Origin of the sequence: Sulfidibacter corallicola (genome assembly GCF_017498545.1) — a bacterium.
In the GTDB taxonomy this organism is placed as follows: domain Bacteria; phylum Acidobacteriota; class Holophagae; order Acanthopleuribacterales; family Acanthopleuribacteraceae; genus Sulfidibacter; species Sulfidibacter corallicola.
The window spans coordinates 692,058-749,728 of record NZ_CP071793.1; the positions used below are offsets into that span (position 1 = coordinate 692,058).

At 59.4% G+C, this 57,671-nt stretch carries 33 protein-coding genes (1 of these 33 only partly in view); 19 read left to right on the plus strand and 14 right to left on the minus strand.

The annotated features are described in order from the left end of the window. The first annotated feature begins 899 nt into the window (after window positions 1-899). From J3U87_RS01965 to J3U87_RS01980, 4 genes are all read left to right on the plus strand, one after another. On the plus strand, window positions 900-3,077 hold the full coding sequence (locus tag J3U87_RS01965) for a VWA domain-containing protein (RefSeq protein ID WP_237381342.1): 2,178 nt from the start codon (window positions 900-902) through the stop codon (window positions 3,075-3,077). A gap of 542 nt (window positions 3,078-3,619) precedes the next feature. Further along, on the plus strand, window positions 3,620-6,421 hold the full coding sequence (locus J3U87_RS01970) for a serine/threonine-protein kinase (RefSeq protein WP_237381343.1): 2,802 nt from the start codon (window positions 3,620-3,622) through the stop codon (window positions 6,419-6,421). A gap of 273 nt (window positions 6,422-6,694) precedes the next feature. After that, window positions 6,695-11,854, plus strand: coding sequence for a two-component regulator propeller domain-containing protein (locus J3U87_RS01975; protein WP_237381344.1), 5,160 nt, complete (start codon window positions 6,695-6,697; stop codon window positions 11,852-11,854). A 222-nt stretch (window positions 11,855-12,076) separates the two neighbouring features. Then, complete coding sequence (locus tag J3U87_RS01980) at window positions 12,077-12,700, plus strand: cyclic nucleotide-binding domain-containing protein (RefSeq protein WP_237381345.1); 624 nt, start codon at window positions 12,077-12,079, stop codon at window positions 12,698-12,700. A 1,184-nt stretch (window positions 12,701-13,884) separates the two neighbouring features. On the opposite strand, the gene J3U87_RS01985 is transcribed toward J3U87_RS01980, so the two are convergent. Beyond that, on the minus strand, window positions 13,885-14,565 hold the full coding sequence (locus tag J3U87_RS01985; RefSeq protein WP_237381346.1) for a P-loop NTPase family protein: 681 nt from the start codon (window positions 14,563-14,565) through the stop codon (window positions 13,885-13,887). Between the two features lie 517 nt (window positions 14,566-15,082). Between J3U87_RS01985 and J3U87_RS01990 the strand changes: the two genes are divergently transcribed. Next, window positions 15,083-15,865: a TrmH family RNA methyltransferase gene (locus J3U87_RS01990; protein WP_237381347.1), complete on the plus strand. Its 783-nt coding sequence runs from the start codon at window positions 15,083-15,085 to the stop codon at window positions 15,863-15,865. A 40-nt stretch (window positions 15,866-15,905) separates the two neighbouring features. Here J3U87_RS01990 and J3U87_RS01995 read toward each other — a convergent pair whose 3' ends face one another. Next, window positions 15,906-16,991, minus strand: coding sequence for a calcium/sodium antiporter (locus tag J3U87_RS01995; protein ID WP_237381348.1), 1,086 nt, complete (start codon window positions 16,989-16,991; stop codon window positions 15,906-15,908). Window positions 16,992-17,558: 567 nt separating this feature from the next. Here J3U87_RS01995 and J3U87_RS02000 point away from each other — a divergent pair. From J3U87_RS02000 to J3U87_RS02010, 3 genes are all read left to right on the plus strand, one after another. Next, window positions 17,559-20,444, plus strand: coding sequence for a M16 family metallopeptidase (locus J3U87_RS02000; RefSeq protein WP_237381349.1), 2,886 nt, complete (start codon window positions 17,559-17,561; stop codon window positions 20,442-20,444). A gap of 117 nt (window positions 20,445-20,561) precedes the next feature. Beyond that, the gene (gene proB, locus J3U87_RS02005; RefSeq protein ID WP_237381350.1) at window positions 20,562-21,758 is read left to right on the plus strand and encodes a glutamate 5-kinase; all 1,197 of its coding nucleotides are present in this window, start codon (window positions 20,562-20,564) and stop codon (window positions 21,756-21,758) included. Window positions 21,759-21,830: 72 nt separating this feature from the next. Further along, window positions 21,831-23,129 (plus strand): glutamate-5-semialdehyde dehydrogenase, encoded by a 1,299-nt coding sequence (locus J3U87_RS02010; protein WP_237381351.1) that lies wholly within the window; start codon window positions 21,831-21,833, stop codon window positions 23,127-23,129. A 307-nt stretch (window positions 23,130-23,436) separates the two neighbouring features. Here the strand turns inward: J3U87_RS02010 and J3U87_RS02015 are convergent, their stop codons facing one another. After that, window positions 23,437-23,691 carry a hypothetical protein gene (locus tag J3U87_RS02015; RefSeq protein WP_237381352.1) on the minus strand — a complete coding sequence of 85 codons (255 nt, stop codon included), beginning with the start codon at window positions 23,689-23,691 and terminating at the stop codon, window positions 23,437-23,439. A gap of 16 nt (window positions 23,692-23,707) precedes the next feature. Continuing rightward, window positions 23,708-24,706, minus strand: a complete 999-nt coding sequence (locus tag J3U87_RS02020) for a tetratricopeptide repeat protein (protein WP_237381353.1) — start codon at window positions 24,704-24,706, stop codon at window positions 23,708-23,710. Between the two features lie 944 nt (window positions 24,707-25,650). On the opposite strand from J3U87_RS02020, the gene J3U87_RS02025 reads away from it, so the two are divergent. Next, complete coding sequence (locus J3U87_RS02025; protein WP_237381354.1) at window positions 25,651-26,544, plus strand: alpha/beta hydrolase; 894 nt, start codon at window positions 25,651-25,653, stop codon at window positions 26,542-26,544. A gap of 206 nt (window positions 26,545-26,750) precedes the next feature. Next, a complete protein-coding gene (locus J3U87_RS02030; RefSeq protein WP_237381355.1) occupies window positions 26,751-28,016 on the plus strand; it encodes a PQQ-binding-like beta-propeller repeat protein in 1,266 nt (421 codons plus the stop codon). Between the two features lie 1,030 nt (window positions 28,017-29,046). On the opposite strand, the gene J3U87_RS02035 is transcribed toward J3U87_RS02030, so the two are convergent. Beyond that, complete coding sequence (locus J3U87_RS02035) at window positions 29,047-30,369, minus strand: MFS transporter (protein ID WP_237381356.1); 1,323 nt, start codon at window positions 30,367-30,369, stop codon at window positions 29,047-29,049. A 600-nt stretch (window positions 30,370-30,969) separates the two neighbouring features. Between J3U87_RS02035 and nirB the strand changes: the two genes are divergently transcribed. The 4 genes from nirB to J3U87_RS02055 all read left to right on the plus strand — a co-directional run bounded on the left by nirB (window position 30,970) and on the right by J3U87_RS02055 (window position 37,295). Beyond that, window positions 30,970-33,444, plus strand: coding sequence for a nitrite reductase large subunit NirB (nirB, locus tag J3U87_RS02040; RefSeq protein ID WP_237381357.1), 2,475 nt, complete (start codon window positions 30,970-30,972; stop codon window positions 33,442-33,444). Window positions 33,445-33,503: 59 nt separating this feature from the next. Continuing rightward, entirely contained in the window at window positions 33,504-33,878 is a 375-nt protein-coding gene (nirD, locus tag J3U87_RS02045; RefSeq protein WP_237381358.1) for a nitrite reductase small subunit NirD, read from the plus strand. Further along, window positions 33,875-36,340, plus strand: coding sequence for a molybdopterin oxidoreductase family protein (locus J3U87_RS02050; protein ID WP_237381359.1), 2,466 nt, complete (start codon window positions 33,875-33,877; stop codon window positions 36,338-36,340). Before nirD ends, J3U87_RS02050 begins: the two co-directional genes overlap by 4 nt. A gap of 331 nt (window positions 36,341-36,671) precedes the next feature. After that, complete coding sequence (locus J3U87_RS02055; protein WP_237381360.1) at window positions 36,672-37,295, plus strand: hypothetical protein; 624 nt, start codon at window positions 36,672-36,674, stop codon at window positions 37,293-37,295. A 228-nt stretch (window positions 37,296-37,523) separates the two neighbouring features. Here J3U87_RS02055 and J3U87_RS02060 read toward each other — a convergent pair whose 3' ends face one another. The 5 genes from J3U87_RS02060 to J3U87_RS02080 all read right to left on the minus strand — a co-directional run bounded on the left by J3U87_RS02060 (window position 37,524) and on the right by J3U87_RS02080 (window position 44,106). Beyond that, a complete protein-coding gene (locus tag J3U87_RS02060; RefSeq protein ID WP_237381361.1) occupies window positions 37,524-38,189 on the minus strand; it encodes a hypothetical protein in 666 nt (221 codons plus the stop codon). A gap of 203 nt (window positions 38,190-38,392) precedes the next feature. Further along, window positions 38,393-38,542 carry a hypothetical protein gene (locus J3U87_RS02065; protein ID WP_237381362.1) on the minus strand — a complete coding sequence of 50 codons (150 nt, stop codon included), beginning with the start codon at window positions 38,540-38,542 and terminating at the stop codon, window positions 38,393-38,395. A 469-nt stretch (window positions 38,543-39,011) separates the two neighbouring features. Beyond that, a complete protein-coding gene (locus tag J3U87_RS02070; RefSeq protein WP_237381363.1) occupies window positions 39,012-39,896 on the minus strand; it encodes a diacylglycerol/lipid kinase family protein in 885 nt (294 codons plus the stop codon). A gap of 253 nt (window positions 39,897-40,149) precedes the next feature. Then, window positions 40,150-41,727, minus strand: a complete 1,578-nt coding sequence (locus tag J3U87_RS02075; protein WP_237381364.1) for a pyridoxal phosphate-dependent decarboxylase family protein — start codon at window positions 41,725-41,727, stop codon at window positions 40,150-40,152. A gap of 1,029 nt (window positions 41,728-42,756) precedes the next feature. Beyond that, window positions 42,757-44,106, minus strand: coding sequence for a glycosyltransferase (locus J3U87_RS02080; RefSeq protein ID WP_237381365.1), 1,350 nt, complete (start codon window positions 44,104-44,106; stop codon window positions 42,757-42,759). Between the two features lie 290 nt (window positions 44,107-44,396). Here J3U87_RS02080 and J3U87_RS02085 point away from each other — a divergent pair, with 290 nt between their 5' ends. The 3 genes from J3U87_RS02085 (at window position 44,397) to J3U87_RS02095 (ending at window position 48,287) form a co-directional block, all read left to right on the plus strand. Further along, a complete protein-coding gene (locus J3U87_RS02085) occupies window positions 44,397-46,034 on the plus strand; it encodes a YcjF family protein (protein ID WP_237381366.1) in 1,638 nt (545 codons plus the stop codon). A 128-nt stretch (window positions 46,035-46,162) separates the two neighbouring features. Then, a complete protein-coding gene (locus J3U87_RS02090; protein ID WP_237381367.1) occupies window positions 46,163-47,722 on the plus strand; it encodes a hemopexin repeat-containing protein in 1,560 nt (519 codons plus the stop codon). Window positions 47,723-47,786: 64 nt separating this feature from the next. Beyond that, window positions 47,787-48,287 (plus strand): YcjF family protein, encoded by a 501-nt coding sequence (locus tag J3U87_RS02095; RefSeq protein ID WP_237381368.1) that lies wholly within the window; start codon window positions 47,787-47,789, stop codon window positions 48,285-48,287. 1,099 nt (window positions 48,288-49,386) lie between these two features. Here J3U87_RS02095 and J3U87_RS02100 read toward each other — a convergent pair. The 4 genes from J3U87_RS02100 to J3U87_RS02115 are packed head-to-tail and all read right to left on the minus strand — an operon-like array spanning window position 49,387 to window position 53,391. Beyond that, complete coding sequence (locus J3U87_RS02100; protein WP_237381369.1) at window positions 49,387-49,797, minus strand: acyl-CoA thioesterase; 411 nt, start codon at window positions 49,795-49,797, stop codon at window positions 49,387-49,389. Beyond that, the gene (locus J3U87_RS02105; RefSeq protein WP_237381370.1) at window positions 49,794-50,954 is read right to left on the minus strand and encodes a hypothetical protein; all 1,161 of its coding nucleotides are present in this window, start codon (window positions 50,952-50,954) and stop codon (window positions 49,794-49,796) included. The genes J3U87_RS02100 and J3U87_RS02105 overlap by 4 nt, the downstream gene beginning before the upstream one ends. A gap of 2 nt (window positions 50,955-50,956) precedes the next feature. Continuing rightward, window positions 50,957-52,174, minus strand: a complete 1,218-nt coding sequence (locus J3U87_RS02110; protein WP_237381371.1) for a hypothetical protein — start codon at window positions 52,172-52,174, stop codon at window positions 50,957-50,959. A gap of 2 nt (window positions 52,175-52,176) precedes the next feature. Continuing rightward, entirely contained in the window at window positions 52,177-53,391 is a 1,215-nt protein-coding gene (locus J3U87_RS02115) for a FapA family protein (RefSeq protein ID WP_237381372.1), read from the minus strand. 1,311 nt (window positions 53,392-54,702) lie between these two features. On the opposite strand from J3U87_RS02115, the gene J3U87_RS02120 reads away from it, so the two are divergent. Both J3U87_RS02120 and J3U87_RS35165 read left to right on the plus strand, forming a co-directional pair. Then, on the plus strand, window positions 54,703-54,927 hold the full coding sequence (locus J3U87_RS02120; protein ID WP_237381373.1) for a hypothetical protein: 225 nt from the start codon (window positions 54,703-54,705) through the stop codon (window positions 54,925-54,927). Window positions 54,928-55,268: 341 nt separating this feature from the next. Beyond that, window positions 55,269-57,671: the start of a two-component regulator propeller domain-containing protein gene (locus J3U87_RS35165; RefSeq protein ID WP_420038274.1), read on the plus strand. 2,709 nt of this gene lie beyond the right edge of the window; only the first 2,403 of its 5,112 coding nucleotides appear in the window; the start codon lies at window positions 55,269-55,271; its stop codon lies beyond the right edge, outside the window.

Below are 57,671 nucleotides of genomic sequence, written 5' to 3' on the forward strand. Positions count from 1 at the left end.
GAGCGTCTATTGGCGGGTGTAGTTGAATCGCTATCACATCTCGTCTGGATCGGAACGAGATGTATTCAAAAGTCTCTTCTCGCAAAGAGATGTCGGCCTGGATCAAGTCTCGCTTCGGTGAGAACACGCGAAGCTTGCACGCAAACGAACGTCCTCATGGAATCGTGAATCTGTTAGGTCGGATTATATTCAAGCCGTTAACGTGTTTTCGTTTTCCTGTCTGAAAAAAACGAAACGAATGTCAATAACACTGTCGCCCTATGGGTTGTCTGAATGCTACTCCCTTTCACTCGATAATGGTGTGATTGAGCTTACAATCATCCCGGCTTTGCGTGGAATGTGGAGAAATTTTCCAGCGAATATTCCTTTGTGCAAGGTGAAAAATAGGAAACGAGCCGTGGATTGATGAACATGGCGCAATCTGAGGTACGGGTGAGGGAAATGAAGGTGATGAGTTTTCACTCGAGGAAGGCGCTTGTTTTTATTTTCGGGGTGTTTGGTTTTTACCTAGCGCTTCCGTCGACCGCCCCCACGCCGCGGGGTTTGCGGTGGTGTCGCTCCCCGGCACGCCTTATATAGAAGGTATGGGCTATCCCGTCTTCAGTCTCCCGTGTGGCTTTGAGTGGTTGATGTCTTTGGGTCGTTAGAAGGCTTGAGACTGCAGTAAGATGTCAAGCGACCATTCGATGCCTGGAGGCAGGGTTCATGAGAGGCGGAAGAACGAGGTTCGAGGTGCACGGGACGATGTCCGATGCGAATCGGGCTCGGTCTTTTCGGGTGGACTCGATCCACGACCCTGCGGTCGAATGCTATCGTCGTTTAGGGTCTTCTTTGCGGGGCCGCCTGCGATGCCCCTTTTCGAGGCATGTTCGGGCAACCATTCAGAGGTGCGAGGTGACATGATGCGCAATTGGTTCTGGCTTTCCTGCCTGGTGGTGGGTTTCGGCGCTCCGAGTCTTTGGGCACAACAGATTCAGGAAGATATCAAGGTCGTATTTCGCGACATCCGGGTTCATGTCGTGGATCGCGACGGCAATCCGGTCAAAGGGCTCAAGGCTGTCGATTTCTCCTTGAACGAGGATGGATCGCCACAGCGCATCGATTTCTTCGAGGAAGTGGACGTCAGTGTCCAACAGGCGGGTGGCACCGTGTTTCACGACGACGGCCTGGTGGAAGATCCCGATCCCACCCCGACCCGCAACTTCCACGGGGAGCGGAACATCGTCATCGTCATCGACAGCAGCAACATGCGCATCGATGCCTTTCCCGAGTTCCTGGACACGATTCACGACTTCATCGACAGCACGGTGATGCCGACCGATCTGGTCAAGGTCGTTCAGATCGACCAGGGACTGGTCAGCCTGTCTTCCTTCGTGAACGACAAGGACAAGCTGCACGACGCGGTTTACTCCGCCGAGTACAAGGGGATCCTGCGCAAGCGATTGGAGGCGGTGGAAGACCAGGTATTGGGCGACTACGAGCACTTTCTCGACCCCAATCAGGGACACCAAACCTTCGGCTTGAGCGCCCGTCAAGCGGCCGACGCGGCCACGGTTCAGGCAAACATGCGGGAAAACGCCTTGTGGAAGGTCGAGTCGAGCGTTCGTGAAAAACACGATATCAAACGCCGCCATTACGAAAACTACGAGCGCAGCCTGACCTACATCTCCCGGATTCTCGACCAGATGACCGGCTCCAAGAGCGTCTACATGTTTACCGGCGGACAGTACGTGCAATCGAAATCCTTGGTGCGGCCGACCAAACGACTGTCCGAGATGTTGAGCCGCAGCCTGAATTCTTCCAATGTCACGGTTTACACCATGATCCACATCCCGCAACGGGCCATCGGCGAATCCGAACGTCAAAGCATGCGGCTGAAGCTCGAAGGTAATACCAATCCCCTGAAATCGTTGGGATCCCTGTTTCTGCCCATCGAAGGAACGGTGTTCGAGGAGACCCATCAACTGACGACCGGTCCCTACGACACCACCGAGGACACCGGTGGGATCATCCAGGCTTCGCACTCCGTGGAGGGCATCCAAAAGTCGCTCAAGGATTTTCAGGATCGGGCGAATCACTATTACCGTTTGGGTTACACCATCGAAATGCCCAGCAAGGCGACCAGCGTCAGAATCGCCATGGCCGAGAAGGGCCGCAAGCTGAAACTTTACTACGGCAAGGGATTCAACCGCATTCGCTCCTACCTGGAAATGGACGAGGCCGAGCGGGCCGTGGCCTTCGAGGCTTCCCTGCAGTACAGTCAGAGTTTTCGCGATGACCTGGGCTGTGAATTCAACTACACCGGGTTCCCCAACCCCAACGATCGGGGCGAGATGGTGCCGGTCTACGTAGAACTGGACGCCGAGACTTTTCCCAAAAAGGGTTACGAACTGGGATTTGCCGCGCTCAACGAGCAGCGTGAATTGGTGGACCTGGTGCGGTCCACGATCATCAAGAAATCGACGTCCAAGCGCTATTTCCTCTACGACGTGCTGCTGCCCAAGGCCAAGCCGGTCTATCTGCGCTGCAAGGTCGTGAACCTGGACAACGGTCAGGAGAGCATTTTCGAACTGCCCTACGAGCGCAAGGAGTTCCCGCCGCAGTCCTTCCATATCAGTCAAATGGTGTTTTTCGGCGATCCCGGAGCGGAAATGGTACTGATGAACCACCTTCGTTTCGTCAAGACGGACGCCGAAAAGCGGGAAGCCATGGTGGATAAGCGCAAATATCTGGATCCTCTGGCGATGCAGGGCTATCTCTTTCAACCGGCGCTGGGTGCGATTTCGGCCAAAGCCAAAGAGCACCACCTCTTCTTCCAATTGCGCAACCTCGAAAAGAGCATCGATGCCTACCAGGTCCGCTACGCGCTGTATCGCGACGGGGCCCAGGTGCCCGCTCAATTCGTCGTCAAGGATGCCTTCCAGCCCAAGGGGTTCGGCAATACCTACCACTTCGTGGGCACGCTCACCGGTGTGGATTTCGAGCCGGGCAATTACGAGTTGCATCTGACGGTCGAAGACAACGAAAAACAGAACAACGCCAGCCTGAGTCGGTCGTTCACGGTGGCCTCCAACTGATGGGAACGCGGGTGGTCCGTCGGTCTCGGAGGGCCGGTCTCGGAGGGCCGGTTGCGGACGGCCGGTCCCGGACGGCCGGTCCCGGACGGCCGGTTGCGGACGGCCCGCATCGACGCCGTGATTCCGGCGGCGGCTCTTGCCATTGGCCTCGGGTTCGCGTCGAAAGGCGCGTTACCTCCGGGACCGCCTGCCAGCCTCTTTTCGAGGTCGGTTGTCTTGTCGGACCGTTTGCGATAAGATCTTGCAAATTTTGGGAGTTACCTTATCTCAATGGAGGGATGCGGGCTTATGGCCCGAATACCTTTCTGCTATGATGGGAATCCCTTGAATACCCACGTGAATCATGTGTACTGATGTGATCGTATCGTGCTTTAAGCATGGCGCGACGAGGGTTCGAGGTTGTTTCGGTGGGTGGGGGTTCGCCCCGGCCACTCTGTGAACGAAGGCTTCGATGCCGATTGGCGCACATGGTGACGGGGGCCGTTCGCCCTGTGGGTCAGGGCGGCAGCGCCCGTAGTGTGGTTTTGGGTTGGAACGCGATCATGAGCCATGAGACCAAGGAACGGTGGCGGAAGGTCAACGAACTGTTGCACAAGGCTTTGGAGCTGGAGCCGGAGGAGCGTACTTCCTATGTGATGCGGTCCATCACCACCGATACCGACTTGCGTCAGGAAGTCCTGGCACACCTGAAAAACATTCGCGAGTATTCCGAGCGAACCACCTTTCGCCTCGCGCCGGAAGGTGAATCGCTGGAGACGATCTACGGCCAACGGATGCTGGGATCCTCGCTGGGCCCCTGGCGGCTGGTGGAATTGTTGGGGCAGGGCGGCATGGGTTACGTGTTTCTCGCCGAACGCAACGATCGCGAGTTCGACCAGATGGCCGCGATCAAGGTCATTCGCCCGGATATGGCTACCGATGAACTGCTGACGCGCTTCCGCAACGAGCGCCAGATTCTCGCCGACCTGAAACACCCCAATATCGCGAGGCTGTTGGACGGCGGAACCACGGAAGAGGGCATGCCCTATTTCGCGATGGAGTACGTGAAGGGCCGCACGCTCGACGCCTATTGCGACGAACTGCGCCTGGGCGTGGAAGCGCGTATCGAACTGTTCATCCAGGTCTGCCAAGCGGTGCAATACGCCCACAAGAACCTGGTCGTCCACCGCGACATCAAGCCAAACAACATTCTCGTGACCGAGGAGGGCGTGCCCAAACTGCTCGATTTCGGCATCGCCAAACTGTTGGGCGACGCCGTGCGTGGCACCGAGCTGGAAACCAGCGCCGATGCCAAGCCCATGACCCCCGCCTACGCCAGCCCCGAACAAATGCGCTGCGAGCCCATCACCACCGCCAGCGACGTGTACACCTTGGGCGTGCTGCTATACGAGTTGCTGACCGGCTACTCGCCGCGCCTGGTGGAAAACCTGGGTCAGGACAAGACCTCCAATTACGGACCGCTCAAGCCCAGTCGCGTGGTGTTGCGGACCTACTCGTGGAGCGCCACCGGGCCCGAAGTCAATGCCGCCAACCGCGCCAGTATTCCGGATCGGTTGAGTCGCACCCTGCGCGGCGACCTCGACTGCATCGTGCAGCGGGCCATGCGCGAGGAGCCGCAAAGCCGGTACAGTTCCGCCGGCCAGATGGCCGAGGATCTTCAACGGCACCTCCAGAATCTGCCGGTGCTTGCCCGCAAACAGACCTTTCTCTACACGGCCAACCGGTTCGCGCGGCGTCACCTGCTCGCCGTGGCCGTCAGCGTGTTCGGCCTGGCCGCGATCATCGGATTCGGCGTCAAGACCGAGATGCAGCGCCGCCTGCTCGAGGACCAACAGGCGATCCTGACCCAGCAGAAACGCCAGCTCCAGGTGAACCAGGAATTGCTGCTCGTCGAGCGCGATGCGGCGCAGAACCAGCGCGATATGTCCGAGCGGTTGTTGGCCTTCCTGGAAGGCGTCTTTCAGCTCGCCGATCCGGCCATCGCGGCCCAGGTCACCCCGCGCCAGATGGTCGATGTGGGGGCCGAGGGGATCGAGGAACGCTTGGCCGACAAGCCCTTGCTGCAGGCGCGGATCTACCACACTCTCGCCAAGGTCTACACCGGCCTGGGCGCCTATGCCGATGGTCGTAAGTACCTGGAACGCGCCATCGTGAAGCTGGAACAGTTGGGGCAGTCGGAGAGTTTGGAAATGGCCGACGCCATGGAGAGCATGGCCTGGCTGATGTACTTCAGCAAAATGAACAGCGAAGCGGTGTCCTATGCCGAAAAAGCTCGGGAGATTCGTGCGGGATTCGGGCGCGATCGGCTCGATTACATCGAGATCCACAGCAATCTCGCGTTGCTCTACAACGAGGCCGGCCTCCACGATCTGGCCCAAGGGTATGCCGAACACGAGGACGTGGTGCGTCGCGTGCTGCTCGCCGAGCGCGGCAAGGCCGAGCCCGATCCCGACCGCGAAAGCCGGCTCTCGCTGTGTCTCGCCTACCTGCTGCGGGTCAAGCGAAACTACCGCGAAGCCGAGCGTTATCACCGTGCCGGGCTCGAGGGACTGGCCCAATCCATCGGCGAACGCCACCCCAAATACCTCTACAATCTCGCGTTGTTGGCCTACCTGCTCCAGACGATGGGCTCGCCCGAAGACCTTCGACGCGCCATCGAGGTCCAAGAAGACAAACTCGCGTTGCAGAAGCGCCTGCTGGGTGACGGCCACCGCAGCGTGGCCCAGACCTATTACGATTTGGCCGAAATGGATCTCGAACTGGGCCGGCTCGAAGAAGCTCGCAGCCGCACGGATTTGGCCCTGGGCGTGTACGGCAAGCTGACCGAGGACACCCAGGTCCCCGTCCTGCTGATCAAGGGGTTGCAGGCCCGCATCGCCGCCGCCATGGCGCGCCATGAGACCGCCGAATCGCTCTTCGAAGAAACCATCACCGGTTTGCGGGCCCAGGAAACGGATGTGGCGCGCGAGCTGGCGATCAACGTGGAATGGTACGCGCTCTACCTCGAAGCACGGCAACTGCCGGCACGTGCGGAGGCCTACCATCGCGAGGCCTACCAGATTCTGAGTGCCACCCACCACGGTGACAGCGATTGGCCCGCGGTCACCCTCTCGCGTTGGGGCGACTGCCTGCGTCGGCTGCATCGGTTCGAGGAAGCCGAGCCCAAGCTGGTCGAGAGCCTGGCGACCCTGTCCGCACGCTTGGGGCCCAAGGACAGGGCGACCCTGGAAGCGGCCCGACATCTCGCCGATTTCTACCGCCAGACCGATCGATCCGAGGACCTGCGTACCTTGGAACGACAGTATCCCGAATTACAGGCCGCGAAGGCCGCTGAAGATCGGTGACCTTCGATTTGCCGGATGTCTCGTCGGTGATCGTTAATTCAGCCGATTCCAATTTTCGGCCTGCAGTCTAACCGTTTGTTTTTTCATGAGATGTTTGTTATTTTTTACCATTTCATAATCTCGTTTTTCGATTAAGGGAATATGAGATAAACTTTTCTCCACGTTTGGACCGAGACTGAGCGATTCCCGGGGTCGACACGGACTCCCGGCATGGGCGGCGCGATACACCCGAATCACTCACCACGTTTCAGAGTATGTGACGGATTACCACCCATGGCCAAAAAGGGAGGCGCCGAGAACCAATCGTTTCGGAGCCGCATATTTATCGAGGTTCACCCGCGACCTTTTCGACTCGGCTGGGTACTGATACTGGCGTTGGCTTGGACTCCATTCGGATGGGCACGCCAGAACTTTCTCAAAATGGAGCGCCTGACCATCGAGGACGGACTCTCCCAGAACGGGGGGAACGCCATTTTTCAGGATCGTCAGGGGTTCATGTGGATTGGCACCCAAGACGGCCTGAACCGCTACGACGGTGTGGGTTTCGTGGTCTACAGCGCCGATTCCTCCGATCCCGGTGCCCTGTCCGGCAGTAACGTGGTGGCGCTCGCCGAGGACACGGCCCAACGACTCTGGGTGGGCACGCTCGGCGGCGGCGTCAGCGTGTTCACCGCCAAACGCGACCGCTTTCTTCGGTTTCGCGCCGATCCGGAAAACCCCCACAGCCTTAGCGACAACCTGGTTCGCGCCATTTTTTGCGACCGATTCGGGCAGATCTGGATCGGCACCGATCGGGCCGTCAATCGTTACGAACCGGAACAGAAGGGATTCCGCCATTTTCTCTCCGGGCAGGAAGTGTTGCCCGATGGAGGTGCGCTGCACGTTTCCCAAATCCTCCAACACCCCGACGGCTTTCTGTGGGTGGCGACCCGCGGTGCCGGTTTGCTGCGACTGGACCCCGACACGGGTTCCTGGATTCCCGTGGCCGTGCACGATCGCGAGGGTCGTGTCGAGTTGAGCCGCGACCCCATCGAGGACATGGCCTACGACCGCCGCGGCCACCTGTGGTGTGTCACACCCCGTGGCGCTTGGGCCATCGATGCCGGCGGTCGGTTGATCCACCACGTGACGGCGGATCGCGGTGGGCGCACGGGACTGCTGAGCGACGCCGCCCGGCGGATCCTGGTCGATGACGAGGGCCGCGTCTGGATCGGCACCGATGCCGGCCTCAGTCGTTACCGGCCGGGCGCCGACCGCTGGGATCATTTCGTGCACGATCCGGCCGATCCCTCCAGCCTGTGCCTCAATTTGATCACCGCGTTGTTTCAGGACCGATCGGGCCTCATTTGGGTAGGGACCGAGGGGGGCGGCCTCAACAAGATGAACCCCAAGGCCGAAGCGTTTCGCCTCTATCGCGCCCAGCCCCAAGTGCCGCAAAGCTTGCCGGCCACGCCGGTCATTTCGTTCCACGAGGATCGCCAGGGCACCGTCTGGGTGGGGACCGAGGGATCCGGGCTCTGTCGTTTCGATCCCGAGGATGACACGTTTCAGGTCTACCGTCACGATCCCCAGGATCCCGAAACCCTGTCCAACGACTACGTGCGCTCGATCGACGAGGACCGCGAGGGGTTCTTTTGGATTCCCACCCGCAACGGCCTCAATCGATTCGATCCCAAAACCGGAAAGGCGCGCCGGTACATGCCGGATCCCGAGGCCCCGATCGCCTTCGACAGTCTCGTCGACCGGCTCGATCGGTTGTGGGTGGCCTCGTTCGGCGGCGGGCTGTTCCTGATGGACAGCACCCGGGAATCCTTCGTGCGCTACACCCACGATCCCGGCGAACCCAATTCGCTGGTCCACAACATGACGCTCAGTTTGGGCGAAGACAGCCTGGGCCACATCTGGGTGGGCACCTACGGCGGAGGCACCAGCAGATTGGATCCCGATACCGGGCGCTTCACGTCCTACCGCCACGACCCGGAGAATCCGCGCACGCTGGGCGACAATTCCGTGGTGGACTTCTTCGAGGACAGCCGGCGCAGGTTCTGGTTGGGAACGGTTCAGGGCGGGCTGCAACTGTTTCAACGCGAGAGCAACAGCTTCCGCGGTTTCGACACCGGCGACGGTTTGCCCAACAACACCGTGTACGCCATCGAGGAAGATGGGCAAGGCTACCTGTGGCTGAGCACCAACATCGGGCTTTCGCGCTTCGATCCCGAGCTGCAGGCGTTCGACAACTTCGATGCCCGCTACAACCTGCAGAGCAACGAGTTCAACCAGGCCGCCAGCCTGCGTGCCGCCAACGGCGACCTTTATTTTGGCGGCATCTACGGTTTCAACGTGTTCCGCCCGGAGCGGGTGCGTCGCAATCCCGTGGCCCCGCCGGTGGTGCTCACGGCCTTCAAGAAGTTCCACGAGCCGCAACCTCTCGCCGCCGCGCTCGACGAGGACGGGGCCCTCGCGCTGTCCTTCCGGGATTCGCTCATTTCCTTCGAGTTCGCGGCTCTGGATTACACCGCGCCCCACCGAAACCACTACGCCTACATGCTGGAAGGTTTTCACGAGAACTGGATCGAGCTGGGCCACAAGAACGACGTGACCTTTACCAATTTGGACCCGGGCAACTATCGCCTGCGCGTCAAGGCCGCCAACAACGACGGCGTCTGGAGCGAGGGCGACACCGGCCTGGCCATCCACGTGATTCCGCCTCCCTGGAAAAGCCGTTGGGCCTACGCCTGTTATTCGCTGAGTGCGATGCTGTTGGTGGGCGGCATCTGGCGTTACCAGAAGTACCGCTTCGACAAGGCGCGCAGCATCAACCAGCGCCTGATGCGGGTCGACCGGTTGAAGGACGAGTTCCTCGCCAACACCTCGCACGAACTGCGCACGCCCCTCAACGGCATCATCGGCATCGCCGAATCGGTGTTGGAAGGCGCCGCCGGGACCATCAACGGCCGCGTGCGCGAGAACCTCAAGCTGATGGTTTCCAGCGGCCGTCGCCTCGATTCCCTGATCAACGACATCCTCGACTTCTCCAAGATGCGCCACCACAGCCTGGAACTGCGGCGCAAGGGCGTGGACATCTTCGCGGTCACCGAGGTCGTGTTGACCGTGTGCCGCGGCATGGCCAGCCACGGTGAGCTGACCCTGGAGAACCGAATTCCCCGCGATTTCCCCAAGATCTGGGCCGATGAAAACCGCCTCCACCAGATCCTCTACAACTTGGTGGGCAACGCCGTGAAGTTTACGCGCAGCGGCGGTGTCAGCGTCCAGGCCCGGGTTCGCCAGGAGATGGCCGAGATTCGGGTGGTCGATACCGGCATCGGCATTCCCTACGACAAGATCCACTCGATTTTCGATTCCTTCGAGCAGGTGGAGGGTTCCGATTCCCGCGAGTTCGGCGGCACCGGGCTGGGGTTGGCGATCACCAAAAAGCTGGTGCACCTGCATGGCGGCAAAGTGCACGTCTCGTCGAAGGTGGGTCACGGTTCGACCTTCGCCTTCACCATGCCGCTGGCCGCCGACCGCCAACCCGAGGCGATTCCGTTGACGTTGGAGGATCCAGGCGAGTGGCGCCAGCCGGAGCCGGAGCCGCATGCCCAGGAGCTCGGCGATATCACGCTCGCCGCGGCCAGCCGGGAGGGCCAGCGTTTCCACGTGATGGTGGTCGACGACGAGCCGGTCAATCGGCGCGTCCTGGTCAACCTGCTCTCCATGCGCGGCTACCGGGTGACGGCGCTGCCGGGTGGCGAGGAGGCCCTGGCCTACCTGGAAGAAGGCGAGGAAATGGATTTGGTGTTGCTGGACATCATGATGCCCCGTGTGACCGGGTTCGAGGTGCTGAAGCAGATTCGCCTGCGACACCCCATCCACGAACTGCCGGTCATCTTCCTGACGGCCAAGAACCAGGAAAGCGACTACGCCCACGGTTTCGAGACGGGATGCAACGACTACATCGCCAAACCCTTCGCGAAAGACGAGTTACTGGCCAGGGTCCAGACCCATCTCCATTTGCGCCACATGACCCTCAACCTCGAAGCCGCGGTGGCCGAGCGCACCAACGCCATTTACGCCTATGTGCGTGAACTGGAAACGCTGGACGACATCACCAAGACCATCAATCGCGAGATGGAGTTCCAGAAGGTGCTTCCTTTGGTGCTGGAGCAGGGCATGACGCTTTTTCCCCAAGCCGAGATCGGAACCTTCATGTTCCTGGGCGACGACCGCAAGTTCTTCCGCATCCAGGCTTCGGCCGGGTACCGATTCGAAGATCTCGGAACCGATCCGGGTTTTTTCTACGACCAGGCGATCGCGCGCTACACCCGGGGCACGGAGCAGTTGGCGCCGGGCATCTACATCGTGCGCAACCCCGAGGAATCGACGCGGCCGACGGCGTTTCGCCATCAGCCCCTGCCCAAGTCCCTGCTGGCCATGGAGGTGACCCTGCACGGCCGTTTGGAGGGATTTCTGGTCCTCGATCACAGTTCGAGCCCGGAGGGGTTCAGGGAAGAGGATGTGGAGCGCCTGGTGCGGTTCCGCGAGCACGCCGTTTCGGCCCTGTCCCGCGCCAAGGTCCTCAAAAACCTGGCCGACACCCAGCGGGAACTGATCGAGGCGGCCCACATGTTCGGCATGGCCGAAAACGCCACCTTGGTCATGCACAACATGGGCAACAACCTCAACAGCGTCAATACCTCGCTGCAGGTGCTGCTCGAACGGTTGGGCAAGAATCGTTGGCTGCGCCTGCTGGAGCGTCTCGATCGACTGTTGCGCCGTCAAACCGATCTGGTCCACTTTTTCTCGCACGACGATCGCGCCAATCAGGTGCCGCGCGTCGTCTCCGAGCTGGCCGCCAAATTGCGCGAATGGTGCCAGTCGTTGCTGTTCGAAAGCGAACGCCTCGAGGAGCATGTCCAGGAAGTGTTGAAGGCTCTGAGGGAGCAGCGCGATTACGCGATCATCAAGAGCAAACCCGAGTTGGCCGACCTCAACGGGCTGGTGGATGCGGTGCTCGGGATGGATGGGGTCCTGGCCGCTTCCACACCGATTCGGGTGCAGCGGGATTTCGTGCCCCTGCCGCCCATTCGGGTTCAGAAGATCCAGCTCATGCGAATTCTCTACTGCGTGTTGCGCAACGCGGTGGATGCGATCGTCGAGGGCGGCACGCCCGACGGCTGTATCGCGATTCACTCGCAGGTCGTGAAGGAAGAGGATAATCGCTTGATATCTTTGGTGATAGAGGACAATGGGGTTGGGGTCGATCGCAAGAATCTAGGCATGGTGTTCACTCAGGGATACTCTACCAAGGTTATCCGCAAGGGCTATGGTCTCCACAATTGCGCCAACGCGATCCACGAGATGGGCGGCTCGATCGAAATCGAGAGCGACGGTTTGGGCAAGGGCGCCCGCGTCGTCCTTCGTTTCGAAGGGTGAGCGAGCGGGCGATTTGGCCTCCGCAATTGACCGTTTTCGAAGGTTTGACGGACGCAAGTAATATAGGCTCAACCCGGTTCCGGTTCGGCCCCGCGACGCGATTTGGGTTGCGGTTCCGCGCTTTTTTCGGTCTAATATAGTTTTGAAACCGCCTATTCCTTTCAACTGCCGGCATGTTTCGGCGCTTCCTGGCTTCTCTTGACGGGCATAGAGGGGGAAGACATGCATAAGGTAGCCTTTTTCCTGGGCGAGCTCGAGGCATCCGATATCAATTGGTTCCTCAGCGTGGGACATACCCTCGAATTGCAGAAAGACACATGCCTGATTCAGCGCGGCACCGACATCAAGGCGCTCTACATCCTGCTGCGCGGCGAGTTGTCGGTCACCACCCATGCCGGTCAGGTCCTGGCCCGTCTGGGGGTTGGTGAGATCGTGGGGGAGCTTTCGTTTTTGGATCGCCGTCCGCCGAGTGCCACGGTCTTGGCCGCCGAGGCGTGCGAGGTACTCGCGATTCCCCGCGACAGTTTGGAGGAGAAGGCGAAGGACGACGACGGCTTCGCGGCCCGTTTCTATCGAGCGATCGGCGTGTTGCTCGCCTCGCGTTTGCGCAAGACCGTACGGAACCTGGGCCATCCCCAGAACCCGCCACTTTCGGCGGAAGAGCTGGGCAAGGATTTGGACGATCAGGTGATGGAATCGATCGGGATCGCAGAGGGTTGGTTCGACTTCATCATGAAAAAGGTTCACGACGAGAGCGACGATCATTGGGACCAGCGCATGGAGGCCAAGCGGCAGGCCGAAAAACGCAAGCGAAAGCTGGCCAAGCGACCCGCCGTCACCCGCTGAGTTTGCCGCCGCGAAGGCGTCGCGTTTTCGGGTGATCGATGCCTGTCCACGGCCGATCCTGAAGGGATGGACGGCGGAATGTCCGGATGGTCGCGGTTGGGAGCGAACCCCCTGCTTGGATGTTCACCGTTCGCGGCCAATCCTGGAGGGATGGCCAACTGTATGTTTGGACCATCATTGATAAAAACGCGTGCCAAAGGCACGCCACCAGCGGGCGTCCTGAAGGGACGACACAGTACAGCGAAGGGTTAAGGAGTCGGAACGACGACGCAACCCTGGATCTTCGGAGTACCCGAACCCCAGCCCTGGAGGGGCGGGACTACGAAGGTTTCCCTCGGAGTTGCCGTCACGATCGAAGAGTCCTTGGCGGAGTTGTCGTCACGATCGAAGAGTCCTTGGCGGAGTTGTCGTCACGATCGAAGAGTCCTTCACGGAGCCGCCCCTTCAGGGCTGGGTTCCGGGAACCTCGAACAACCAGGGTTGCGTCGGCGCTGCCTCCTTAACCCTTCGCTGAAATGTGTGACCCTTACAGGGTCCCTGCTGGTGGCGCACCAGAGGTGCGCGTTTTAAATAAGTTGTGGTCCAGGCATTCCGTTGGCCATCCCTCCAGGATTGGCCCCGAACGATGCACATCCAAGCATCCGGTTGATCGTGGACAATGTCCATCACCGGAACAACGGACCGCCTTCGCGGTATTGTGACCCTTACAGGGTCCCTGCTGGTGGCGCACCGGAGGTGCGCGTTCTAAATGAATGGTGGTCCATAGGGACGTCCGGTCGCACCTCCAGCGCGACCGCGGGCAGGTGCCCGTCCGAAGTGACGTCGGATTCCCGAGCCTAGTTCCCGCCGAGATTTGTTCTTGGGGACGTCCGGTCGCACCTTCAGCGCGACCCGGTTCAGGCCCATCCATGCCTTGCGGTATGCCGAGGCGGGCATCATCTATGGCCAAACGGATGCCTGGATTCGTATCCTTCGCGATTTGTGCGGAACCTCGCCAACGAGACCGCCTGAGTGGGAAATTCACCCTGACCTGTTCCGGACCACTCATGCCGGGATCTTCGGCTGAGAGTGGTCGAAAAATCTCCGTCTGGGAGAAGAGAGAATTTCCCACCGAATGGGGGCGATTTATTGCCCGGGCTCGACCTGGGCGGCCTCGTCGTGCTTGGGACGCCTATCTCCGGCGTTTACAGGGGCCTGAAAATCAGTTCATGGGAGCAGAAGTAGATGGGTAGTTCTACTTGGCCGTCCTGGGTTTGGAACTCCACGTGTACGCGGTCCTTGTCCGCTTCGAGGAAATAAATGTGGTCCGTGTGCGCCATTGCCACGCTGCGCGGGCCTTCCAGGTCGATCGAGCCGTGTTGGTTGCGGTGGACCCGCATGGCTGCCAACACCCTGACCTCGTGTGTGGCGGCAAGTTGTTTCAACACGTTGAGGCTGTCGTCTGTCCGGTTATCGAAATCCAGACCGTCTACGATCACCAGGGCGGGGGAGAGTTTGGCACTTTCGTGTATGGTTTTGATTTCGTCGTCGATGTCGGCGATCATGCGGTCGGGATCGCGGTAGCTGATGACCATCAAATGAGTGTTCAGCTCGTCCCAGGGGTGGTCCTTGTCTTCCGGATTGAAGCGAACGAAGCTTTGGTAGATCTCTTGGTAGTAGTCGTGGACCTTTTCTGAATCCATGCCCGCACTGAAATGCAGGATTTGTTGACCTTTGAGCAGAGTATCGATTCCGAAGTTGATGAGGGCGGCGCTTTTACCCACTCCGGAGCGGGCTAGGATGAGACTCAGTTCCGCGTTTGGCAGGCCTGTTTTCTCATCCAACAAGCGTAGTGGATGATTGTCATTTACTTCTTCTGCTATCATGATCCACCTCAATTCGTTCGCTCGTGCGTCGAAAGGTGGAGTACAACGGGCAAGAAGCAGGGCCTTTGCGCCGGATACACCACCGCAACGCCGGCAAACTCGAGAATTTGCCCCAAAAACCAGATGTGTCTCTGGTAAATGTTAAGGGTTTGCAGGATCATCTTAGAACGATTGGTGGCCTTTTTCAATTGATTTCCTCGAAGCGTGGAGAATGTCTCGGAAATGGAAAAATCCCTGCCTGGTCAAGGCTTTCAAGCGCCCGGTCCGTTCGCTTCGCCGAGGCCTCTTCGCCTTTTCGGCCCTGCCCGGCGGCGGTCGCTCCGCTTCATTCTTCCTGTTTTTCAGTGAGTTTTCTCGTTCGTATTGCGGGGATTTCTGAGGATTCATCGATCTCGACCGCCGCGCGATTTGCCGTCCTCGGCGACCGCCGCTATGATGGGTCGGGTCGCGGTGACCGGGATCCCGGCGATGAGTCGGGTCACCGGCATTCGAGAGATTGGCGATCGTGAGAAGGTGTATGACAGCGGAATCGACGGCGTTGAAACGCGAGCTGTGTGAATATCTGGCCGGATTCGTGTCCGAGAACAAGCGGACCTTGTTCGACGAGGCGCTGACCTGGCGCACCCGCCACGTGGCCGTGGTGTTGGAAGACATTGCGGACAGTCGCGACGCCAGCGCGGTCATTCGCTCGTGTGAGTGCTACGGCGTCCAGGATTTCTACGTGATCGCCCGACGGCGTTCGTTCCAGGTGCGCTTGGGCGTGGCCATGGGCGCCGCCAAGTGGATCGATCTGCACCACCTCGGTCGGCGCGAGGAAGCCTCCCTGGACAGCCTGCGCGATGCGGGTTATCGCATCGCGGCGTTGTCGACCCGACCGGATGCGATGCCTTTGGCGCAGGTTCCCATCGCCGAGCCGCTGGCTTTCGTGTTCGGCACGGAGGACCTGGGGCTCGGCGAGGAAACCCATGCGGTCGCGGATTACCACGTGCGGGTACCCAGTCACGGCGCGGGGGCCAAGTACAACCTGTCGGTCTGCGCGGGGTTGGTGCTGTACGACGTGACGCGCCGGCTGCGCGCCTCGAGCCACGACTGGCGGCTGAGCGAGGATGCGCGGTTGGATCTGTTGTTGGAGTGGTACGCCAAGATTCCCAAGAGCCGCGAGTCCCTGGTCCGGCGGTTCCTGCAGGAGCGCGGCCTGGATTGGTCGGTGCTCGAACGCCCGCCTTTTTCCCCGAAACTCCCGGCGGTCCTGACCCACAGCGGCAAATGGACCAAAGGACCGAAGAAAACCCATCGTTGATCTCCGCCGGCACCGTAGCGTGCCCGTGAGGGCGGCGGCCTCAAGGGAGGTTGCGGAGCACCAACGCGACCAGGTAGCCCAGGTACAGCGACAGCAAAATGGCGCCCTTGAAGCGCGTCAGTTTGGCGCCGTGCCGCATCATGGGGATCACCAGCAGGCAGACGAAGACGCAGAAGGGAATGTCCACGAACAGGGTCGCCGCATCGCCCGACCAGGTAAATTCGCTGATGTCGAAAGAGATCGGCGCCAAAACGGTACAGGTCCCGATGATCAGCAGGGCGTTGAAGATGTTGGAGCCCATGACGTTGCCGACCGTGATGTCCGCCTTGTGCTTGAAGGCGGCCACCATGCCCACCGCCAGTTCCGGCAATGAGGTGCCGCCCGCGATGATGGTCAGACCGACGACGATGTCCGGGACGGAAAGGGCTTGTGCGGTGGCCACGGCACCGGCGACCAGCCCGTCGGCGCTGATCACCAAAACCACCAGGCCGACCCCGATCAGGGCCAGGTCGATCACCGGCGAGCGCGGGTGGAAATGAGGCTCGGCATCGTCGTCGTCGGACTCGGGCAGGGTGCCGTTCTCGCGCGCTTCCTTCAGCTCGCGTCGTTCCCGGCGCACATTGGCCGATTCCCGCAACGTCTTGCGGATCAACCAGGTCATCCAGATGGCGAACACCGCCAACAACAGGAACCCGTCCAGGCGGGAAATGGTTGCGCCGATCAGGGCCAGGAGGAAAAGCGTGCCGATGGCCATGGCGCTCAGGGGCGCGTCGTACACAACCGAATTGCGCCCGATATTCAGCGGGAAGATCACGGCCGTGGCACCCAGGATCAGCGCGGTATTGGCGATGTTGGAACCGACCACGTTGCCCAGACACAGCTCCGGCTTGCCCTGCATCGACGTCAGCAGGGAGACCACCAATTCGGGAGCCGAGGTGCCGAAGGCCACGATCGTCAAGCCGATCATGGTGGCCGAGATGCCGAGCCGGAAGCCCAGGTTGGAGGCCCCGTTCACCAGCCAGTCGGCGCCATAGTTCAATCCCGCCACTCCCAGCCCGATGAACAGGAGGACGGTGGGCCACAAACCCATGCTAGCGGACATCGCATCGAAAATACTTTGAACCATGCAACCTCATTCCCCGAAAGCGGAAACACCCATCATATGCTTTTGCCTCCATGGCGTCAATCGGACCCGACACGTGCCGCCAAGTGTCTTTTCCGCCGGATCGGCAACCCGTTCCCAGGCTCGCCGGCGGCCATTTCGGTGGGGGAATCGGGGGAGGCGATCGTACCGCTTTCAAGCGCGTCAAACTCGGAGACCCAAAGTGTGCGCGTGTGCCGTCAAGATGCGCTCGATTTGGGAGAGACCGTCGCGCCGGAAGATCGCGAGATTTGGCGATTGCCCCGATTCTGGATGAGCTCTAGACTAGTGCCCATCCAGAAACTGAATCGTTGCAGCTACCCAAGCGGCCTGGCTGGATGGGCACGGTCCCGGGTTTCAAGCGACAGGTCTCGGGAACTCTCTCATTTATAGTTGATTGGTTGGCACTCGACGCCCGACGGCCGAACCCACGAGACACGGGATGTCAGGCCGGTTCAGAGAACATCTTTCAATTAAATGCTCTTTCTGGATGGGTCCTGGACGTATCTTCTTCCAGAAACCACGGTTCGAACACTTTTTTCCGGAGATGTCATGAAAAACACGCTGAAGATTTTGCGTTCATGCGCACTGCTGGCCCTCTTGTCGGTCGGCCTTTCGAGCCCGCTCTGGGCCTGGGAGGAGGGAAAACCGGGCGCGGCGTCGGTGGCACCCGATGCCTGGCGTCTCGACGCACCGATTCCCATGGATCCCCATGTCCTGGTCAAACGTCTCGACAACGGCCTGACCTACTATATTCGCAAGAACGCGAAACCGGAGAACCGCGCCCAACTGCGGTTGGTGGTCAACGCCGGCTCGCTTCAGGAGACCGAAGCGCAACTGGGGCTGGCCCACTTTCTGGAGCACATGGCATTCAACGGAACCAAGCATTTCGCCAAACTGGACCTGATCAACTATCTCCAATCGATCGGCATGCGGTTCGGGGCCGACATCAATGCCTACACCTCGTTCGACGAGACGGTGTACATGCTCGAAATTCCCACCGACGATGCGGAAATCAGGGACAAGGCATTTCAGATCCTCGAGGATTGGGCCGCCCACATCACCCTGGATCCGGAAGAGGTGGAGAAAGAGCGGGGCGTCGTATTGGAAGAGTGGCGCAGTGGCCAGGGTGCCCAAATGCGCGTGTTCAAGGAACAGTTTCCGGTCCTGTTTCGCGGCTCGCGATATGCGGACCGCCTGCCGATCGGCAAACCCGAAATCATCAAGAGCGCGCCGGTGGAACAATTTCAGGCCTTTTATCGCGATTGGTATCGACCCGACCTGATGGCGGTCGTCGTGGTCGGTGACGTGGACGTGGCGGAAATCGAGAAAAAAATCACCGATCATTTCGGTCACCTCAAAAACCCGGACAAACCCAAGCCCCGCGAGACCTATCCGGTTCCGCCCCACGACGAAACCCTGTACGTGGCGTCGACCGATTCCGAGCTCACCTCTTCCAGCGTGCGCATCGAGTACAAACACGCGGCCCAAACCGCCAAAACCGTGGCCGACATCCGCGAATCGTTCGTGGAGAACCTCTATTTCTCCATGCTCAACGATCGCCTGCGCGAGCGGCTGCAGGAAGCCAATCCGCCTTATGTCTATGCCTATTCTTCCAAGGGCGGGTTCGTGCGCAGCGCCGAAACCTTCAGCCAGTTGGCCGGCGTCAAGGAGAATGCCTTCATGGAAGGCCTGAGCGCGTTGCTGACCGAAGCCGCGCGGGCCAAACGCCACGGCTTTACCGCCACGGAACTGGCGCGCAAGAAACAGGATTACATGCGCAGCCTGATTTCCGCCTGGGAAGAGCGCGACAAGACGGAGAACCGAAGCTACGTCGGCAACTACGTGGAGCACTACCTGGAACAGTCGCCGATGATGGGCATCGAGAACACCCTGTCCTTCGCCCGTCGCTACCTGCCCGAGATCAAGATCGAGGAGATCAACAAGGTGGCGGGACGCTGGGTTCGCGATACCAACCGCGTCATCCTGATCGAAGCTCCGGAGAAGGAAGGGTTGAAGCTGCCCACCAAGGAAGAGGTGCTGGGTCTCATCGAGAAGATCGACAAATCGGAGATCGAACCCTACGACGACCGCGCTTCCGATGCGCCCCTGATGGCCGACAAGCCCAAGCCGGGCAAGGTGATCTCCCAACAGAACCTGGTGCTGGGCATCACCGAGTGGATGCTCTCCAACGGTGTACGCGTTCTGGTCAAACCCACCGATTTCAAGAACGACGAAGTGTTGTTCAGCGGTTTTCAACCGGGCGGCCATTCCACGGCCGATGACGCGGTCTACGTGCCGGCCGTCACGGCCACCAGCCTGCTGCGGCAAAGCGGCCTGGGCGATTTCGACGCGATCCAGTTGCGCAAGAAGCTGGCGGGCAAGATCGTGGCGGTCAGCCCCTACATCGGCGGCCTCGAACAGGGGTTCAGCGGTCAGGCGGCCCCGGCCGATCTGGAAACGCTGTTCGTGTTGACCTACCTTTATTTCACGGCGCCCCGCTTCGACGAGGATGCCCTCCAGTCGGTGAAAACCCGTTGGACGGCCTTCGTGGCCAATCGCTCCAAGGATCCGGGAACGGTGTTCGAGGACGAGGTCCAGCGCGTGCTCTACCAGGATCATCCGCGCTATCAACCCTGGACCGCGGAACGCATCGAGAAACTGAATCTGGAAGCTTCGAAACGCACCTATCGCGAGCGTTTCGCCGATGCCGAAGGCTTCACCTTCGTCCTGGTTGGCAATTTCGACCTGATGAAACTGCGCCCGATGGTGGAGACCTATCTGGGCAGCCTGCCCACGACCAAGCGCAAGGACGCCTGGCGCGACATCGACGCCGATTTCGTTCCGGGCGTCAAGGAGATCACGGTCAGTCGCGGTGTGGAACCCAAGAGTCAGGTCCGCCTCATTTTTCACGGCTCGGCCGAGTGGCAACACGAACGGCGTTTGCACCTGAGTGCGCTCAACCAGGTCTTGCAGAATCGCTTCCGCGAAATCCTGCGGGAAGAGATGGGCGGCGTCTACGGCGTCGGTGTCAACGGCGCGCTCATGGATGAACCGAAGGAGCGCTTCTTCCAGCGGATCGGGTTCACCTGCGATCCGGAAAAGGTCGATGACCTGGTGAAGGCGGTCTACGACGAGATCCAGCGCATCCAGAAAGAAGGCATCGAGGAAAGTTACGTGCAGAAGGTTCGGGAAACGCTGCTGCGAAACCACGAAGTCAACCTGAAGCAAAACCAGTTTTGGCTGAGCACCATCGCCTACTATGCCAAAAAGGAGATGTCCTTCGAGAAAATCAAGGGTTTCGAAGCTCGGGTGAAGGGTCTGACGCCCGAAATCATCAAAGAGGCGGCCAACAACTACTACCGCTTCGACAGCCGTTTCAAGGCGGTCCTGGTTCCCGGTGAGAACGCCGGTGCTTCCTCGGAAAACGCCAACTGATCGCGCACGATCGATGCCGATTCGAGGGGTCGGCATCGGTCGATTTTCGATGCGGTTGCACATGCCGCGAAGCAGCAAGTTCTGCTATGCTTTGGGCACCCATTTCCGGAGTGCGCCATGGATCCCCGACCCTCCCTCACATCCACCACCGAATCTAGCGGGCTCCCGTTGGCTTTGCCGGAATGGAAACGAGCCGTCATCAAGGTGGGCAGTGCGCTGGTGGCGCCGGACGGCAAGGGATGCAGCACCCAATACCTCCTGTCGCTGGCCCGTTTCATCACCGAGAGCAAGCGCACCGGCAAGGAAGTGGTCCTGGTGAGTTCCGGCGCGGTGGCGGCCGGCATGCCGCTCCATCCGCGGGTCAAGGCGGGCCGGCGATCCCTGATCGAAAAGCAGGCGCTGGCGGCGATCGGCCAGTCGATGTTGATGGCGCACTGGTCCCGCCTCTTCGATTTTCCCTGCGCCCAGATCCTGCTGACCCACGACGACCTGCTTCACCGCAAGCGATTCGTCAACGCAAAGAACACCTTACTCGAATTGTTGAAGATCGGTGTGCTGCCCATCGTCAACGAGAACGATTCCGTCGCGGTCGAGGAATTGAAGGTCGGCGACAACGACAACCTGGCGGCCCACGTGGCGGTGCTTGCCGAAGCCGATCTGCTGCTCATTTTTTCCGATATCGACGGGCTCTTCGACGCCGATCCCCGCAAGCATCCCGGTGCCGTGCTGATCCCCGAGGTACACCGCATCGACGAGGAGATCTTCGCCCTCGCCGGCGGCAGCGTCAGCTCGGTCGGCACCGGCGGCATGATCACCAAACTTCAGGCCGCCGCCAAGGCCTCCGATCGCGGCATTCACGCCGCGATTCTCAACGGCACGCGCGGCGAGTCGGTGGAAGCGCTGCTGCGCGGCCACCTCACCGGTACCCTGTTTCATCGCACGGCCAATCCCCGCACCGCCAAAAAGCATTGGATCAGCCATGCACTGCCCTGTCAGGGGCGGATCTGGGTCGACCAAGGCGCGGTGCGCGCGCTGAGTCGCGAGGGTGCTTCGCTGCTCCCCTCGGGCATTTCGCGCCTCGAGGGCACCTTTCAACGGGGTGACGCCGTGGAGATTCACCACGAGGAGCGGGGCCTGGTCGGCAAGGGGATCACCCAATACGGTGCCGCCGATTTGGAAAAGCTTTGCGGTTGCAAGAGCGCCGACATCCGCGGGCTGTTGGGCTATGCCTACACCGACGTGATCATTCATCGCAACGACCTGGTGCTGTGCGACGAACCGCCGCTCGAGGGGATCGCCACAGCTCCTCGTTGATCGCTTTCCCACCCTGAAGCGGCCACTTCGACCCCGGTCGGGTCGAGCCGTCATTCCCAAGGAGTCATCACCATGGCACAGCAGATCGAGCAGGAACAGCAGGACACGGAATTGGTCGCCTTCGCGGCCGCATGTAAAAAGGCCTCGCGCGTGGTGGCGGGCCTCGACGGCGCGGCCAAGGACCGGCTGTTGCGCGATATGGCGGACCGCCTGGTCGCCTCGGAGGTCGACATCCTGGCCGCGAACGGGATCGACATGGACAACGCACGTGAAAACGGGCTCTCCAGCGCGATGATCGACCGCTTGGCCCTGAGCACCGAGCGCATTGCCGGCATGGCCGACGCCTTGCGCGAAGTGGCCGCCCTGCCGGATCCCGTCGGCGAGGTCACGCGCATGTGGCGCCGACCCAACGGCATCGAGGTGGGCCGCGTGCGCATTCCGCTGGGCGTGATCTGCATGATCTACGAATCGCGACCCAACGTGACCGTGGATGCCGCCGGGCTTTGCCTGAAGGCCGGGAACGGCGTCATCCTGCGCGGAGGCAAAGAGGCGTTCCACACCAATCACGCCCTGGCCGCGGTGTTGCGCGCCGTTCTGAACGAACACGGCGTCCCCGGCGAAGCGGTCAGTCTGGTTCCGACTACCGATCGCGCCGCCATGAACACCCTGCTGACCCTCGAATCGCTGATCGACCTGGTCATTCCTCGCGGCGGCGAGGGGCTGATCCGCTACGTGGCCAAGACCAGCCAAATCCCGGTCATCAAGCACTACAAGGGGGTCTGCCACCTCTATGTCCACGCCGATGCCGAGATCGATATGGCGCTGAACCTCCTGATCGACGGCAAGGCTTCACGGCCGGGTGTGTGCAATGCCTTGGAAACGCTGCTCGTTCACCGCGACATCGCTCCGCGGTTCCTCGAGCGCGCCGGCGCCCTGTTGCGCGAGAAGGGCGTGACGGTGCGCGGTTGTGCCGAAACGCGCGACCTGCTGCCCTGGGCCGAACCCGCCGACGAGGCGGACTACGACGCAGAGTTCCTCGACCTGATTCTGGCCGTGCGCGTGGTCGACGACTACGACGCCGCCGTGGCCCACATCCATCGATTCGGCTCGGATCACACCGAGGTGATCTGCACCCGCGATTACCGCGTTTCGCGTGCGTTCGTGCGCGACGTCAACGCTTCGGTGGTGATGGTCAACGCCTCGTCGCGCTTTTCCGATGGCGGACAGCTCGGTCTGGGGGCCGAGATCGGCATTTCCACCACCCGGCTGCATGCCTATGGGCCCATGGGCCTGGTGTCCCTCACCACCCAGAAGTTCGTGGTGTTCGGCGATGGCCAAACGCGGCATCGAGCCGCCATCGAATCGAAGTGAGTGTCCATCCGGAAACGAAATCAATCCGGCAATGGAAGCGATCCGGCTGGATGGATCCGGTATCGGCGCTTGGGTTCGAGCTATCGGCAAAGCAGTTGTTCGCGTGGCTGGTCGAAACCTGAGTGCCGAAACCATGCTGCATGAAGTGCCAGGCCGCTTCACAGGACATCTGTTAATGTAAATCCCGCTGTTTCGGGAGGGGCACGCGTGCGTCACGGTCAACGGAAGTGTGGATGGCCTGGGGCGCCGATCACCCGGATGGGGATGGGCGCCCGTCGCGATGCCTAGCCCGAGGCACGGGCACCGTTCAGCCGAGAAGGTCGACCCTGCCGTTGAAATCCGGAGGATCGGGATTCGTGGGAGCCATTTCGGCCAGGTGCTCCGTACCGGTTCTGGATTGGGTCGGGTTGGCATTGGCCGTCGCGCTGCCCGCGGCGCTCAACTCGAGTGTATCCTCCACCGGTGGCAGTGATTTGGGTTGGGGGGGCGCCTGTTCCGCCGCGCGTGGTGTCGCGACGGTCGAGAACGGAAGTTGGTTGTCAACTCCTGTCGTGATGTTCATATGATTCCTCTCTGATTTAAAAGTCAGGGCATTCGCATTCCGTCACGAAACGTCGAAGACTTTCCAACATTTCGTCGTTTTGGTGAGCGATCCACTCTTTTAGATCCCTTTCGAGTGTTTGGTAATCTTGATTGCGGCAGCGATAGATCAACATCCATACCGCATTGTTGGTTCTGGAAGCACGTACGAAATTGTGGATCTTGATATGGCGATCGGCTTCCAAGGCGTTTTCGATGCCCTCTCGCAGATTTCCGTTGAGGACATTGAAAAACCCGATATTTATTCGGGCACTGACCATGCTTTCCAGATCGTTGATCTTGGCGTATTCTTCATAACACAATCTACTGTAACGAAGACTTTCCACATAGTCGCCCTTGGCGAACGAGATGCGGGTTTTCAGCTCGAAAAAGTAACCCAAATTGGGGTGCGGATTCAATTGGTTGGCCAAGTCCAGGGCGCGTTCCAGGTAGCTCTCGGCGGCATCCAAATCGCCGAGGTTGATGGTGGCATAGGCGAAACCCTTCAGGGTACGCAACATGCTTGCCGGTTTGTTTAGCGCCGCGTACCCCGTGAAGGCTCGTTCGAACGCTTCGAGGGCCTTGTCGTACTGGTTGGTTTCGGTCCAGACAAATCCCAGCAGGTAGTTGCATCGGGCGGCCACGATCGGCCGGGGTCGTTGTTCGAGCACGAACAGGGCATCGCGTTCGGCAAGGGGAATGTTGCCTTTTTTCCAATGGATCCAGGCCCTTCCAAACACGAACTCGGGATCGTTGGTGGCCAGGGCCAGTTCCTCGAAAAACCATTGCGCGTCGTTGCTGTTGATGTGGCTGACCAGGCTGAGGCCGTATTTATAAGGTGTGGTCCCGCGTTGGGCCAAATGGGCTTCGAGTCCGTCTACGTCGTGGTCGAGAAGGTACTGACGCACGATGGACCATTGGCGATAGTGTTGGGGATCGGGAAAGATGTCGGCATGCTTCGTATCGTAAAAGACGAGTAACCATGTGATCAGAAACAAGTGTGGCCTCTGCGGGTATTTGATGACGAGAATAATATAAGTCTGTATGTGTTCGAGCGAAAACCGGCTCGTGTGGGTGCGGAGTATATCACGGGGTTAATGAAGGCAAAGCGTTATTTTGATCGAGTGAAGATAATTATAGTATTCGCGAATACAATGCTTGGGTGTCGTGGCGGACGTATGCAATCTTCCTCTTTTTCTATCTACTTCACTTGAAGAGTATTGTCTTTTCCGGTGAGGAGTATTGCTCCCTTCAATTTGCCGCATCGGTTCTTTTAAGATGCGCACTGTGAGCGGCGGGCACGCGTCACCGAGCCACCGATTCCTATTGATTGGGATTCGCGTCCTCCCCGCTCACGATCATCCATGCTCGGAATGGCCTTTTCCGGATCTCGGGTGCGGGGATTCGAATCCTCATCCTTTTGCCCAGAGGATGCCCTTGGGGATTCGAACCCCCGACCTCTCGAGACACTCCGGGTCATCGAGGTGGGTCTTCTTTCGGCGGGCCTGGTGTGCCCGCGGTTGAGATGTATTTCGAGGATCCGATCTCGGAGGGGAGTGCTCCGATCCCGACCGACCCCCAACCAAAGCCTTCAAATACCACTTCCACGGGGGGAGGCCGGGGGATGGGCTTCTCCCGCTCCTTTTTTCATTGAGTGCTCATTCAGCCAGGCCGGTTTGGTGGCGCCCTACCTCCCGTTTCCGGGCTGTCTTGAGGGGGACCGATTCCGGTTGCGCTTCGTCTTTTTTCCAAGGGTACCGTCCCCTCCACCACTCGGGAGATTGAGATTGCCCCGTTCCTGGATGGGCACTAGAATGGGTTTGCGCGAATCTCCCCTTTTCCATGTTCGAGCCGATCGGTGCCTCCCGCGTTCCGTACCGGGCAGGTGGTCTTCTCCGCGGAGCTTCGCTCGAGTTCCATTTCGGCACGAGGGAGTCATTCGATGGTATCGACCACCCAGACCACGCATTTCGAGGAACACATCGAGATCGAGGGCTATCGAGAAAGGGTCTTCCTTCAGGGTTGGACCCCGGAATCGCCGGCCCGTGCACTGATCTGTCTCGTCCATGGTTTGGGCGAGCACGGCGGTCGCTACGATCATTTGGCGGCGTATTTCAATCGGGAAGGCATCGCCGTGACGGTCATGGACATGCGTGGCCATGGCCGCAGCGACGGACCCCGCGGCCATTTTCCCGGCTACCCGGCGATCTTTGCGGAAATCGATGGGCTCCTGCTCGAGGGTGCGCGACGCTGCGCCGGCGTTCCCGTTTTCCTCTATGGTCACAGCATGGGCGGCAACATGGTGTTGAGTTACCTTTTGCGCCACCAGTCGAGCGTGCCCCTTGCCGGCTCGATCGCGACCGGACCCCTCCTGCGCACGGCCTTCGAGCCGCCGTCCTGGAAAGTGTTCATGGGTAAATTACTGTATGCCGTCTGGCCAGGCTTTTCGATGGCCAACGAGCTGGATACCAAGGGGTTGGCTCGCGATCCGGAGGTCGCGAGCAAGTACCTCGCGGACCCGTTGGTCCACAATCGAATCACGCCCCGGTTCATGGATGTCATGGATGGCGGCGAATATTTGATCGAGCATGCCGCCTCGTTGGCGACGCCCCTGTTGCTGCTTCACGGCGAACGGGATCCGATCACCTCCGCGCCGGCCAGCGCCGAATTCGCCGAGAAGGCGGGGGCCCGGTGTCGTTTCAAGTCTTGGCCGGACCTGTTGCACGAAATCCACAACGAGCCTGAAAAGGAAGAGGTTTTTGCTTGCGAGTTGGCCTGGATGGAAGAGCGGATCGCGGCCATCTCGAACGGCGGTCGCGCGCCCGAATCCACCTGATGCAGTCGATTCCAAGTTCGCCCCAACATCCCTGTCCGAGACCTTAGCGGACTGGTTTTTCTGGTGATACTCCGGTTCCCGGTTATAATTCATCCCATCTTACTGATTTGCGATTTTCGATCAGCACCGGTGCTTTCCCGCCCGAGTCGGTTTTGTGGATCGTCCTGGGATGGGTGCCGGTCAAGGTTACCGGGGAGGTTACCAAGATGCCAAACAGATCGGATTTTCGGACCGTGAGCCTGGCCTTGCGGGTCGCGGTGCTCCTGTACGTCGGCTATGGCTGTCACGCCCTCGCGGTGGACAGTCCCGAATTTCGGGGCCCGAACCGCAACGGGATTTTCCAGGAAAAGAATCTCATGAAGAGCTGGCCCGAGGCCGGACCGAAGATGCTTTGGTCCGTCGAGGGCCTGGGTCAGGGCTATGCCAGCGTCAGCATCGCCGACGGCCGTCTCTACACCACGGGGAAACAGGGTGACCAGGGGTATGCCTTCGCCTACGACCTGAAGGGCAAGCAGCTTTGGTCTTCGGCCTATGGCCGTGAGCACCACGGTTCGGGTTATCCCGGCACGCGCACCACGCCCACGGTACACGGTGACAAGCTCTTTCTGGTGTCCAGTATCGGCGAGGTGGTCGCCCTGAACACCGCTGACGGCAAGGTCGCCTGGCGAGTGGACATGTTGGAACGCTTCGGTGGTGGCGCCAATCGGGAAAGCCTGTATCCCCGCTTCGGCATCGCCGAATCGCCGCTGGTCGTCGACAACAAGGTCATCTGTACGCCGGGCGGCAAGGAAGCCGTCATGGCCGCCCTCGATCCCAAGACCGGCAAAACCCTGTGGAAGACCAAAAGTATCGGCGACATTTCCGGTTATTGCACGCCACGCCTTTATCAAGAAGGCGGTCGGCGCATGATCGTGACCATGACCAGCGGCTCCATGATCGCCGTGGATCCCGCGGACGGATCGCTGATCTGGCGTCAGGGTTACCCCGCGACCTACAACATCCACGCGGTCAGTCCGGTTTGGCAGGGGCCCTACATTTATGTATCCGACGGCTACGGCCAGGGTGGCGCCTGCTTCAAGATGGCGGACAACGGCAAATCGGTCAAACAGGTCTGGGACGAAAAGACGCTGGACATCCACCACGGTGGCACCGTCCTGATCAACGACTACATTTACGGGGCCTCGAACTCCAAGAACCTCATTTGCCTGAAGTTGAATGACGGTGGCGTGGCTTCCTCGATTCGCCGGTTCGGCAAGGGGTCGCTGATCCACGCCGATGGCCTTCTGATCGGCTACACCGAGCGCGGCAAGGTGAAGCTGGTGGATCCCAATCCCAACGACATGAAGGTGATCAGCGAATTCGAGTTGGAGCTGGGCAGTGGCCAGCACTGGGCCCATCCGGTCGTCAGCGATGGCGTGTTGTACATTCGACGCGGCAAGGCGATGGCGGCTTTCGACATTCGCGCCAAGTGAGCGTCGGCAGGGCGGCCGGCCTGGCCGCTCTCCCCACCCAAATCGAAGCACGGCTGTTAGCGACCCCCGAAGTGATGCAAGCGGGGCGTTCCCGCATGCTTCGAGGGTCGTGGTGCCCGGTAGGTTCAGCAGGGGCGGTTAGCCGTCCCGCTGAACCCGTTAGCGTAACGTCGTTCGAGATACCCGCAATTCGAGCGAGGCGTGGTGCTCTTTAAGTAGCCCGTCAGACCGATCTCATGCCCTGAGACCACTTACTACCATGTGGGTACTGCGAGGTGGGGTGCTTCGACAAAAGCTCTTCTGCGAAACCTTCGGCTTCGCCCTTTTAGCCTGTGGTCGTTCGTGATACGACGGCTTCGAAGTGTCGGCCCGGCGGGCCAACCTACTGCCATGGCGCCACTATTCGGGATGCGGTTACTGCCAGCTTACGTGCTTCGAAGTGTCGGCCCGGCCCCCAGGCTGGCACGGCACCTACGCCACGACCTCTCTCGCACATACGAGTCCTTCAGAGTTACGCTCTTCTGCGAAACCTTCGGCTTCGCCCTTTTAGCCTGTGGTCATTCGTGATACGACGGCTTCGAAGTGTCGGCCCGGCGGGCCAACCTACTGCCATGGCGCCACTCTTCGGGATGCGGTTACTGCCAGCTTACGCGCTTCGAAGTGTCGGCCCGGCCCCCAGGCCTGGCACGGCGGCACCTACGCCACGACCTCTCTCGCACAGACGGGTCCTTCAGAGTTACGCTCTTCTGCGAAACCTTCGGCTTCGCCCTTTTAGCCTGTGGTCATTCGTGATACGACGGCTTCGAAGTGTCGGCCCGGCGGGCCAACCTACTGCCATGGCGCCACTATTCGGGATGCGGTTACTGCCAGCTTACGCGCTTCGAAGTGTCGGCCCGGCCCCCAGGCCTGGCACGGCGGCACCTACGCCACGACCTCTCTCGCACAGACGGGTCCTTCAGAGTTACCTGCTTCGATGATCGAGTGGGAACACCGAAACGGACGGCCCCGCCGGGCGGGACCGTCCCTCGGGCTACACCGCGAGCTTGCCCGCTTCACGGGCCATCAAGGCGCGGCGAATCGCCTCGTCTTCGGATTGCGACTGCGCATCGGAGAAACGAATCAACGGCGCCAGGAAGGCGCAGACGGTCACGCCGCAGGCCAGAAGCGCGAAGGCGTTGGCCATGGAAATGCCCGCCTCGCGGAACAGGAAACCGGCCAACACCGCACCGACGTTGCCGCCGGCACCCACGATGCCCGCGACCGAACCCAGTCCCTTGCGGTTCACGAACGGCACGATCGCGTAGGTGGCGCCTTCGGCCATCTGGACGAAGATACTGAACACGATCATCGACGCGATCGCCAAGGGTAAGATCGACATTTTCGAGAACACGAACAAGGCGATCCCTTCCAGGGCCAGGGTGGCGGCCAGGAACCAGACCCGTCCACGCAAACCGGCGCGCACCGCCGATTTATCGGCCAGCCAGCCACCCAGGCTGCGGGCGAAGATGTTGGTGGCGCCGAACAACCCGGCGATCAAGCCCGCGCTCGTCAAGCTCAGGCCGAATCGGTCGGTGTAGTACAAGGCGGCCACGTTGTTGACCGTCAATTCGATGCCGAAACAGGCGCCGTAGAACAGGAACAACAGCCACACCCGCCAATCCTTGGCGGCTTGGCCGAACCCACTTTCGCTCTCCTCTGCGGCGGGATCGGGTTCCGGAGCCTCGCCGCTGGGGTAGTCGCTGGTCCAGTTCCAATAGGCATAGGCACAGCCGAGCAGCAGGATGCCCGGAATGATCATGGCCAGGCGCCAACTGATCGCCTGGCTCCAGCCGAGCGCCAGGAACCCGGCGAAAATCAGTGGCATGACCATCTGGGTCACGCCTCCGCCCAAATTACCCCAGCCCGCCGTGGTGGCGTTGGCGGTGCCCACCACGTTGGGTGCGAACATGATGCTGGTGTGGTACTGGGTCAGGACGAACGAGGCCCCGATCCCACCGATCACCAGGCGAAAGATCAACACGTGCTCGTAGCTGGTGGATAGCCCGATGCCCATCACGGCGAGGGAGCCCAGGATCATCAATCCGGTGTACATCCGGCGCGGACCGAATCGGTCACAGAGCCGACCCAACAACAGACGCACGAAAATGGTGGCGGCTACCGACGCGATGATCGTGTTGCCGATCTGGCTCTGGGTAAGCTGGAACTCATCGCGCAACACCGGCATCAGGGGGGCAATCGCAAACCAGGAAAAGAAGCAGGTGAAGAACGAGAACCAGGTGATGTGAAACGTACGCATGGGAATCGATTTGAAATCGGTCAATCGAATTTTGACCGCCTGTCCGGGGAACTGCATGGTTTTCCTCCAGGGGGATGAGTGGGCCCGCGAAGAAACGGTCGCCCGCCGCTCGATCGGATGGGGTGGGGAAGGATCGAGTGCGGATGACGGAATCGGGGGAACGATTCGCGGAGAATCTCTCGTGGCCGACCCCCTAACGGGCAACCCCTGTGCCAGCAGTGCCGCGGTGAGGCATAGGGGAGGCGGCGAGACCTTGGCTCCCAACGACTGAGCACATCTGGCCCGGATGCAGGGACTTACCACGCGAGCCAAGGGGCTTTTCCTACTCCGCGGTAGTGTGCCGGGTGCCGTCGGGTACGATCGGGTCGTGCCGCGCTTTTGCACGGCGTTTTAAAGTGCGATTGGTAAATAGTTTAAAAAACGTAAGTTAGATGGTCGGTGCCGCTCGCGTTCGAGCGCGGCCATACATTCGTGTAGGAAAAACACAGTAAACCTACGAAATTGTCGGGGTGCGGCAACGCGAATGCCCCGGCGGTCGAATTCATGGACTGTTGGGGCGTATCAGGGTATTGGAAATAAGGGGCTTACAATTTTCAGCCAATTCTGGCAACGCATTTGCCCCTACAGCTCGCAGAGTCACTGCGAGGAGTATCTGCCATGAATGAAACATTGGTGATCATCGGCAACGGGCCCGCGGCCATGCGTTGCCTGGAGTCCTTACTCGAGCGCGAGCCGGATCGCTACCGGATTCTGGTGTTCAGCGCCGAACCCCATCCCGCCTACAATCGCATTCTTCTTTCCTCCGTCCTGGCCGCCGAGAAGGCCCCCGAACACATCGTCACGCATGATTGGGATTGGTTCGAACGCAACCGAATCGAGTTCTTCCCTGGAACCCGCATCGACTTCATCAATCGCGAGCACGGTGAAATCCGCTGCCAGGACGGGCGCGTATTCGCCTACGACCGATTGGTGATCGCCACCGGTTCATCGCCCATCATGCTCGATTTGCCTGGCAGCGACCTGGACGGCATCTACGGATTCCGCGATCTCGACGACGTGGACGCCCTTGCCCGCGAGGCCGAATCCGGAGAGCATGCGATCGTCATCGGCGGCGGCCTGCTCGGCCTCGAGGCGGCGGCGGGTTTGCGTTTACGCGGAATCGACGTCACCGTGGTTCACTTGTGTGATTGGCTCATGGAGCAGCAATTGGATCCTCGCGCCGGCGAGATGCTTCAGCGCGTGATGGAGGACCGCGGGATTCGCTTCATGCTCAGTGCCCGCACCTGCGCCTATCTGGAGGGTGTGCAGCCCGGTCGTGTCGGCGGCATTCGCCTGGCCGACGGGCGCGAGTTACACGCCGATCTGGTGGTCGTCGCCGTGGGCATCCGGCCGGCCGCCGGTTTGGCCCGCGCTGCAGGCCTGGAATGCAATCGCGGTATCTTGACCAATGACGCCATGCAAACCTCCGATCCCGATATCTTCGCCGTCGGCGAGTGCGTCGAGCACCGTGGCCGCAGCTACGGCCTGGTGGCCCCGTTGTTCGAAATGGCGCGCACCTGTGCCGCCAATCTCGCGGTCATCGGCGAAGTACCCGAGTTGCCGGCAGCCTACGAGGGCTCCTTGGTCTCCGCCCGCCTGAAGGTGTCCGGCGTGGACCTGTTCTCCGCCGGCATCGTGCAGGATGGTCCGGAACACGAGGTCATCACCCTGGTCGACGAAAACCTGGGTATCTACAAGAAGTTGCTTGTGAAAGACGGCAAGCTGGTGGGCGTGCTGCTCTACGGGGACGCCTTCGACGCGTCCTGGTACTTTCAGTTGCTTGCCGACGAAACGCCGATCGGACCCATGCGCGACAAGCTGATCTTCGGTGCGGCCTTCGTCAACGGTGAAGGCGAGACGCATGGTGCGGCGCTCTCCCTGCCGGACGAGGCCGAGGTCTGCGGGTGTAACGGCGTCTGCAAGGGCGCGATCATGGGTGCCATCGCGGCCAAGGGCCTGCAGTCTCTCGAAGAGGTTCGCGCGCATACGAAGGCCTCGGCTTCCTGCGGTGGCTGTACGCCTCAGGTGGAAGAACTGTTGGCACTGGCGCTCGGCCCGGCGGCCCCCAAACAACCCAGCGAAAAGCCCGTCTGCGCCTGCACCGAAATGGGGCACGACCAGGTGCGCGAGGAAATCGCCGCGAACGAATTCGCCTCGGTCGAGCAGGCGATGGCCGTCCTCGGTTGGAAGAACCCCGAGGGGTGTGCCCGTTGCCGCCCGGCGATCAACTACTACCTGCTTTGCCGGCAACCCGGACGCTATCGTGACGATCCCGCCTCGCGATTCGTCAACGAACGCGTGCACGCCAATATTCAGAAGGACGGCACCTTCTCGGTGATACCGCGCATGTTCGGCGGCATCACCAGCGCCAAGGAGTTACGGGCCTTGGCCGACGTGGTGGACAAGTTCGCGATTCCGACGGTCAAGGTCACCGGTGGCCAGCGCATCGATTTGTTGGGAGTCCGCAAGGAAGACCTGCCGCTGGTGTGGAAGGATCTCAACGATGCGGGCATGGTGTCGGGTCACGCCTACGGCAAGGCCGTTCGCACCGTGAAGACCTGCGTCGGTTCCGAGTGGTGCCGCTTCGGCGTGGGCGACTCCACCGCGCTGGGTGTCCGCTTGGAACGGGAACTCTGGGGCTCCTGGACGCCGCACAAGGTCAAGCTGGCCGTTTCCGGCTGCCCGCGCAATTGCGCCGAAGCCACGATCAAGGATATCGGCGTCGTGGCGGTGGAATCGGGCTGGGAAATCCACGTGGGCGGAAACGGCGGTACCAAGGTCCGCGCGACCGAGCTGCTGACCAAGGTCAAGACGGCCGACGAGGTGATGGACATCGTGTTCGCCTTCCTGCAGCTCTATCGCGAAGAGGCCCGCTACGGCGAGCGGACGGCCGGCTGGTTGATGCGCGTCGGTCTCGAGTTCGCCAAGGAGCGCGTGGTGACCGATCGCGTCTCGCGCGAGTTGCTGTGCGAACGGTTCCGGGAGTCGCAGGCCGTCAGCCGCAGCGATCCCTGGTCTTCGGAGACCGGTCTGCCCGCCCAAGCGCCCGAATCGTTCGTGCCCCTCGAGACCCCCGAACCGCTTATCGTCTAAATGCCGCGGTCGGGCAGTGCCAAGCGCCCGACCCCCGTGAGTCATACATTGGAGGAACCATGTCCGCTTTCATGTCATCCGCGCCTCGCTGGCAGGTTGTGGGGCACATCGACCAAATCCCCCTTCGCGGTGCCCGCGTCGTGCAGACACCGCTGGGGAACATCGCCCTTTTTCGTGCCGCGGTCGATCGCGTCTATGCTTTGGAGGACCGGTGCCCCCACCGCGGCGGCCCCCTTTCCGAGGGATTGGTCCACAACGGCCGCGTGACCTGTCCGCTGCACCAGTACGTGATCGAGTTGGACACCGGTGAAGCCGTGTACCCCGACGAAGGGTGCGTCACCACCTACCCGGTGCGGTTGGAGGAGGGCCGGATCGAGATCGACCTGACCGGCAGCCGCCAAACCGAACCGTCGCCATCCGGATGTGCCGTATGAGTGAGAAACACACGGTTTGCGCCTACTGCGGCGTCGGCTGTGGCTTGATCGTCGAGGAAGGGATCACCACGGATCTTCGACCCGATCCCGAGCACCCGGCCAATCTCGGCCGGCTCTGTGCCAAGGGAGCGAACCTGATGGAAACCCTGTCTCCGCGCGGTCGCCTGCTGCAGCCGTTGCTTCACGGAACCCATGTCTCCTGGTCGCGGGCCGTCGAACATGTCGCCGAGCGATTCGGTTCGATCATCGAACGCCACGGCCCGGATGCGGTCGCCTTCTACGTGTCCGGTCAAATGTTGACCGAGGACTACTACGTCGCCAACAAGCTCATGAAGGGATTCATCGGCTCCGCCAATATCGACACCAACTCGCGGCTGTGCATGGCGTCCACCGTGGCGGGACATATCCGTGCCTTCGGGGCGGATACCGTGCCGGGCTGTTACCAGGATTTGGAAGAGGCGGAGATGGTGGTCCTCGTCGGATCCAACATGGCCTCCTGTCACCCGGTCCTGTTCCAGCGCATCCTCGATGTGCGGGCGCGAGGGCGGGGTCCCTACCTGGTGGTCATCGACCCGCGTCGCTCCGAAACCGCCCAACAGGCCGACCTGCACCTGGCCTTGCGACCCGGCAGTGACGGCTTTCTCTTTTGTGGTCTGCTCAATCACATGTGGAAGCTGGGTCGCGTGGATTTTGCCTTCCTCGAACGCCACGTACACGGCTTTGTGGAGGCCCTGGAAGCCGTCACCGACTTCGATTTGCGCCACACGGCGGAGTTGTGTGGGCTCGACCAAGCGGTGTTGGCGGATTTCATGACCCGATTCACCCTGACCGAACGGGTGGTGACGGCGTTTTCGCAGGGGATCAATCAATCCTCTTCCGGGACCGACAAGGTCAACGCCATCATCAATTGTCATCTGGCCACCGGCCGCATCGGCAAACCCGGCGCCGGACCCTTTTCGCTCACCGGACAGGGCAACGCCATGGGGGGTCGTGAGGTCGGCGGGCTGGCCAACCAGTTGGCCGCGCACATGAAGTTGGAGAATCCGGAACATCGCCGGCTGGTCGCCGATTTCTGGGGCGCGTCGAACATGGCCGAACGGGCCGGGCTCAAGGCGATCGACCTGTTCGAAGCCGTCGCCGAGGGACGTGTCAAAGCGCTCTGGGTGGCCTGCACCAATCCATTGGTGAGTTTGCCGAATGCGGACCGCGTGCGTCAGGCCTTGGCCAAATGTGAGTTGCTGGTCGTGTCCGAGTGCATGGCCCATACGGAAACGGCGGCCTTCGCCGATGTCTTGCTGCCCGCGGCGACCTGGGGCGAGAAATCCGGAACGGTGACCAACTCCGAGCGGGTCATTTCGCGCCAGCGCGGTTTTCGCAGGCCCTTGGGCGAGGCGCGCCCCGATTGGGCGGCCTTCGCGGCGGTGGGCCGGGCGATGGGGTTTCAGGAAGCGTTCACCTATGCCAATCCCGCTGCGATCTTCCGCGAGTACGCCGCCTTGTCCGGTCTGGGCAACGACGGCACGCGCGATTTCGACATTTCCGGGCTGGCCGATCTCACCGATGCCCAGTACGAAGAGCTGCAGCCCGTCCAGTGGCCCGTCAATCGCGAGTATCCCCAGGGCCGCGCCCGCTTTTTCGACGACGGCCGATTCTTCCATCCCGACGGGAGGGCGCGCATGTTGCCGATCCAACCGAGGTTCCCGAACCTCACGGTGGACGGGAACCACGATCTGTTGTTGCTCACCGGGCGGGTGGCCGACCAGTGGCACACCATGAGCCGAACGGGTGGCCTGGCCGCGTTACGCCGTCGCGACGAGGAGCCCTTCGTGGCGATGCACCCGGTGGATGCCGCGGAACGCGGGATCGATCAGGTCGTTTCCGGTTTGGTTCGTGTCGAAACCCGATACGGCGGTTTTCTTTCCCGGGTGCGCGTCACCGAGGACCAACCGATGGGCAGCATGTTCGCGCCTTTCCATTGGAACGACACCTTCGCCTGGGACGCCAAGGTCAACAGTGCGGTCAACCCGACGGTCGATCCCCTTTCCGGTCAACCCGAGTTGAAGGCCACGCCGGCCTCGATCCACCCGTTGGAGGTGGGCTGGCACGGTTTCGTCATTTCCTCGGGCGAATTGACCTTCGAGGATCCCCTTTACTGGGTGCGCATTCCCGGTGACGGCTACGTTCGGCACGAGTTGGCTTTCGCCCAATTGCCGAGTCGCTGCGATGCCTGGGCGAGGGAGTTGCTCGGTCTCGACGACGACTACGGCGAGTGGTTGTTCTTCGGCGACGAAGCCGCGGGCAGCTATCGCGCGGCGAACCTCCTGAACGGCCGGTTGCGGGCCTGCCTCTTTTTGGCGCGGGAGTACCGACTCCCTTCGCGGCGGTGGTTGGAGACCTTGTTCCTCAAGGAGAACCTGGAGCACCGTGAGCGCCGAGGCCTGCTCGCGGGCGCTCTCGTGTGACGGCGGTTCGAGCATTCCGGCAAGGCCGCCCCAGCCGGGATCTCCCGAGCTGGGAGTTCCCGCATGCTGAAGAGATGTGTAGCCGCAGTAGGTTGGCCCGCTGGGCCGACACTTCGAAGCGCGAAAGCAACAAAAGTTAACCAATTCCTAAAAGCGGAGCCCAATTCCGCGCCGATTTTCTTGCAAGCAGGAATTACGCAATAGGTCCAAAACACTCAAACCGCCAGACCCCTCAAAGGAAATCTATCTCTACCCGCGGTAACCTCTGTTTTCCCTGGCCATTCCTCACAAGCCAGGGTATCGTGACAGCAATATTTCAGGAATTTACCGCATGGAAAAAATTTCAACCAAGCCTTTTTATCGCCGCCATCTTCCACATTGGAACCCTGCCAACGCAACGTACTTTGTCACCATTCGCCTGGCAGGGTCGGTGCCGAAAGTGGTCCTACAGAACTATCGCGAGGAAATGAAAACTCAGGAAATCCCGCGAACCGAACGGTTCAAACGACGCCGTACCTGGTTTCGTAAGTTCGAATCACTGTTACACCACGATCCAGTGGGTCCTGTTTGGTTATCTCAACCAACTGTGGCCCAAATGGTAGTCGACTGTCTCCACTACCGACACGGAAAAGTCTACTCTCTGGATTGTTTTTGCATCATGCCCAACCACCTGCACCTCATTTTCTGTCCGCTGAAATCCGGATCCGGATTGTCGAGTAAGGTGAGTTCACCATCTCTTCCCGGGATCATGCACTCGCTGAAAAGCTACACTGCGCATCAAGCGAATAAGATTTTGGGCAGGGAAGGTCCCTTTTGGGCCCAAGAATCTTTCGATCATTGGCTTCGAAGTCCAGCCCATTGGCGTCTGGCCGTCGACTATGTGTTGGATAATCCTGTCAAGGCAGGGTTTGTCGAGGCCTGGCAGCAATATCCTTGGTGTTTCACTCGGTTTTGATGGGTGGCTTCGCTCTTTTGATTTGTAGTGATGTCGTCACACGACGGCTTCGAAGTGTCGGCCCAGCGGGCCAACCTACCGCGACGACGCCTCTCTTTAAAATGCGGGAACCCCGTGCGGGCGTGTTTCGTACGAGAATGGCTTCGCTTTTGGTTTGATTTTATACCTCGACGAAAAAAGGGCGGCTTACAATAAGCCGCCCTTTTTCGATGTCTCGGTCGAGACCCCTTATCGCACGACCGGTTTATCGGGGTCTCGACCACCGAACGGATCGTCCGTCGAACCACCGGTATCGCGGACACCGATCGGCTCGACCCGAATGACGACATCCGCGCCATCCAAGTCGGGTCGGCGCGGGACCAGGCGACCGGCGACGTCCAACAGCACCTCGATGCCGTCGGTCCCACCTGCCAGGCCCAACACGCGAAGCGGTTCCTCGCTGGTCCAGACCTGAACGCCGCGCAAGCGACCCAAACGCAGGTCGTAGGCCGCAACGAAACCCTGATGGGCGGAAACGGCCTCGACGGTGTGACCCTCGGCCGACAACCAATCGCCGAATTGACCGGCAACGTAGACGACCTGGGCTTCGAGGCCGATACCGGCGATCAACAGGGTGCCGTCGCCCCAAAGTTCGGAACGCCAGCGGCCGTAGCCGTCACCGTCCCACAAGCTCAGAACCAAGCGTTGGTAGGGCCGGCCGGCCGGGGGATCCAGGCCGACCATCAGACGCCGGCCCCGGTCATCGAGCTGAACGACCAGCGAAGTGGTCGACAGGGTCGCCGGCAAAATCGGCGAAGCCAACAGCCAGTTGCGAGCGGGGGATTCGAAGGCGCTCACGGTTGAAACATGAACGGTATCCGGGTGTAAAAAAGGTTGTAACAATAGATGGAGCATGAGTACCTCCTCCTTGAAAATAATCACGAAACGACTTTGGTATTTTTTTGCCAAGTGTTTCGTCGTAGAGTTGAGAAATGTCGCGTGAATGCGATTTACACTTATTTTGAATTAGACGAACATGTAGATAAAAAAAGGGCGTCACCGCGAGGATGACGCCCTTTTCCCGTGCCTGACGGTGGTGGATTCCTCCACCGATCGGTTTAGATCTCGTCTCGGATCTCCCGATCGACAGCAGCATCTGCGCCCTTGGCGGGCCGATCTTCGCGGTTCTTCAACCATCGATATCTTTTCGAGACCGATTCCGGCAGACCAATCCAGCCGGAGAGGGTCGTGTCTTTCTCTACATTCATGGGGACCTCCTCACTTCGCGATACCCACCTCCGCGGTCGAGCCGGTGCACGGCTCGGTGGTGCGAAAGGGTTCGGAAGTGCACTTCGATCGGGATGCGAGATGGACCGCCTTCGTGGTGTCATCACGCGTTTTTCGGCACGGGTATCCGCGACCACGGACGATACTCCCAAAGGGGCAAATCCTACTTGGGGGCTCGTCTACAAAGAAGTCGATGCATGTCGCGGTTTCGATCCGCGGATCACGTCGAATCATACTATGATTCAGGCAGCCGCCGATCTCGAAGTGCCCGATTTTAGGGAGCGCTCCTGGCCATGTCAATACCCTTTTTGGGAACTTTCTTGGAGGGATTCGTTAAGCCTGTGCTTTGAAAGATGTTGAGGTGAATATTTTTTTGAGAGGTGGTTTTGGGTGGGCGTTCTTCAGCTCCGTTTCCTTTGTGACCTCCATGGAAAAAATTCGAAATCACCTCTAGCTCGGTAGCTGTGCCGGTACGATCAAGGGGACCGGTCGATCACACACCGTCAATTCCCGCACCGGACGCGCAAACAGATCACCGTCCAACTGGCCGGGAGGTGGCGTGTCCGGCCATTCCAAGCGAACCGAACTGGACTCGGCGAAGATCAGGCCCGGATCGCGATCGAGCTGGCGGCGCCACGCGCGCCACAGCATGCCCATCGCGGGTCGCCAACCTCCGCGCGGTTGAGCCACGATGGCGAACCTGGCCGATTCGGGATCGGCGTTCGCCGTCACCGCATAGGCGCCGCCGTAGTGTTTGAACCGACTGATGATGGCGAAGGTGCATTCGATGCGGCGGCCGTCGTCCAGCACCAGGGCGCAGGGAGGATAGTCATAGCCGAAAAGGCTTTTGGCCAGGGCTACCGAGAACGCGGCCTTGCCGATTCGGTTTTTAAGTTTTTGCGGTACCTGGGTCAGCACATGGGCATCGATGCCGAAGCTGTACATCATGAAAAAGCGGGTGCCGTCGTCGGTGCGTCCCGGAAGACAGGGCACGGTATGACCCGTGCGCAACATGGCGACGAAGGCGTCCAGTTCGGACGGTAGACCGAATTCGACGGTGATGACGTTCGCGGTACCCATGCCGTAGAAGGCCGCCTGGCCAAAGGGCACTCCCGCGTTGAGAAAGTAGTGGAAGGTGCCGTCGCCACCAATTACGACCACCCGGTCTTCCGCGCAGACCGCTTCACAGGCTTGGCGGAATCGATCCATATCCGGGTGGGTTTCGATGACGGCCACCGATTCTCCGGCGGTACGGAGGCGTTCTCCCAGCGACGTGGCGAGGCGGGAACCCTCACCCTTTCCAGAGACGGGATTGACGATGAGAAAGGTCTTCAAGGAGGCTCCTTTTCAGGTTCCCCCCATCATACCGGGCGAGAGTTGGTTCGTGCCCATCCAGTAACAGGGTTTTTTAATGGATCCCCCGGATCGGCCGGGTGTGAATGAGAATGTTTCTGAGACCTGGCGCCTGAAGGTCGATACCGTGCCCATCCAGCCAACTCGCGCTGGAAGTTGCGACTATTCCGTTTCTGGATGGGCACCAGGGTGATCACGTCTCTTCGCCTGCATCGGCGTGCACCCGTGATTTCGCTCAGGACACGCTCGCGAAGGTATAGGTCGCGTCTTGTTCCGCCAGGCGGCGCAATTCCGTCCGTCCGGCTGACCGGATCTCTTCCAAGACACCTTTGAGATGGCCCAATTCGGTCAGGGAGTTGATCAGGATGAACCGGAAATGTCGTCGTCCCTTGAAGCTGGTGATGTTGAACAGTGCCACGCCGCGGCGCCTCACCGCTTCACGGGCGCGGCGTTGCACCAGGTCCAGCGTTTCTCCGGGGCAATCGGCCAATCGCTCGGGCAGATAACGGAAGCAGACGACCGGTGACACCGGATCGTAGCTGAGGGAGAAGTCGGGATCGGCGGCGATGAGCTCCGCGAATTCTCGCGTCAGGCGCAGGCGGGTTTCGGCGAGGCCGCGAAAGTGACCGGCGCCATAGGTGCGCAGGAGGAACCAAAGGGGCAGGGCATCCCAGCGTCTCCCGCACAAGGGCGTGAAATGACCCAGGTTCTCGCACAGATCCTCTTCGCCCGCGTCATCCTGGTGGAACAGGTAGTCGGCCTGGACCCGAAAGGTTCGTTTGAGATCGGCGGGTCGCGGCGTCAACAGCACGCTGCAGGTCAGGGGCACGTACATCCACTTGTGGGCGTCCCAGGTCACCGTGTCGGCGTGTTCGATGCCGGCGAACCAGTGTCGACCGGATTCGGTGAGGGCCATGCCGCCACCAAAGGCGGCGTCGACGTGCAGGTGGAGATCGTGTTCGCGGCAGATGGGGGCCAGCTCGGCCAAGGGATCGAAGCCGCCCGTGACCGTCAGACCCAACGTGGCCACCAGGGCAAACGGCTTGAGCCCGCGGTCGGTGACTTGGCCCAGCACGGTTCGCAGTCCCTCGACACGCATTTCGCCGCGTTCGTTGGTCGGCACGCGAAAGACCTGTTCGGTACCGATCCCCAACAGGGCCGCCGCGTTGGCGATGGAATAGTGCGACTCCTCGGAACACAGGATGGCACCGCGTTGCGTGGCCCGCGCCAGGCCGATCCTGGCCACATCGGGGTCCAGCTTGCGCCGGCGTGCCACGGCCAGGGCCAACATATTGGACGTGGAACCGCCGGGCAGGAAGATGCCGCCGCTGCCGGCGGGCATGCCCAACAGTTTCGCCAGCCATCGCGCCGTGATTTTTTCCACCACGGTGGCGACCGGCGCGGCCTCGAACGTGGACAGGGTGGCGTTGACCATGGTCGCCAATGCCGCTCCCAACACGGCCACTGCCGGCGTACCTGCGGACATTTGGTTGAAAAACATCGGGTGCCAGGTCTTGACGCTCTTGCCAAGCAGGCTCTCTTCGAAGACATTCATGGTGGCCGCGAAGCCCTCGCCTCGCTCCGGTGCCGCGGTCTGCAGCAGCTCCTGCTCGGGCGATCGGGGGTCGTCGGCCTGTTCGCATTCTCGGATTTGATGGCCTCGCTCCACCTCAGCCAACATCTCCAGAACGGTTTCCTGTTCAGAAAACGGCTGAACCGCGTCAGCGGCGGGATCAGCGTAATAATCACTCATGACGCGACCCAGGAGGGTCGCCATATTCTGAATCGTCATGGCATCATGTAATTGCTGCATGTGGCGCAAACTCACTTTCCCCAGTCTTTGCCGTGGCGGGGCTCCAAGTACGGCGGCTTTTCGGACAGCTCGGACTTATATCCAAACGATTGCATTAACTTGACAAGGGGATTTTTCAGGGGAGATTTCATCCTTACCCAAAAAAATGGAAAAATCAAGCATCCCCTGTTTGTTTCATATTTTAAGCATGAAGTTCACCGATTTCGCATGGTTACGAGGCACGTCGTACCCATTGCCGCGATTCCTTTCATCTCCATGCCCACGGTGATGCTTCCTTCTGTATCTTGGCCGCACCGAGTTCGTCCCGCAGCCTGCGTGAAACTTGGTTCGAAACCAAGAGACCGTCGGCGATGACCCGAGAACAAAAATCGACATTCTGATATCAACTTGGGTCATGAACCGTACGGTTCGATGGTCTGGTCGTTCTCGGGGTTGCCTGACCGTTTCATGCTCCCGAAAACCGCGTTCCTGTCCGAAACCGAATCCATTCTACACGGATCGCGGCGATCAGGCGAGTCCCTGGCGCCGATCGAATGCCAACCGTCCACCGGCCCGAGCCGATTGGATTCCCTAAATGCGTTGCCGGTCACCAAGTGCGCCGCCTTGCGATCTTCTCTTGGTGTGGTCACGATTCGTCAACAATTCCTTCACGAAAAGCGGTCGAGCCGATTTCCGAAGGGCCTGTGTGCAAAATCCACAATAGCTGCGGAAAAGCCTGTGGAAAACGTTGTGGAAAAATGCCAAAAGCCTTGCCAAGTCATTGTTCGTTGCACATTAACCAAAAATGGTTGCATGGCGAAAACCCTTGCCAATAGCCGTTTTGGCTTGACACACCCGTGACAGGAATGTCAAGCGGCCGGATTCCGCATTTAGACGGGCAGAAACCGGGCTTTGTGGAAAAAAGGCGAAATGGGCCGATAAATCCCAAAAATTCAAGCACTTTTTTGGCCGAACAATTGGGGTACATAAATCTCAAAAAGCGAGATGGCCGATCGCATGTTCGGTATTTCGGTTTGGGCGAAAGGGGACTCAGCCCACCGGGACTTCGACCTCACCGGAGTTTCGCATTTCCATTATCGATGCCAGGCGATCTTCGATCACCTTGACCGCGGCCTCCGATTCCCGGGACTTTCGAAAGGCTTCGTTCATGGCGGCCAGCTTTGCCCGGAACGAGGGATCGTCCAGAACACGATCGATCGAGGGCAGCAGGGATTCCGCCTGCAATCCCTTGATGCGGCCCATCAACCCCAGGCCGTGATAGACGACCCTCGCCGCCGTGCCTGGCTGATCGAAGGTCAGGGGGAAGACCACCATCGGCACCTCGTGCTGGATGCATTCGCGGATGGAGTTGGCGCCGCCGTGGGTGATCATCACCGCGGCTCGCTGCAGCAAGGCGAGTTGGGGGGCGAAAGGTACGGCGGTCAGGTTGGCGGGGATCGGTGCCAACTGGTCGATGTTCAAGTGCTTGCCGGTTGTCAGCACCCACTGGAGGTCCGGCCGTTTGACCGCACATTCCCGTATCGTGCGGGCGAAGGTGGCATTGGCGTGAATCGAGCCCAAAGAAGCGTATATCAATGGTTTGTTCGGATCCAGGCATTCAAATGGGAATGCCTGCTCGCTGCGGTCCTCGTCGGCCGGTGCCGCTACATGGTACACATCGTCCGCGACGGGTCCTGGCATTTCGAAATCTCTTGGATAAAGGATAATTTCAGGGAAATCTAAAAAAACAGAAAACATGGCACGATCGTTCAGCTTTTCCAAAGGGTACCCGTAGCGTGCCGCCAACTTGCGGGTATAGCGAATCCAGTCGAAGCCCACGCCGAAGGCCGATTGCACCTTGAGCAGAAAGAACCGTTGCCGGTAGTACTTGCGCCAGGCTTTGGCGATCTGAGGATCGCCCGGTTGGAGCGTCGAAAAAATCGGCGGGCGCATGGGGTCCTGCTTGGGTGGCATGGTGGTGTGCAGGTACATGGCGGGCAAACCGGCGCGATAGGCCAGCAGCGACCAGGTGGGTCGAATCGATCCGTCGATGATCACCAAGTCGGGGTTCAATTGATCCATAGTGGCCAGGAACGAGGTCTCGCCACCGCGTATAAGGTACTTGAAATAGTCGCGATAATGCATGATAAAACGACGGTGCTGGAGGAGAGCCGTGAGGGGGCCCTTGCCGCCGGAACGGAACAACTCGAGGTGGTTTTTGGGAAACCAGTCCGCGTAGATCGGCAGGAATTCGAAACCAAACGGCGCGACGAACGCTTCGCAGTCGGGCATGCCGAAAAACACGACGTGATGGCCGCGAGAACGCAGTCTTTTGGCGAGCGGTAGGGACCCGTTCATCGGGCCGGACATGGGCAGGACGCAAAAACCGATCGTTGCCATGGTTCCTCCACGCGGGCCCGATTGCGTGGATGAGGTCGCACCCGGGCTCACCATCCATCTCACGGGAGGAGCGAGGAGGCACGGTCCCGCGATGATACTATCTTCAGGGAAAATCAAGGCTCAAGGTAACACGGTTGCAGGACAGGGTTCAAAGAAAAGCGCGAAGTCTAAAAACAAAGCCACTGTATTCAATATATTACCTGCTTGTCCTTGTCAGTCGAATGCGGTACTGCAATAATACTCACGAAAATCCTCTCTTTTAAAATTGAATTTCTTTCGGGAGAAAGCCGGTGACACCAGAATCATTGGAGGTGGAAGCCTCCCGCGTCATCCGCAACTACACGTTGTGGGCCGGCGGATGGGGATTGATCCCCATACCCGCCGTGGATTTTCTCGGCACTTGGGCACTCCAAGTTCTTATGTTGGAACGGCTTGCTAAAGTCTATCGGGTACCGTTTTCAAGGCACCGTACCTGTTCGGTGGTCAGTGGGTTGCTCGGCGGCTTGGCCGGCACCGAGTTGTCCTACGGGTCGTTGCGTTATTTGCTGCGGGCGGTGCCCGTGGCCGGCCCCGCGCTGGCCGTGGCAACCGGGCCTGCGGTCACGGGAACGATCACCTATGCGCTGGGCAAAACATTTGCGACCCACTTTGCCTGTGGCGGCAATTTATTGAGCATGAAACCAGGGCAATTGCGCGCTCATTTCCTGCAGGAGCTGGAGCGCGCCAAGCGCGAGGGCGTCGCACGAGATGAAGCGTCTCCGGTCGGTCCGGCATCGGATACGGGGGAAGCGCCGGCGGCCGAGCCCAAGCCCAAGAAAACGCGTGCCAAAGCCAAGCGGGCGGATGCCGCCGATGCGCAAGAGACCGGGACCGCGGAGTCACGGCCATCGGAGGCTAGCGAGGAGCCGGTGAAAGCCGAATCGGCGGCCCCCACAGGCGAAGAGACGGTGAAAGCCGAACCGGTCGCCCCCACAGCCGAGGAGGCGGTGAAAGCCGAACCGGCGGCCCCCACGGCCGAGGAGCCGGTGAAAGCCGAACCGGTCTCCCCCACGGCTAAAGAGACGGTGAAAGCCGAACCGGCGGCCCCCTCGGCTGAAGAGACGGTGAAAGCCGAACCGGATGCTCCAGTCAGCGAAGACAAGTCGGACACCGAACCGGAAGCACGTGCCGAATCAGCCGAAACGGAACACCCGGCGCCTGAGCCGGAAGACGAGGGCGATATCTCGATTGAACCATCCGAGGCCGCTCGGGTAGACACCTCGGAACCATCTTCCCAGGCGGCCGAACAAGCCACAGAGGTGGAACCTCGGTCGGTCGTCACCGAACCGGATGTCCCTGTCGAGACGGAATCACCGGAGCCCCAGGATGCTGTCGAGGCCGAGCCCGCGGTGACGGAACCCGAGGCCGCGGCGCCCTCCCAAACCGAGGAAGAGACCGCTTCGGTCTCGCCGGCCGAGGTGGATCCCGCCAAAAAGGATTTGGTGGTCAAGGCGTTTTGGGATCGCAGCTACCGTGAATTGGCGCAAGAGCCGATTTGGGCCTTGCGGGGCGTCAGCGATGTCGACGGAAAACTGTTGGCCGACGCGTTCCGCGTGACCACCATCGAAGATCTCGCCAATCTTTCCTTCGCGGCCAGAGCCCGGGAGATCGTCGACGTTGCCGAGGTCGCTCGAGCCGGACAAACCGTCGACGAAGCCGTTCTTTCCGACATTCGGGAAACCTACCTGGTCTCCGATCGCGCGGACACCCCGATCGAACAACTGCCGCGCGAGCCTTTGACGGTGCTGAAAGGTATCGGTGAGGAACGGGCGGCGGCCATGGCCCAAGCCTTCAACGTCAAGACCCTCGCCAAGCTGGCGAGCCTCAAGTTCGTGGCGTGGTCCCAGCGCATCCTGGCGTTGGCCGATGCCGTCGACACGGGCGAATGACCGAACCTACGGCGATCTCCGCGCTTTCCCCTCGACCCGCGAACATGACCTTTACCCGAACCTTTCGCCCCGAAACGCGGTGGTGTGCGCGAGTCTCACTACCGCCATCTTTCATCGAGGTACATACCATGAACCCTTCCGCTACCAGTGCGACGTCCACCGAGACGCTTCCGCAGACGCCCGGCACCGAGATCATCGGCCGCGGTCTCTGCCTCTGGCCCGACGCCCCTTACGAACTCAAGGATCACGTCTGGCCCATGTCCCACACCACCAAGGTGTTTCACTGTTCCGACACCGGCCGAACCTACTCTCTGCCGGAAAATGTCGAGGTCAACCCCTCACCGCCGTTGCCTTCGGATACCGTGCTCGGCCACACCCATATCGCCGAATCCTTCGAGCACCTGACCAAAAAGGTGGAGGTGGATACCCAGGTGGCGGGCGGCAACGGGCCTTTCACCGTCGACGTCAATGCCTCGCAGATTCAGCAGTTGAAGACCGAGGAAAGGGCCACCTACGCCATCTGTCAAAATTTCCTGCCCTTGTACGAGGTCTATATTCCCCGGCTGTTCACCCTCGACGAGTCGGTGTTCGACCTGGAGTTCCCGACCCCGTTCGATCCCAAACACAAGAGTACCTACGAGCGCTTTTTCAATCGGTTCGGAACCCACGTGGTCAAACGGGTCTGGGTCGGTGGCAAGGCCATGATCAGCCTGGTCACCAAAAAAACCGAATCCATGTCGGCCGAGGACATTCGTCGCGGGCTGAATGTCAAGGCGGGCGCCCAGAGCGCATCCGAAAAGGCCAAGCTGGAGGAGATTCGCGAGAACCTGAAATCCAATGCCGACATCATGGTGTTGGGCGAGGGCGGCGACAAGTTGAAGCTGGGTGCCATGCGCTCGCTCAACGAAACGGCCTACAACGAATGGGTGGAAACGATCAAGGAACACCCGCGCGTCATCGAAATGGAGCTGGTGGGGATTTGGAACCTGTTCCACGACGAGGAAAAGGCCAATACGCTGGCCAAGGCCTACGAGGCCGAAACCAATTTCGAGGAAGTTTCTTCGCTGCTGTTCCGCCAACCCCATCTCTACATCATCCGAGGATCGGAATTCGTCTGTTACCACCTCGAAAAGAACAAGGTCGTGGAAACGGGCAATTACAGCGACCTGTTTCCCAACATGCCGGAGCGCCTCAACTTCGACGCTTCCTTCAGTTGGGAGGAGTGCGACGGCGGCCGGCAGGAGTTTCGAGAGAAGGTGATTTTTTTCAAGGGCCGCGAGTTCATGATGTTCGACCAACAGACCAATCAATTCGACGAGGGTTTTCCCCAGCCCATCAACGGTGCGGACGAACAGGGCCGACCCTTTTGGCCGGGATTGACCTTCGAACGGGTCGACGCCGCGGTCAACTGGGGGGACGGCAGTGTCTATTTGTTCTCGGGCAATCAGTACGTCCGATTCAACCTGGACACCCATTGCGTCGATCCCGGGTATCCGCGTTCGCTGCAACCCTTTTGGGCGGGCCTGCCGTTCGAGCGCATCGACGCGGTGGATACCTGGAACGGACGCAAGGCCTACTTTTTCTATAAAAACCAATACGTGCGTTACGATATGGCCGAGTACCGGGTCGATCCGGGCTACCCCAAATCGCTGCGCGGCAACTACGTGGAGGATTGGCGCATCGATTGACGCGCGGCCGGACCCCATCGTTGTGACAACCCACTACGCATGAACGACCATGAGGAGAGTCATCGTGGAGAAACAAAAGAAAAAGCCCTCTGCGGAAGATGTTCGCTTGAAAACGGCGGAAGAAAAGGTGCAGCTTTATACCCTTCTGAGCGTGCCGGTGGGATTGGTGCCTGCGCCGGCCCTTGACTTGGCGCTCATCGGTGCCGTGCAGTTGAAAATGGTCCATTCCTTGGCCAAGGTGTACGACACGCCCTTCAGCCGGAGCGTCGTCAAAGGTTTGATCGGCTCCCTGGTTTCGGCCGCGGTGGCTTCACCCACCGCGAGATTGGCGACCAGTGCCCTGAAACTGGTGCCGGGACTGGGCACGTTGTCGGGCGCCATCGCCATGTCGGGTACGGGAAGTGCCTTGACCTACGCGGTAGGCAAGGTATTCGTGTCCCATTTCGAGGCGGGCGGCACGATCCTGAACCTGAATGCACGGAAGATGAAGGCCTATTTCCAGGAAAAGTACCGTGAGGCCCAGGAGGGTGACGAACGGATCACCTACGCGGGGATCAAACCCTGAAACTGGCGCGGTCCGCTCCGCGAGGCGGGCCGCAGTCGCATACATTATTAATATGAATCCCTACCGGCGCTCTTGGCCCTTGGTCCGAAGTGCGTATCCTGGCAGTTCCCGCATGGACGAAGAAGTGTCGCTTCGACGGATGACTGTTCCCGAGAGCGAAGCCCAGTGTTCCGCAGAAGGATTACCCACCGAAGTCGCCAGGCATCGATACACCCAAATCTCTAGAGAGGCGTGGTGCCTGTAGGTGGAGCAGCCTGCTCCACCAATCGAAGCGACGTCAGCCTCGACGGATGGCCGAGACAAAGAGCGAAGCCGAGTGTTTCGCAGAAGGATTGTCCATCGAAGTCGCTGGGCATCCGTATTTTCGAATCCCTAGAGATACGGCCACCGCAAGTCATGATGCCCTTGCAAAAGGAAACAGGCAAACCCCTGAGCTTCGCTCTTATGCTTGGTATCGTTGTCGGTTGGGGGTCGCTTCGAAATGTCGGCCCAGCGCACTGGGCGGGCTCGGCACCTACGGGCACCACGTCTCTCTCGAATATGCGAGTACCTCGAACGATGTTACGCTGCGGGGTTCAGCGGGCCGGCTTACCGCCCCTGCTGAACCTACCGGGCAACACGCCTCTCTCGATTGTGCAGGTACTCTGAGAGGAACGGCTTCGAAGTGTCGGCCCAGCACCCTAAGCTGGCCCGGTACCTACAGCCACAATGGCTCTCTCATACAGTCGGGAACTCCTGGATGACGAGCTTCGATTGGTGGAGCAAGCTGCTCCACCTACAGGCGCTGTGCCACTTTCCGGGATGCGGGAACTGCCAGGTTGCGCGCTTCGAAGTGTCGGCCCAGCACCCTGAGCGGGCCCGGTACCTACAGCCACGATGGCTCTCTCAGACAGTTGGGAACTCCTGGATGACGAGCTTCGATTGGTGGAGCAAGCTGCGCCACCTACAGGCGCTGTGCCACTTTCCGGGATGGGGGAACTGCCAGGTTGCGCGCTTCGAAGTGTCGGCCGGGCCGGCCAACCTACTGCGACGACGTCTCTTACTGTCATGCGGGCACGTCGAGCCGGCAATCTCTGCCCATGACTCGCTTTCCGGACGTTCAGTCGTCTACCCAGGATTGGAACAGGCTCAAGTGGTGGGCCGGAAGCGTGATGGTGCCCTCCGTGCCCTTCGAGAACAGGTGCTTGGTGCTGCCCGAAAACAACAGCAGGTCGCCATCGCGCTTGCGGATCTCGTACACGAACTCGATCAGCCGTTTCTTCAGCGTGCGAATGGCGGTCTTGATGTAGATCCGCTCGCCGTAACGACCCGGCGCACGAAAACGAGCGGTCAGATCGACCACCATCATGAAAATGCCGTCCCGTTCAAGCTCGTGGTACGGCAGGCCGAGATCGGCGCACATGCGAATGCGGCCCATCTCGCAGTAGACGACGTAACTGGCGTGGTGTAGCACGCCCATTTGGTCGGTATCGGCGTAACGGATCTCCAAATCCGCCTCGTGCCATTTCATGAACCCTCCGACAAGATGTATTCGCGACCGCCGGCGTCGATCAAGATCCAGCGCCCTTGCCGGTGCACCAATGCAGCGGGGGAACCCCAGGCTTTTTGCTCCGGCCAGGTGCGTGGGCTGGCGGTCGTCTGATATAACTCGATGCGGCCGTTACGGCGTACGGCCAGGCTGGGACGCTCGGCGATCACGGGTAACAGCGTGAACGCCGGCGAGACTTCCAGCTTGGGGGAACCGCTCGGCGAGGTGCCCAGCTCGAAGGCCAGCGGCATTTGGGGCAGGGAGCGTTCCCGACGCTTCAACGCGCCGCCCTCCAATTGGATCAGGGTCAGCGTCACATCCACCGTGGCGTGTTCCCAACTGCGCATGACATCGCGCACGCCGTCAGGGAAGGAAAGCAGCCAGTAACCGTTTTTGGTGGGCTGCGCCAAACTGTACCGGCTGAGGTGGGTGACGGCCGTGTCGTCGACCAGCTTGAACACGGACCCTCCTGCATTCAGGCCGACGCGTGCTTCCTTGGGCGCGCCCAGCCACAGCATGCGCCCGTCGAGCAGCAACGGTCGCATCTTGCGGTCGATCTTCTCGTGGTTGCCCAGGTCCCGCCCTGGCTTCCACACCACTCGTTCGCCGTTTTTGGGCTGGTAGATCGAAAGCGTGTCCGGGTCGATCTGCGAAACCAGGGGAAACCGCAGCGATAAGCCGTGGTGACTGCTGAGAGTTGGCCGCCGCTCGAGGAATTCGGTCCAGATGGGCACCGAGATGGCATGCCAGCGATCGCCGTGGAAGAGGTGCAGTTTTTCCGCGGAGAAGAAGCCCGGCAGGGAGATGTCGGGCAGCGGGATGTCGAGCGGAACGGCTTTGGTTTCCGGCAGGGAGCCTGTGGTACCCGTCGTGAGGTCGTGACTGTGGAGACGTCCGTCGCGGCGCACCAGGGCCAGGAGCCCGTTGCGGGTGACCAACTGGCCGGGCACCTCGCGAAAGGCGGACTCGGCCTCTCGAAGGTCGCGATACCGGAATTGGGGCTGCGTATGAATCAGAAACGAATCCCAGACCTGAAAGGCCACCTCGTCACCAGCCGACGACGGAGACAGACCGAACAGTGCGAAAACCAAGCACCAGGCTGGCATCCATCCGCTTTTGAGAATCCATCCGTGCATCATGGTCACTTCACCGGTTCCAGTTTCCAGGATGAACCCGTGCGCCTCGCGGCCCAGGCGTTTTGGTGGAAAAAGAGCGCGCCGTGGGGTGCCTCGGCGAGGTCGGTTTTGCGCTGGTTCAGCGCGGGGCCGCGTCGACTGGCGTAGAACCGCAAACCGCGTTTGGCGTCCGAGACGGTCAGGTCGGCGTAACCGTCACCGTTCCAGTCGGTGGACCAGGACACCAGCACCGGCCGACGGGGATCGTCGTCGTCCTTGCTGACCTTGAAACTGAACCGATTGAGGTTTTTCCAGGTGCCGCTCGCGAATCCCAACACCTGGCAGCGAAAGGTGGTGTTGCCGGTGAGGGCCTGCCAGAGCTGGGTGCGCACGCGTTGGGAAACGGTGAACACGAAGAAGCGCGGCTGCGCCCCGGAGAGGTCGAGGCCGTACTTGACCACGATGCCCTGACCGTTCGCGAGCATGTTGCCGGACGGATCGGTCAGGCGCCAACCAAAGCTGTCGAAGGAACCCTGCTCGCCTCCGAAGAAAAACCAATGGCTGTCCGTCGTGCCCGGCAACGGCAGGGGTTCGACCCGTTCCATGCTCTTGGTGGCGGGCAGCGCGGTGCGATGCGGCGGCTGGCCATCGCTCAGGTCGACGCGATAGTAACCGTCGCCGTCGCGCCAGTGAATCGTGGCACCGAGGCGTTGCAGTGCCGGCTGCACGTATTCCCGTTCGCCCTGTCTGGCTCCGGCGGATAGGGCAGAGGTGGTCGGTCGGGCCAGTCGATGCACGCGACCGGTGCCGGTGAGTTCGACGGCGTAAAAGTGCCGAGCGGTGAAGAAGACCAACCAGGATCGATCCTCGAGGTGGAAGCGCGAAGCCGGCAGCCAGGGGTGGCGCGAGGAAATGGGGGTCTCGAAGCGGTGCAATCGGGATTGGCGGATGCCCTCCTGGTCCAGTCGGTCGATGCCGTCGGGGAACACCGCGATCAGCAGCGAATCTTCGGCCGAGGTGGCCAAAAACAACACCTCGTCGGGAATCTGCACCGGTTTCGGCTTGCCGGTGTCCAGGCGCCAGAGTTGCGAAGGGCCGCCGTCCTCTTGGCGCACCAGCCAGCGCGGCTGTTCCGGCGCCAGCAGGGCCAGCGGCGTCGCCGATCCCGGAAGATCGATAGGGGCGGGTGCCGCTCCCGCATTTTGGGTCGTAAACATCAGACAACCCAGCAGGATGCCGAGCACGGTCAGGCTTCCTTTTTCAACCGTTGCGACTTTTTCTTTTTGCGCGGGCGGACGCAGATTCCGAAAACCTTGCGGCGTTTGGGGCCCAGCGCGATGCGGGTCATTTCCTTATAAGACTCGAAGATATAGTCCTCGAACTTGCCGATCTTGACGTAGATGCCGGGATAGATGCGGCTGGCCACCAGTTCGGCCTGCATAGCGTAGAATCGGGGGTCTTCGAGGTGTTTGCGAATGGCCTTGCCCTTGGTTTTCGTCAACTTTGCATTGACCGCCACGGCCGTCTTCCACATCGTTTTTTTGGTACGCAGCCAGGCTTCGCGCAGGGTGGGGGAGGCCATTTCGATAACGGTGTGAATTTGGTCGCGATCGCCGAGAATGCCGATGCTCAGATGTTCACCCACGCGAATCAGACCACCGACCAGACGGCTGTCCTCGCTCTTGGCGACCATTTGCTGCACCACCGAAACCGATGAGTCGATGCAGTGGTGTTCCAGGATCAGGTTCTTGCCGGCGAGCACTACCGAGCGTTCGATGCTGCCCAGATGCACGTGGTCGCGGCCGAAGACGCCACCTTCGCGACAATCGGCCACGGTGCCGGTCACCGTCAGCGGGCCGCGTACGCGTACCGTCGAATTGCGAACGCTGCCTTGAACGACCAGTTCGCCACCCACATCGAGGCGCGAAACACCGTCCAAATCACCGATCACGACGAGGTTGCCTTCGTGGCGGTAGCTGTTGCGGTACATGATGTCGGTGGCGACCATGCGGGCGTAGTGCTTGGGCGCGGGTTGCTCCTGCCACGGGAAATTGGGAACGAAGTCTTCCAGCGTATCGTCGGCGATATCGTCCCAGGCATCGAGTTCCTGGGTGTTCAGGCGGGGCAGGTCGCGTGCGGAGATAGGCAGTTGCAGAACCCCGTAGCCGTCGATGGCGCGCGCTTCCGCGTACGTGCTGTCGTTGGGTTCGTCGCAACACAGCCAAATCGGGAAATCCTGGACCATTTCGCGCAGGGCCAGCACCAATACGGGCACCGGCATGTCGACCAGGCCACTTTCGATGATCACCGTGCCCGGTTTGAAGGTCTCGAACTTCGGCACGCCTTCCATGCCGGAATGAATACACGCGGCGCGGAACCCGGCGCGCTCCAGGACCCCCTTGATTTGGGCGGCCTTTTTGGGTTCTCGGTGAATGACCAGATAGCGGTTGGGGTCCAGCATGATGCAAATCTTTCCATGTGTCTTGTAATTCAGCGAAAACCTATACGGCGGTGACCCGGTGTGCGGAACCCGTGTCCCGGACACATGTGCACACGCCAGCCTCAATGCTTGGAAATCCAGAATGTTCCATACGGTTGCGGCCGTGAATCAAGCAGCGGACTGGAAGGGTCCAATATCGAAAAAGCAGATCCATTTTAGCGGAGGATACCCTAAAAACCAACCGCAAGAATCTCGTAGGTGCCCACCAAGAATCGGAATCATTGCGGCGACCGGCGCGGCCTGGCTGGAGGGGCACGGCAACGGATTTTCGATGTCGCACCTGATTAACATAACTATTTTAAGGTGTTTGTATGGTTTTTGAGGCCTGGTGGCCGAGATTGAAGCCCATGGGATGCCCTTCGGTTCAGAGAACATCTACCTAGTGAACCGCTGTCGTTGGACGGGCACCTGGCGGGAGAGTTCGTCCCGATTCTCACCGCGGCGCCCCTTGGCTGCCAAAAGGATTGAGGCGCGCGGTGCGACGGAGGGAACCGTGTCTTCTCGAAAAGTCTCGCTCCTTCGTAGTCGCCTGGTGTAAACCTTGTGGGTGTGATGAAAATCACATGTTGGTTTAAGTGAGGGAAATTACAAAAAACGATCTGAATCAGTACGGGAGAGGCGGCGCGAAAGGGGGCTGAAGATAAAAGCGTCACGAAAATTCGATGATGTTCTTCAAAAAATGAAATAACCCACTGCCCAGGCTTTCAATAACTTCCGAGAAATTCCCAGCATTCGTTCGGGTTTTTTGTGGAGCTGGAACTCAAGCGTTGCCGGTCCGGCGCCGATAGGGATGGAACAGCAGAGGCTATATACGGGATGAGCTCCACGATCGGGCCCCGAAGAATAGACCGCGGATTCCAGGCGTTATGTGACGCACCGGATTGGTTACTTCCACAGTCTTCGTCCGATTCACGTTGATCATTGCCGTTCCACAGGAACTCCGATGTGCCGGTTCATATGCTCACCACCGGGTCGCATCACGAATCCGTTCCAAAACCCTGTCTTTTCCCATCCCATTGGAGAGCTGCAGGTGTGCTCAACCTTGTTTCTCGAGTCGGTTTTCTGAATGGAAGTGCTTCCACGTTGTCGATTGGAGTGGTTCTGCAACGTTCGGAAGACGAATCCATTTCAACGATGAGGCTTTTTTGGAGTAAGATTGAATCAATCGCCCATCGTCCAGATCGTTTTTTCAGTTTTTTGCATGATTTTGTTTGATGCATGTAAGGGGAAAGTCGAAAAACTTTACCATCGCCATGTCCTCAAGGAGTTGCCATGATCGACCAAATCTTAGGATCTTCACCCGTACTCAACACCAACGCCGTGAGCCCAGTGGGTCAGGCCCTCGGTGCGAGTCAGAACGCGGAGGCCAACTCCGGCAGCCGTTTCGACACCGAAGATTCCGTGACCATCTCCTCCGCAGCCATCGAAGCGGCCGGTCAAAACGAAGGAACGCTGGAGACGGAGCGTAGGCCAAAAGAGGAACCAGTGGACCTTTGAGTAGCCTTTTGCAAAGAATTCGGTTCTACGACCCAAAGTAAAAATTATCTGAACAGAAAAGGGATGCCAGCAAGGCATCCTTTTTTGTTGATGCAATAAATTTCTTTGACTCAAAGCCTGAGAGAACGGGATAGGAAAAAACAACTAAAAGAGTTGACAAATAGGGGCGCTCCAGTAATCTTGAAGGAGTTCTTGGTGAAATAGTCTATAACTAGCCAGTTAGGTTGAGATGAGCAATAAAAAAAGGTGACACTCGATCGGAATTACTTGTTGCTGAAATGTATTGGAATTTAAGAAAAAACAAAAAAATATTATATTTTATCTTTGTGCTCGGATTTGCAATGTATTCGAGTGTGGCAGGCTATGCCCAAAAACACCCTGTTCTCTTTGAAACTTTGCGTGGAGAAGATGGCTTTTCCCCCACCAGCATTTTTGCTCTCTATCAAGACCAGAATGGATTCCTTTGGATTGGAACAGCTGATGGCCTCTATTGTTATGACGGGTATGAATTCAAAGTATTTCGAAAAGATCTCTTGGATCCTTCCTCTCTTTCAGACAACTTCATAACTTCCATCACGGGAGATTCTCTTGGAGGAATCTGGGTCGGTACATTAAAGCATGGACTAAACCGCTTATCTCCTCGAAATGGAACATTCGACCATTATTTGAATAATGGTCCATCAGAAGCACAAGAGATAAGATCTCTTTACCAAGATTCCAAAGGAAGGATTTGGGTGGGCACAAAAGAAGGATTGTTTCTTCTTGCGTCTATGGGTGCTAAATTTATTCAGTTTAAGTATCAAGAACAGCAGAGTGATAGCTTGAGCAATAATCAGGTGAGAGCTATTTTTGAGGATGGGAAAGGGCGGCTTTGGTTTGGGACTAATGATGGGGTTAATCTTCTTGTTGATGAGGAGAAAGGCAGTTTTCAAAGATTTGATACTAAGATAGATGGCCGTAATGGGTTGACTAATAATAGCGTAATATGCATTTTTGAAGATAAGAAAGGAAATCTTTGGGTAGGAACTCAGGAAGGGTTAAATATATGGAATCCTGCCACTCAAAAGTTTACTCCCGCTTCATCGATCTTCCCACACTTACCAGATGCTGATAAACTGGAAGTTCGTTCTATTTTAGAAGATGATCAGGGAGATCTTTGGTTAGGTGCAGCAAATGGGTTAATTCGTTGGGTAGAAGAGGATCACTCTTTTCAGCACTATCAATCTGATCCTTTCGACCAAAATAGCCTGACCCAGGGGAGGATTACTTGTTTACTTTTAGACCACTCCAATGTTCTATGGATAGGGACCTTTGGAGGAGGATTAAGTAAAGTCAGTAGAAGTAAACAACAATTCAATTTGTCAAGGCATCATCCCGCAAACCCCACGAGCTTAGAACATAACTCTGTCAGAATGATTTATGAAGATCGAAGAGGAATGATCTGGATTGGCATCGAATCTGGTGTCAATTTAATGGATAGGAAAACTGGAAGAATTTATAGAAAACCATTGTCTCTTTCAGGGAAAATTACATTTAATCATACTGTTGAAGCGATTCTGAATGATTCTCAAGATGATTTTTGGTTTGGAACAAATACATCAGGGCTTTTTCATTATCGACCCAGTAACGGCGAACTACAGCGGCGCTCATTGATAGAAGATTCCGATGTTCAGCAGCAAATCTATGCTCTCTTGGAAAGTCAAGACAATAAAATATGGATTGGTAGTAATTTGGGATTGTTTTCTTATGTTCAAGAAGGGAGTGGTTTCTCTTTTGAGCGCCTATTGGATGAAACTCTTGATTCTCCTGTTGTTTATGTTATTTACGAAGATTTCGAGGGGTCATTGTGGGTTGGTACTCGAAATCATGGTGTTTTTTATCAAGTTAAAGAGAATGACAAAAAATTTTTAAATATCAGATCGGATCAGGAGAAAAATCTTCGTCTAAGTCACAATATGGCTTCCTGTTTTGCGCAATTAGTTCCTGAAACTATGTGGGTAGGGACATACGGCGGTGGTCTTAACGAACTGACGTTAGATGTGATTTCAGGTGATATCATCGGTAGTAGGTTTATTAGCGAGCGTGATGGTTTGCCTAGTAATGCCGTTTGTGGATTAGGGTCGGATGGAAATGCCGATCTTTGGTTGAGTACGAATAATGGCATTGTAAGGTATAATATAAATACGGGGGATATACGCAGCTACGATATACGAGACGGTTTACAAAACAACGAATTCAATCAGGGATCGTTTCATCAGACTCGAGATGGTACTCTGTTTTTTGGAGGAGAGCAGGGGTTGAATTATTTTAACCCCGACGCTATTGGTTCGAGTGATTATATGCCGCCTGTTGTTTTGACGGATTTTCAAAAGTTTAATAAATCTGTTTATCCAAAAACGCAGCTCTTGACTGGCGTGCGTCATGTGGAGTTGGCGCATAAAGATTCGGTTATTTCGTTTCAGTTTGCTGCCTTGGATTTTAACGAGCCTGAAAAAAATCAATACAATTACCTCCTCGAAGATTCTCACCAAAGCTGGATCCCGATGAAGAACAATCGGCTGGTCACTCTGACCAACCTCGATCCGGGTAGTTACAAACTTCGCGTGCGCGCCACCAACAGCGACGGCATCTGGTCCGATAAAGAATTCAGCATGAGCCTGCGCGTCAAGCCGCCGATCTACCGCACCTGGTGGGCCTACACCTTTTACATGCTCTCCCTGCTCATGCTCGGCACCACCTGGCAG

Bases quoted from the DNA above. Each gene is read 5' to 3' on its own strand.
- J3U87_RS01990 (WP_237381347.1), top strand. From the start codon at position 15,083: ATGACAGCGGAATCGACGGCGTTGAAACGCGAGCTGTGTGAATATCTG.
- J3U87_RS02055 (WP_237381360.1), top strand. From the start codon at position 36,672: ATGGAAAAAATTTCAACCAAGCCTTTTTATCGCCGCCATCTTCCACAT.
- J3U87_RS02060 (WP_237381361.1), bottom strand. From the start codon at position 38,189: ATGCTCCATCTATTGTTACAACCTTTTTTACACCCGGATACCGTTCAT.
- J3U87_RS01980 (WP_237381345.1), top strand. From the start codon at position 12,077: ATGCATAAGGTAGCCTTTTTCCTGGGCGAGCTCGAGGCATCCGATATC.
- J3U87_RS01975 (WP_237381344.1), top strand. From the start codon at position 6,695: ATGGCCAAAAAGGGAGGCGCCGAGAACCAATCGTTTCGGAGCCGCATA.
- J3U87_RS01995 (WP_237381348.1), bottom strand. From the start codon at position 16,991: ATGGTTCAAAGTATTTTCGATGCGATGTCCGCTAGCATGGGTTTGTGG.
- J3U87_RS02010 (WP_237381351.1), top strand. From the start codon at position 21,831: ATGGCACAGCAGATCGAGCAGGAACAGCAGGACACGGAATTGGTCGCC.
- J3U87_RS02100 (WP_237381369.1), bottom strand. From the start codon at position 49,797: ATGAAATGGCACGAGGCGGATTTGGAGATCCGTTACGCCGATACCGAC.
- J3U87_RS01985 (WP_237381346.1), bottom strand. From the start codon at position 14,565: ATGATAGCAGAAGAAGTAAATGACAATCATCCACTACGCTTGTTGGAT.
- J3U87_RS01970 (WP_237381343.1), top strand. From the start codon at position 3,620: ATGAGCCATGAGACCAAGGAACGGTGGCGGAAGGTCAACGAACTGTTG.
- J3U87_RS02025 (WP_237381354.1), top strand. From the start codon at position 25,651: ATGGTATCGACCACCCAGACCACGCATTTCGAGGAACACATCGAGATC.
- J3U87_RS02115 (WP_237381372.1), bottom strand. From the start codon at position 53,391: ATGCTGGACCCCAACCGCTATCTGGTCATTCACCGAGAACCCAAAAAG.
- J3U87_RS02080 (WP_237381365.1), bottom strand. From the start codon at position 44,106: ATGGCAACGATCGGTTTTTGCGTCCTGCCCATGTCCGGCCCGATGAAC.
- J3U87_RS02000 (WP_237381349.1), top strand. From the start codon at position 17,559: ATGAAAAACACGCTGAAGATTTTGCGTTCATGCGCACTGCTGGCCCTC.
- J3U87_RS02075 (WP_237381364.1), bottom strand. From the start codon at position 41,727: ATGCAGCAATTACATGATGCCATGACGATTCAGAATATGGCGACCCTC.
- proB (WP_237381350.1), top strand. From the start codon at position 20,562: ATGGATCCCCGACCCTCCCTCACATCCACCACCGAATCTAGCGGGCTC.
- J3U87_RS02030 (WP_237381355.1), top strand. From the start codon at position 26,751: ATGCCAAACAGATCGGATTTTCGGACCGTGAGCCTGGCCTTGCGGGTC.
- J3U87_RS02035 (WP_237381356.1), bottom strand. From the start codon at position 30,369: ATGCAGTTCCCCGGACAGGCGGTCAAAATTCGATTGACCGATTTCAAA.
- J3U87_RS01965 (WP_237381342.1), top strand. From the start codon at position 900: ATGATGCGCAATTGGTTCTGGCTTTCCTGCCTGGTGGTGGGTTTCGGC.
- J3U87_RS02050 (WP_237381359.1), top strand. From the start codon at position 33,875: ATGAGTGAGAAACACACGGTTTGCGCCTACTGCGGCGTCGGCTGTGGC.
- J3U87_RS02120 (WP_237381373.1), top strand. From the start codon at position 54,703: ATGATCGACCAAATCTTAGGATCTTCACCCGTACTCAACACCAACGCC.
- J3U87_RS02105 (WP_237381370.1), bottom strand. From the start codon at position 50,954: ATGATGCACGGATGGATTCTCAAAAGCGGATGGATGCCAGCCTGGTGC.
- nirD (WP_237381358.1), top strand. From the start codon at position 33,504: ATGTCCGCTTTCATGTCATCCGCGCCTCGCTGGCAGGTTGTGGGGCAC.
- J3U87_RS02015 (WP_237381352.1), bottom strand. From the start codon at position 23,691: ATGAACATCACGACAGGAGTTGACAACCAACTTCCGTTCTCGACCGTC.
- J3U87_RS02065 (WP_237381362.1), bottom strand. From the start codon at position 38,542: ATGAATGTAGAGAAAGACACGACCCTCTCCGGCTGGATTGGTCTGCCG.
- nirB (WP_237381357.1), top strand. From the start codon at position 30,970: ATGAATGAAACATTGGTGATCATCGGCAACGGGCCCGCGGCCATGCGT.
- J3U87_RS02090 (WP_237381367.1), top strand. From the start codon at position 46,163: ATGAACCCTTCCGCTACCAGTGCGACGTCCACCGAGACGCTTCCGCAG.